Here is a 57671-nt window from a genome sequence, read left to right as displayed (position 1 = left end):
TAAAAAAGATCAAAACCAACTAATAGCATTTCTAAATCAATACGCCAGCCAAATGCCAAGAACCATGCTAAGATATTCCATTGAAAAATTTCCCAAGGTTCAAAGGAAAATGTATTTATCCTCAAGCTTAAAAAAACACCCTACCTCTAGTTTATAATTGCACAGATCAGTATTTTAAACCTCAATAGGTTAGGATAAACTCACTAACAGCTCAATAGATATTTAAAGTATATGGAATTAAAATGAACATAATTAATAAGTTACTTTTAACGATTTTCTTTATATTATTATCAAGTGTGTGCATGGCTTTAAGTACTGTAGAAGAATCCAACAAAGAAACAGTTTTATCTTTTTATCAATATGCACTTAATGATAAAAATTTTAGTGCTGCTAGACCTTATTTGGGTGAACACTATATTCAACATAACCCTCTTGCTCAAGATGGAATTGATGGATTAAGAAAATTTATAGAGTACTTAAACCAAACTTATCCTTACTCACATAATGAAATAAAACGTGTTTTTTCTGAAGGTGACTTTGTGATATTACATGTGCATTCAATCAAAGAGCCAGGTACACGTGGGGAGGCTATTATTGATATTTTTCGTTTAGAAAATAATAAAATTGTTGAACATTGGGATGTACATCAACTAGTGCCTGAAAAATCTGCTAATGAGAATGGTATGTTCTGATTAATAAGATGAAAAAATGCACTCTCTCTAGTTTAAACCATTGCATGAACAAGAACGAAAAATAGTTACCCTATATGCACTGATTAATAAAATCTCATGGACTTGTGAGCCGGTGCCACAAGTCATATCCAGAACCGTTTTAACTTTTTTATCTTTTAGTAATTTCTCGATCAGAGCATTTTTAGCTTCAGTTTGTTCACTTATATTATGCGCATCGAAATATTCAGGCATTTGTTGATATTCTAATGGCAAACCAAGCTTGTGTTCCTTATTGTTCATCCAAACTGTTCTCCAAGACCACTTGATGCACCTGTAATTAATGCTGTTTTACCGATTAAATCAAATAGGGACATGTTTATTGTTTTCTACTGCCTGTTAAGTTTCAACTTGAATAAGGCCTCATGATACAATATTTGGCTTTAGTATGGCTCATCTCAGAAGAAGAACATTTAAGGCGTATCACTGAACCGTCCAGAAGAGTGAGATGGAAATCAATTGATCCTCAGGATGTATACCAAACAGAGCAACTCATCACTATAGAGCATCCGCATTTATTAGAATTAGATGTGAGTCAATTGTCTGCGGCACAAGTAGCAGAAAATATTTTGAAACATATACAGAGATTAACATAATGAATATAAGTTTTGAAAAAGCCAACTTAAATCATGTCGATATTATTATCGGTTGGCTTGTTGAGCCATTTGTTCAAGAATTCTGGGACAACACACAGGGCCATAAAGATGATATTTTAAATTTCGTGAATGGCCGAAAAGAACCTTCAGACTATTGTGACGGAAAATATGTTTATTGGATAGCGAGCTCTGATGGACATCCTTCTGCAATGCTAATGACAATTCAGGCAACGACTGAAGAGGATATCGACGAAATTAAGCGTAAAACCCTAGAAGATAACCATATCAAAAGCCATTTAGAAAAGATCATTCAATGTAAATTTTCTGCAAAATAGTTTGAATTGAAAAAATGGAGCATCTGTTTTTTGTATAATCAACGAACAGAGTAATATGAGTTTAACTACGCCAAGATATCTTACCCTGTATCACATTATCCCCTATTGAAGAGGTTTACCATGCATGTTGTTTTATTATTAGGGTCATCAACCGCAGGAAAATCATCACTGTGCAGAGAGTTGGTTTTAACACACGGGTGGAAATCTTCCAGCATTGATGAAGTAGTGGGTAAGATTGTTAATCTGAGTCCGAGTGATCTAAAGTTATTAATGTTTGAGAAACTTGATAAATCGGATGTTATACAAAACCTTCAAACACTAATGACTGAAGAGGAAATTTTAACATTATGTGGTAGAGGGGTTCTTACCATATCAAAAGGAAGTCATCTAATTACGGCTCATCAATTCCCTAATCCCTCGCTTCCTAACCTCGAAGACGTCCTAATAAAAGCGGGATTTAAGGCCGAAGCAACCAAACTGGCTAAAAACTTACGTCTTGTTACCGAGATTGGTGATGCTATGGCGAGGCTTTATGATGAGGTGTTCGATAAAGGTAATTCCGGGGAATCCATTGTTATTGATCTTGTACCAAACCCAGATGGTAGTGCTAAAGAATGTTTAGAGTATTTTCAAAAGCGTGCTCAACAATATTGTGAAGAAAATCCAAATGAAGCGTTAACCACATCTGTAGTATTTGCTTACTGTCCTATGCAGAAATTAAGTGAACGTATTCAAGAACGAAATCGTAAAGCGGACATCGATAATCCTATGGATAAACGGATAGGATTATTTCCCTTTCATCAGTTAGCAACGTTAGTCACGGCAGATAAATTATTTGATGATTCTTCTGAGCATATTCTCTCAAGAAATGAATTGTTTTATATGGTCAATAAACATGCCAATACGGATAAAAATGGTGATCCATTATTTTTAGAAAACCCTGTTGACCCTGACGTACTACAACAAAGTTACGACGAAGAAATTCAGATAGTAACTAACTCAGACAGTGTGGTCAAACTGCAACTTAACGATGATAGGCTGAAATTAACCTCTGATGATTTACCACGCATAGGCTCTAAAAAAACCATTGAGGAGTATAGTAAGCTGGCTAATCGGTTTGGTTTTTTTGAAAATCAAGAACGTGCTTCGCTCAATATTCCAGAAGGAATAGACTTTGATGCTGTTATTAATACTGCAAAAGGAAATCCTACTACGCTGGCTAACGAATTTTTAGAGAAATGGGAAAAAAGTAAAATATCATCTGAACGTGTTTCAACACTATAAAGCTGTGCGTATTATTGCAATATTTTAATACCGCCACTTGAATTGTAAAAAAGAAAAGGAAATGTCTTTCTTGATGGAATTAAATCGAACCAAAAATGGACATTAAACAGTCCGATTCGTCATTTGAACCAAGCCTGGCCTCTATAACCTTAAACCATATAAAAAATGAGGCAGGCTATTTTTAAACATTGTTTCAAGGAGTTTAAAAAAAATAGACTATTATATTAATAAGTATACAAATATAGACAAATTAAAATGACAATTAATATAAGAAGTCAATTAACGGATCTGATCGTAAAAAGATTAAATGAAACTAAAGAGCACTTGAAACAAGAATTTTTCCTTGAGCATCATATAAAAGTTGCCCGTCACTTTACACTTGATAATCTTCTTCCAACTGAAATTGCTGAGAGAATATACACTAACTTTCCTAAACCAAGCCAAATGCATCTATTAAATATTCCTGGAAAATTAAAGTTGAAATATAGCCACTTAAAAGATGTATCCAGTTTATTGCAAGATATTAATTTTGCGATTCAAGACCCTCAAGTTGTCGCTTTGATTGAAGAGATAACAGAGATTAAAAACCAAGTTCCTGATCCATCACAGTATGCTGGTGGAATTAGCACTTTACTCAAAGGATATCGTCTGAATCCTCATTTAGATAATTCACATGATGTAGACAGAAAACACTATCGAACGGTAAATGTACTGTATTATGTGTCTCCTAATTGGCGACTCGAGAATGGTGGAAATTATGAATTATGGGATAAAGAAATTAAAAATCGCATTATTGTCCCTAGTCTTTTTAATCGTCTGCTTGTGATGGAAACAAATCGAACATCTTGGCATGCTGTTAATCCTGTTCTATGTAACGCGCCTCGATGTTGTGTGTTTAATTACTTTTTTTCTGAGCAATCTCCTGAAAGTGAAGAGTATTTTTTTAATGGAAATTCATTTAGAGCGCGACCCGAACAAAAAATTCTTCGTGCAATTGAACGTGTCAAGAACACATTCATAAGAAGATGAAGCTTTATCAATGCAACTTGATACACACTAGGAAGCATTGAACGATGTTGAGAAAAGGAACAAATAAATGTTATTGGCTTTGGTTGTTCTTTTGGGTGCTATTATCGTCCTCTTTTCAGAGGAGTTTATCAAATCCTTTAAAAAACTATGGGCAATAAAAGGAGCTAAGTTACTTCTGCCACTGTTTGCTGCTTCTTGGTTTATCTATACTTTTGATTTTTGGTTTTTGTGGGTAATCTTTTATTTGAGTGAATTTTTGCACTTTATACTGACCTTTTTAATAAGGCTTATGCCTTTTCAGCAAGGTGCAAAATCCGTAGCATTAGTCATCTTATTAATTTTCTTTTCTGTTGTTCCTGTGCTGATTATTGATTTATTTACTCGAAGGAAAAACTATAAGGGTTATCAATACCCTTATATAACAAGTACAATAATCTGGATATTATGCGTTGCTCTATTAATAATAGTCTAATTGTCTTAGCTCTTTGCCTAAGAAAATTTTTAAAGAATAAGTGAATAAATAAGTAAAAGAACTCGCTGAGTTTTAATCGATTTTAATCGAATCATCACCATTTTTTTGACCTAAAACATTTAATACATAGTCCCAAATTTTACTTGACACATTAATTCGCTCCCCATCAGAAGGGTTAAGATGCAAATCGATATAGGGAAAGCTATTGCTTTCAATAATTCCAAATTGTTGCTTATGCCATGGAAGAGAAATATCCTGACAAATAAAATCAAGGCCTGTAAGTGGTATATTTAGCATTTTATGTACTCTTTCCAATAACAGTTTGTTCTCTGGGTGCATCAAATCGGTAACGTTACTAATTTTTGCACCACTACCCATAGTCACTTTTTTTGAAATAAAAATTTGTTGTCCATTGTTTAGTACCGTGTTAAGAGTAACTCCCTGGACTTCTAAGTTTTTCGTCAAGTAACTATCTGGGTTGGTTTTAAACAAGAGTTTGCCACCCTCTTCTTTCCCAGTAGCTTTATTTTTTTTAGCAATTAATTCTTGGAGAGTACAGACACCATTACCAATAACGCTGCCAGGTTGGCGCATAACACAAGCTATTAATGATTCATTAATAATCAATGACCGATATACATTACCAGGAATGTGTTGCTCAACCAGTACGCGAAAATCAACTTGTTTTACTATTTTAATGGCATCTTCTAATTCCTTTGGTGTTTGAATATTACATAAGGCATGAATACTTAGGGAGGCGGATACTGGTTTTACAGCAAGAGGAAATCCTAATTTAATGCCGTACTTATAAGCTTTTTTACTGGAAATAAAAGCCATCCCTACAGGACAGGGTATTTTATTGTTTAATAACTTTTTTTTAAAAATCCATTTGTTGTCGTATTTGATATCATTATCAAAAAACTGATTTTTTTGATAAATAAGGGAGATAGGGGTCTGCGTAAAATAATATTTTTTTGTATTGAGTACCAACATGAAATACAACGTATGTAAGTTCGACTCCTTAAAGTTGTATAGTTCTAAACCCCTTGTATGCGCTTCATCCCATAGTGCAAGTACGCTATTATTAAATTGGTTCCTATCAATGATATTGGTTTTGGTAAATAAATTTAATTTTTGAAAAATATTAATGGATGCCCTATTTAATAGATTATCGAATCGTAAAAAATCATTCTCTGAGAGGAGAAATATTTTAGATAAAACATAGATCAATGGATTGAATATACAATAATCGAATATACTAAAAAATTTCCTTCTAACATGACAGCGTTTTTCAGGATAGCAATGCTCACAATTTTTATCATCCATCACCGTATACTCCCTTATAGGTATGGTGTCATCTCAAAATGTAATAACACTTTTATTTAAATCCGTCTTCCCGACCTTTTTATTCGTAATAGTAGTTTCTTCGTAACTTCCCAGCTACCCCAATGTAAGAAAAGGGATATTTGAGGTAAAAATGTGTGTAAAAACCTTTCCATGAGCTTAGACTAGCTTGTTTCTCATGGATTGTGAAATTAAAATTCAGATAAACTCTAGGTAATTAGTTTAAAAAGACTTACCTATGAGAAACCCTGATTTAAATCCACAATAATTATCCTGTTGATTTTTTTCTCTTCTTTTTTCAGGTGTCAAAAATCCTAAAGTTAATGTTTTTGCTTTTGGTAAAGAGGTGGTTAGTGGTGCTGATTCTTCACTAGTAGTTCCTTTTTCTAATTCTTTTGATGTATCTGGTTTTTCTTCAATCTTAGGCGAAGTTTTCTTTAAGCAATTGGAGTTTACCCCATGGAAATTAGTTATCCCTCCTAGCTCATCAAAATTCCGTGCAAATCCATAGGTTTGAAAAAAGTAATTAAACACGTTTTCTATCTCTACTTCTGGAGATATGATTGAATCTGCTAGAATATGTCCATTATGCGAATTGGCAAAATAAACTACAGCCGACTTGTCTTCTAAATTCATTGCCACCCACGCTCTCCATTCATTCATATCACCGGAATGATAGGCTCTGCTTGCACGATAGCTAAGTCCTGTTACAGATGTAATCAATTTTAATTCATTCCCTTCAGCTAATTTATAAGACTCGGTACATTTTGCTTTCAGCCTGTTAAAATCATCCTGATTGCTCTCAGTCAATTCAATTTTATTAACAGTTCGACTGGTTTGATCCGCATAAAAAAGCACATCATTAAATAAAATAACCGCGTTTCTATCCTCCAATAAGCTTTCTATGCAATCAAAGGAGAACTGGCTCGGATCAGTTGTCATTTTAATAAGACCGCACCCACATTGCTCATTGGTTTGTAGTCCAAAACCTAACCCCCATGCCACATGGTTTCGATCCTGTTCTAATCTGTTTGCCTCTATTGGCCAGTTCCCAGGCAAATAATCATTGTTCATGAAGACATTGGGTTGAAATGCATACTGTAGCTCTTCATCATTCAACCAGGCTACTATAAATTTGGCATAATCACTTGGCGTTGTATATAGGCTATTTGCTGCTTGCGGAAATTTGCTTTTATCGGTGTGAAAACTGCTGTGCTTCATGTTTAAAGCTTTTTCCCCCAAAATGTGTTCTTGGGCAAGTGTTTCAAGATTTGAGCCAGTTAGTGCCTCGATGACTTCTTGCAAGTAAGCAATTCCTGGACCTGAATAGGCATACTTTGTGCCAGGGTCAAACTGAAATTCAATGAGCCCTTTGCTCTCATCATGCGTAATAGGTAACCCTGTCGTGTGGGATAATACCATCTCTGCGGTCAAAAGCTTGGCCTTATCTTCATCTTCTTTACGGAATTTTTTTAGTATATCTGGGAAAACTTCGTAGAGAGGGGTTTTTAAATCAAATTTAGCGTTAAATTGTCCTAGTCCAGATTGGGCTTCATTCGCATTATTTGCTGCTATTAATTTTAATACTAAATAGGCAAATACGGGTTTACTAAGCGATGCGGCTCCAAAAACTGTTTCAGAAGTTACTTCCATGGAGGGACTTGAGTGAAGATGGTCTGTAATCGAGGTAATCTCACTTAATTGATCATCGGATAAGATATCTATTTGTTCGTCTTTGGCGAAACTTTCACGTAATTCTTCTAACTGATATTCATCCAGTTCAAGCTTATGAAGTTTATCCTTCGATTTGTTATAATAAAGCAAGCCTTCTTCGGTAAGGATGTAATACGATTTATAGAATTTGCTTTGCTCTTCTATCGTTTTAGCCACAGACATCTTTAATAAACCACATTGGGTTGAGCTGACAGTGCCTTTAACTAGTGGCGGAGAAATAATTCCTTCATGATTTACCGTGACAACCGATATGCCTGGAATACCGGATTTTTTCATCACCTCTTCCAATTTCATTTCTGATGCAGGAGCAGTTGCTTTTTGTTTCTTCTCTATAATTGGCTGAAATGCCAGATCGAGAAAGTGGTAAGCAACGTGCCCTCGTTCTTTATCGAATTTAAGGCGAAAATTTAGATTGTTTTCTGGTGAAAAAATATTCTTACCAACAGGAATAAGCTTATAACTTTGCCCGAATGATTGTAGCTTGAGTGACTCTCCTTCAAGTGTTATTTCATGAGGTCCATATTTGCCCGTATATTCCTGTAATTTTTCTTTACATACGTCACGCGGATGATCCAAATCATTTAACCATGCAAGGTGTTTTTGGATCTGTTGCTCAGAGTCTAAATCTTGAACCAGTGCTTGATTGAATTTGATTATGGCGGTTTTATAATCACCATTTAATTCAGCGATTATTCCTTCCTGTTGCTCTTTCCAACCTGGCCTATCATAACATTCGATGCGTTGAGTCAGTTCAGAAGTGTATTTAGGCTCCAATTCAATGGCCTTGAGCAATTGGATTTTTGCAGTGACATAATCACCTCGTGACTCAGCCAGTAAGCCTTCATGTCGTTCTTTATAACCTGGTTTATCATATGGTGTATAATCATATTTGCCACAAAGGTAATCGAGACCTTTTGTTAAACCAACATGAGGGGTTACTATTTCTTTGACAAGAGATAAACCATTTTGGCTGTTAGCAAAATAACAAATTGCTGAACCAGTTTCAGGGTTTATTGCAACAAATGCCTTCGTTCCTGGTGTGTCTCCCCAATGGAATGCCAATGTTCCTTCCTCTGTTTTCTCTAAACCCCATCCTAATCCCCAACACACGGATTGTACTATTTCTTGAGGAATCTCTTTCTTTCTTGCTAGTTCATCTTTTTCTGTTGAGACCAGCTCTTTCATTGCTGTCTTTCTCAGCGTTTGCTCTTTGAGTAATGCCATGACAAATTGTGCATAATCATATGCCGTAGTTTGTAACGAACCAGCAGCAGTTGATTCGTCTCTATACGGTTGAGGCTGCATTAGTTCATTATGACGGGAGGCAAATTGTGTTCCTGGTTCAAACCGAGCACGTTCAAAGTGACTGTTTTTCATTCCAAGTGGTGTAAATACATATTCTTGTGCAAGCGTTTCAAGACTTTTACCCGTTTTTGCTTCAATTACTTTCTGTAAATAGTGATACCCCTCACCAGAATAATAGTATTTATCGCCCGGTTTGGATTGGAACTCAAGTTGATTATTACCAGGCTCCCAGTTAGGCAATCCTGTTTGATGCGACAAAATCATTTGTGGCGTTAAAGACACTACCTTTTCTTTATCCTCACTCTTAAATCGTCCATATTCTATTTCAGGCAATGATTGGGTTAGGAAATCTGGTGGCAGTTGATCTTTTTCTATCAGTTTTAATACTAAATAAGCAAACAATGGTTTGCTCAATGAACACGCCTCAAATACAGTAGACTCATCAACAGAATCTCCAAAATCCATATCAGAAATACCAAGAGCACCGTTCCAAGAAAGTGTTCCATCAGAAATAGTGGCAATGGATATTCCAGGAATGTAGGCTTTTTTCATCAAGTCGTGCAACATCACTTTTTTTTCTGAATCAACGGGTGTTAAAGAGGGTTGCTCTTTTGCTCCACCTGTTTTTTCATGATCTGTTTCTAGTTGAGATTTTGGTAAAGTATGTTTAAACAATAAGGTTTGATCCCCATGGATGGAAAGGATTTCCACGAGATCTCTTTTGAAACTTATTTTAAACGATGGATCCTCTTCAGGCAGAAATTCGGTCTCTGATATTCGCACAAGCTTTGTTTCAATATTAAAACGCCGACATATCAAGCTGCCTTCTCTTAGGTAAACCTCTGCTTCATCGTTATAGTTTCCTACAAAAGTTTCCAATGGAGAGGTAAATTCTTTTTTTTCTGGAGAGGATATTTGATGAACTGCATTCGACCATTCCAAACGCCTTAGCTCAATGGCCTTTTCAAAATAATGTCTCGCCTCTTCAAGTCTGCCCTCATCTTCAGAAATCTTACCTGCAATGGTTTCTTGCCATCCTGGCTCATCGCTTTGACTAAAACTCATATATTTAAAGAGCTCTTGCATGTCACCAATAGGAGGTAAATTAGGAGAGTTCAAAATTTGAGTTGCAATACTCATCCCATTTTCTGAGTTTGTAAAAAATACCGCACCTTTTTTTTCTGTAACATTTAGTGCAATAAAAGATCGTGTATTAGGATTTGCACCCCATTGATAGGCAATGACTGCATCTTTATTTTTATAAAGATGCCAACCCAACCCACATGTATTCGCAATACTGTAAGCACTTTTTGGCTCAAATGCCTGTTTTATTATTGGATCATCCATACTATCCAACCAAGCACTCATAAATTTTGAAAAATCATTAGCCGTTGTAAGCAGTGATGCGGCAGAATGAAGTGGTGGCTCTATTTCTAATATGGGAGTCGATTTTTCCAGCTGAGTATGAACCACTACAATATTTTTGTCGTCTTCTGGTTGTGGCCGGAACGTAGAGCGACCCATTCTTAGAGGTTCAAAAACATATTCTTTAGCCAGTGTCTCTAAATTTTTACCCGTTTTTGTCTCAATGACTTTTTGTAAGTAAAGAAACGCTTCGCCTGAATACGAATATCCCGTACCTAGATCTGATTTAGGATCAAACGTTAGTGTAGAAGATAAATCTGGACTCCAATTAGGTAAGCCTGTGGTATGTGATAATACATGTCGCGCTGTTAATTGTGTGGCTTTTTCAGGATATTCACCATGTACCTTGAATCGTTCATATTCCTGACCTTCTTGTTGCAGAATAGAAAGTAATGGATCATCCAAATCAATTTGCTTCTCTTTGACCAGCTGTAACACCAAATAAGTAAATACAATTTTACTCAGTGAAGAGGCTGGAAATCTCGTATTACCATCTACGGTATTTTCAGTACCTGTAGATTGACCATTTTTTTTGCCAAGAGCAAGAGAAGTTCTTACCAATTCATGTTTGTGTTGTTCTTTGGATTCGACATAAGCATAACTTACAGCTGGAGTATGAGCAGAATCGATTATTTTTTGTAGTTGCCCCTTATTAAGTACAAAAGTTGTGAGTTCCTGGTGGAGCATTATTTTTTTATCATGCATGCTTTTTTGGTCTATGATGGCTTTTTTTGAGTCGGCTACCCGTTTGGCATCATCCTCATTTTCAGGCAAGATAATGGGTAATTGACTCACAGTATCCAGATAATTTTTAAGTGCTGTTGGTGGCTGACCATGCTTGATGTATTCCTCAGCGATTAGAGAGTATGTCCAAAAATCTCTGAAATTAAAACTAAGCTCACCCCGATGTTCTTGGAGAATTTTATCCATTTTTTCAAAATCTCCATGCCGCGCATAGGCAAGCATTCGTTCTCCTACTGATAATTCTTGAGAGATTCTCAATAAATCGTTTGAATCGATCGTGATATCATGAATAACTGGCTCCAAGCCAAGTTTCATGGCACATACATTGACTGCCCTAATGTTTGCCGGTGAAAAATAAGCATGAGTAAAATTAACAAAACTCGTCAAATCTACTTCTTTTCCAGAATGTAATGTATCAAATAACTCCTGCGTGTATTTTCCAGTATCATGCTTAATCGCACTGCCTACTTTAAACTGCCAATCACCCTGTTCGTCTTTAAAAAACAGAATGTTTTCAAATCCCATGGCATCCAGGATAATATTGGTCTTTTGATAAAAATCACGATAATGATCTAAAAATTCAATCATAACTTCACGGAGTTTGGGATCACTATCCAAACGTTGCAAAATGGCACCGATTCGTTCATCAATGATCGCATAACCATTAAGCTCAAAATCTACTCCAGCCTCGTCTTTTTGAATAAGCGCTTTATGTGCCTTATCGAACAAATCCTGGTTATGCTCCATTAAGTAAATGTCAAGTTCCGCAGGTTCTATTTTAAAATCAAATTTTACTTTAGATTTGAAGCATTTCTCATAGGGAACAATTGATAATGCTGCACTTTGAGGCTCTTTTCCAGTAAGTAGTACGTGACAAGTAATATGTTGTTCCCGGATGCATCGTTGTTTTCCATCCTTGTCAAAGCAATCGTATAAAACAGCATATTTTTTCTCTAACTCTTCAAGTTCCATAGGATTGGGATTTTGTTTCATTAATTTAATAACAAAAGACGCATCTGGAAATCGATAAAGTACATGAGTCCCGCCTTCAGCGATACGCTCAGCTTTAGTTAAATCAATTGCACCAGATTCAGTCTTTGGTACTGAGTGAACGAGATCGTGTTGTGCCCATTCACCTGAATTTTTTTTAACTGATAGAATTTGAGCTATCTCTGTATTGGAGGTGGACATAAAAGGAAAACCAAAATAGAAGTGTTGAGCACATTTTAAACTAAAAAGTTTGCGATCACATTGGATGATGGTTTTTTTACGGTTTTTTTACAGCTCAAATTGTTTTCTTATGATTTGTTCCTATGACTTTCTTGCTCATCGCCTAAGAGGGTCGTCAAACTGGTACATTACCTATCAACGAGTTTGACTTGCGCCCACCATTATTGCTGCATCAATAGCGCTAGATAGAGCCAATTTAAACCAAAAATAATGCGTCACTTGGAAAAAATTGCAGAACTATGTGCATCATGACCCATACAGGGTGTTATTAATCATCTGAAGAGAACCTACAATATTGACCGCTAGAATTCCACCAAACACATGCATTAAACCCTTTCCAGTTGCTCCTGGTTGCCCACCCGAAGATGCAGCGCGTGCAATCAATACCCACCCTCTTACAAAAGCAATCAGGCCGATGACTTGAATAATAATAGTCAACGGCCTTCCAACGACACTTCCACTACCAAATAATGTATTAAGAGCCGAATTACCGCTGTTTACCGGTGCATATTGAAGAACATTTTGATAACCAAAAGAAGATTGCATGAATATTGCAAAAGTCGTTGGAAAATAAATCAGCATTGCACCCACTAACAGATAGGTTATTGGTTCTTTAGCATTGGTACTACTCGATTGCATTGTTCGTTGTTCACCATATTGCTTTAAACAATAGACACCCTTAAATAAAAAGGCGCAACCGATAAGATAGGCTCCTCCGGTAATCAAGCGCTCTACAGGAAGCAAGTTATTTGCAATATTATTTAATACATCGACCTGACTCGATATCCAGCATGCCACTGTCCCGCCTGTACATGTACCAGCCATATAGAACCTCAACTATTTTCTTAGCTAAACCTAATTATTCGTGAGCGCGTTAATACCCATCACCCTTCCACCGATCACCCCATACCTTGCAATTTCTGTTTCTTCTCTTACAGTTAAGTTTAGAACAATTATGCCCATTTGTTTTGTACAACCAATGAGTACTACTCAACATCAATTTTTGATTTAAATTAAATCAAAATAATTAAAATATAACATTATTTGACAGGAATTTTGCAGATAACTTAATATTTGTGTATAATTATCTTACTTATTTATAAACTTTAATTTGGTATCCTTCATGAAAAAAGACAAAGAGAAAGAAAAACGTCAGCCCATCCCTGAACCAACCACAGCAGGTGGAGCAAAAGAACAAACCTCTTCAGCTTCAATAACGTTACAACTATTGAACAAAGAAAAAGAAAAAATTAAAGAGGTAGAAAAAAAAGAGTCTGCTGCTGAAGGAGCAAAATCACGCTGTCGGACTTGTTTTAAAGAAATAGCCCCTACCCGTCGTTGTTTCGGACATGGTGGTGGAGGCGGTGGAGGTGATGGTGGTTCTGGTAAGACATCCGAGGAAAAAGCAAGTCCTGGGGAAGATAAATCTCTAACTAAATCAGGCAATGTAGTAGAGACTACGGATGAATTGGGCGAGTTTGCTTCAATGGGAGATAGTGAAACACTTGATTTAGAGTCTAGTTTTGACCCAGAAATAATTGCGGATTTGATCGCCAAAGGACTATTGCTGGTTGATAGTGATCGCGATTCAATGACCCTTACCATTAAATTGCTTTGTGAGCCTAATGCATTAACTGAAGAACAAAGAGAAGAATTAAAAAAATTCATGGAAGCGATTATAAAAGAATTTAATGAGTTTAAAGAAGAAAATAATCTTTCCGATGATTGTATGCAAATGATTCAAGATGAGGAAGGAAACATACTTTCTCTTCGTATTACCATGCCCACATTAGCCTTATACGATGCATTTATCCAACGGCTAGCAAATAATTTAGTGCCCATATCCAATCCGAAAGCACAAGAAAAGGATGAAGTCACGAAAGATCAAAGTCATGCTCCAAATCCACTTTCGATGGAACCCAAGCATTCTAATAAAGATAAACCCACTAAACGAGAAGAAATTGAGCCTAATAAGGATATAGAACCTAAAAAGGCGGAGGAAGAGGAGCAAGAAATCTTTAACCCATCTCCCTTTAATATGAAACCTCGGTAAAATAAGTGCGAATAAAAATAATGTCTTACTTTTATTCGCATCTATTAAAAATTTTATTTTAAAAATGTAACCTCTCCAGCAAAAATGGGAACAGTGAAGGTGTTATACAAAAGATCATCGGCTCAAGTGTTGCCAAAAAATATCTTAAAAGTAAGTTAAATTTAAGTAAAAATAAAAGAACATAAACATATACAACCCATGCAAAATCGATTCTTTCTCTTTTAGATAAGAATAAAGAAAAATTAACCAGGGGCACTTGAACACTATTCAACAATGGCAGACAAAATTTTCAAAGGGAAAAATGCCTTTTGTCATTACTCATGGTGATGCTCACCACTATAATGTTTTGCAAACTCCATATGAAGTATGGTTAGTTGATTGGGATGGATTAAAAATCGCGCCTATTGAGCGCGATCTTTGGCACTATCAAGAGGCGCCTCTTGTTGATGAATATTGCAAACTAAATCCTCATTATAAAATCAATCATAACTTATGTGAGTTTTATAAACTTCAGCGTTTTTTTGAAGACAGCCGCTATTATCTTGAACAAGTCTTGCTAGGGAAGAATTCAACCCAAGAGCAATCAGAACAAGACAAAAAATGCTTTGTAACCCATTGGGGATGGTCTGTATGTCTAACTCATCTCCAATGAAAAAGACGCAGATTTTATGGACTTACTTGTTCTTAACTTTTTATTAATTGGGTTTGAATAATACTTGGCAATAAAATGTCCTAACAAGCCAGAAAGCGCCAATATAGTGAAGTACTCGAGTCCAATATAAATGGCTGATTGCTTGGAGTAATAAAATGTATTGCCTATAAACATCACAACAAACATATGGGTAAGATACACTTCATAACTATTTCTACCAAACCATCTGATTAAGGATGTTAATTGACCGCCATAACGACTATCCCTTGTAAACAGCTCTTGAGTAGTAGCGATGATAATTAAAGCAATACCTATCTCTAAAAATGTCACATTTAAACCTGCTGCAGTCAAGCCTATATCAAATGATTGCTTTCTGAAGAAAAACACAAACGTAAATAACAATACCCCTGTTGTGAAAAAGAATAAAATTAATGGTCGATTCAGTTTGATTTGTTTAGCTAACATGGCTGCTAGGCAGCCAATTGCAATGCCATCCATACAGGACAGATACGAGTGATCGCTCCAGATTTCATTGCGGCTAAACACTGTTCGTGCAAATGGACCTAATATAATTAAAATGAGCATGAACACTATCAATTGATATTTATTTTTTAAAAAAATACACAATAAGGGGAAAGTCAGATAAAAAACTTCTTCAACGGATAATGACCAAAGCACGTCCCAATTACCTGGTAAATAGCCAGTTTTGGCCTCTAGCCAATTAATATTAAATGTAAACGCAGAAAATAATGCTTTTCCCAGCGTGGTGGTGTGTAGGATAAATCCATTTACTTTTATTAGATCAAGCAGGCTCAAAACAATTAAAAGCGCCACTAGGCAGGGCATAATTCGGGCGAAACGCATCAAATAAAATTGCTTGTATTGGATATTCTGAAGATCGCCCCATTTTTTAATGGTTGATGTCGTAATCAAAAATCCAGAAACAACAAAAAAAGCCATCACACCATAATACCCACTCCTGAATAGGATATTCACTAATCTCTGAGGAAGAATACTCTGCTCAAACGGTAAGTGAATGTAGCAGTGTAACAGGATAACTGAAAAAACAGACAAACCTCTTATTAAATCAATTCCATCGTTACGAATAGTATTTGTTTGGTTTATTTCGTTATACATGGCCTGTCACATCTAATAATGCTTCAAAGCCAGTTACAATTTGATCTGCATTTTGAAGCCATTGATTTTCATGTGTAGTAGCTAGCGCTACTACGTGCATTCCCGCATTTTTAGCGGCAGTTATGCCATGTGGTGAATCCTCAATAACCAAACATTTATTAGTTGGAACCCCAAGTCGCTTGGCGGTTAATAGATATCCCTCTGGGGAGGGTTTTCCAGATTGAACGTCTTCAGCAGTAACAATGGTATCGAAATGCTGACGGAGGTTTAGTTTATCGAGAGCTGTCGAAATTTCTATTTTGGTTGAGCCTGTACATATGGCAATTTTTTGGTCATTTTGAAGGGCGTTGTGAATATATTGATCTACACTTGTGATAATGGGTAATTTATTACAAGCATCTATGATACGGGTATACACATCGATTTTTTCATTGATAAGCAAAGCAATAGCGCCTGCTGAAAATACACATCCCTTATCTTTCAATAATAAGGGAAACATTTCTTTGTCAGATAGTCCAATGTATTTTTTTGCATATTCTTTATAGCTTAGTATTATCCCGATTTTTTTTAATACATTAGTAACTGCTTCATAATGCAGGGGCTCGCTATCTAAAATAACACCGTCAAAGTCAAAAATAATCGCTTCAAACATAAAGGTTTTCCCGTGGTTTAATTGCTAAATATATCATATTGTACTAAAGGTCACATGGGCATGCGATGCGTGATAAAGTGAAATTCATAGCTACCTCAAAGGATAAATAGCAAGCAAATTGAGTACATTATCCAATCCCTCAAGTAAAGTTACTTCAGGATTTCTTCTTTCTCTAATTGCATTAACAAAATCATTTAGTTGACTGACATAAGAATTTGCATTTTCAAAAACCAGAGGCTCATCATTTATCATTATTTTTCTGTGTTCAAACTTCCCTGCCAAGTCAGTGGCAACCACTATATCTTTTTCTGAATATATTTCTAAATTAAATGGCAAATCACATACTAAGGAACAATAAATTTCAGCTGTAGCCCCTGATTTAAATTGAATTATGATTAAATCAGTGCCGTCCGAATATGTATTATCTATGGTCTTAATAAAACTCTTTATTTCTTGAATTGGACCACATTGAGGAGTCATCATCCATTTAGCCAAATCCATTAGATGAGTACCTAATGCGGATAAACAGCACCAGGTTCTTCGCTTCTGGTTAATACGCCATTTTGCATGATCTACAAAATTAACTGCCCAACGTATACGCATATGATTGATAGATCCCATCTTATTTTGATGGATAAAATTTGCGAGCTTTCTTAAACCTGTATTCCATCTTAAATGATAACCCAGCGCAATAGTGCTGTTATGTTTTTGTTGTAAATCTAATAGTTCTTTAGGCTCAATTAATGAAGTGCATAGTGGTTTTTCAACTAAAACAGATTTTCCAGCTTCCATAGCCATTAAGAGGTGATTTAAGTGTAAATCATCAGGTGTTGCAATAATTACTGCATCAAGAGCAGAATCATCAAGCATCTTTTTAATATTGTTGTATGCGTTAATATCTGATTGAGCCTGATGATGTAGTGCAAAAGCTTTTGTCTTAGTAATGTCTTTCCCACAAACGCTCCACAAGCGTGCATTTGCAACATCTTTCAATGCGACAGCATGACGCTCTGCAACTCGCCCAGGCCCTATAATTCCAATATTAAGCGAGGTATTCAATTAATTAAATCCTATGGATATTTAAATTAAATTGCATAAAGAATATATACGAGTTTTTATATGCCTTGTTTACCAGTCGCGCAAATTGCATACCAAATACCTCAAAGCTAACAATTACTAACTGTGCATTCTAACATACATTAAACATCCCTTATTACCTGCCCTAAATGGACCATGTTTGGTATGCGGCGATCTATTCACATAAGCACCAATACCTAATATTTGTTGCGTCTGTCCATTAGGATTGAGCCACTCTAATGTACCATTGATAATAACTACCTCTTCCCAATCATCATGTTCCTTAATGCCAATTTCAGCTCTAGGGCCTACCCGATAAAGGAACACATGCTCTTTATCATTTTTAATATCAAAAATCTCGTGTTTACCACGTAGATCCTTTGACGAGAGGATAGACCAGCCATGAGATGGTAATGTAAAGTCGCTTGTTATCTCTTTACCAGGATCAATAATTGTAATGGGTTTTGTTAGCGTATCATTGAACAATGAATTCGTGGTTGGTTTATTTGTTGCCCATACATGTGTTGTGAAAATTATTATTACTATTATTAATAAATTTTTGTTGATCATAAAATCCTCTATTTTTGTTTATTCCATATAACATTTTTATACTCTATCGTTATAATACGCTCTTCTCATAGGCACAGTTATGTATTATGGTATCAAAATGATACTAGGTATAACTTGGATAAATGCATGGCCACACGGAATAAAGTCTTACGAGAAGCTTGTCCACTGGAAGCAGCATTAGATGTTATTGGTGGGAAGTGGAAAGGAATTATTATTTACCATCTTTTTAACGGCAAGCTGCGATTTAATATGCTTCATCGCGTCATTCCTGCAATAACACATAGAATGCTTACACGACAACTCAGACAATTGGAACGTGATGGCGTAGTGATGCGATGGGTTCAAACTGAAGGACAGGTACAAGTAGAGTATAGTCTTAGTAACTTTGGAATGGCATTAAAGCCCATTTTATTGAGTTTGAGAACATGGGGTTATCAATTTAAAATACCCTAATAATGTAGAGAAACGATGATGCATTTTAAACAAATTCTCGTGGTTAAAGAAACCCTCCACGAAGAAAAACGTGTTGCTTTAACACCTAAAATTGTGGGCATGTTAGTAAATATGGGCTATCGAGTATTCGTTGAAACAGATGCTGGATTAAATGCAGGATTTGCAAATGCTGAATATATAAATGCTGGTGCGGAATTATTTTCACTAACATCATCAGGATTTCCTGCCAATACGTTCATTGTACGAGTTCTCCGCCCGAGCAAGGAACGAGAGCTCATAGAAAATGAGCATTTTCATGAAAACACGGCAATGTTAGGATTCTTATTTCCATTTGTGGCTGATAATCATATTGCTACTTGGCAAAAATTAGGACTAACAACATTATCATTTGATTTATTTAAAAGCATATCTATCCATGATTCCAAAAACGCACAGGCGGCAATGAGCCGTATTGCGGGTAGGTTAGCATTTCATGATGCTTTAAAATATTATAAAGGAGAGAAACCTGTAAAATTAACAGTGATTGGTACTGGTGCAGCAGGAATTAGTGCGGCATTTGAAGGATTAAAATATAAGATTCCAGTTCAGATGTTTGGTAGAAAAGAATGTCGCCGAGCTGAATTAGAAGTAGCTGGAATAACATATTATGTCCTACCCACTGATGAACTTCAGGTGGATTTTATCAAGCCACACCTGCTCGAAGCAACAATCTTAATTACAGCAGCAAGGACACCTGGGAAAAAAGCACCGTTATTAATTGATGAAGAAAGTTTAAAATTTTTACCCAGAAATGCTGTTATAGTTGATCTTGCAGCAAGTAATGGAGGCAATGTTGCCGGTACCAAGTCTGAACGAACTATTACTATTGAAAATGGTATCTCTATTAGAAACGTCTCAGGCTATCCCAAGTCAGAACCAAGAGCATCAAGTGAAGCATTTGCACAATGTGTGTTTAGCTTACTTAGTGAAATTATGAAACCTGAAGGGGATGTATCGTTTGGAAATGAATTAGTACAAGAAATTTGGGTAACCCATGAAGGGCACCGCAACAATTCACTTTATGATGGTTTTGATGAATCTAAAACATCCAGTATAAAATTATAGTTTTAGGATGGGGCACATAGTAGCTCAATACTTGATCTATCCTATTATCCAAGTTATTGAAAATTATTTTTATCAGTTCATCACTCGAAGCTGATAGCATGAGCTTTATTTGCTCAGCGTCCCAATCGACCATCCCTGCCGTATTACAATTTCCCTAAGGGATATATTATAAAATTTAGCAGTCTTGTCATTATCAAAAGTGATAAAAGCAGGTTGGCAATGCTCCCCATGCTCTTTTATTCCTGTTAAAACATCATAATGTTCATTGATAAATGAAGGCAATGTTTTTCCAAGTATTACCCCAATGCTCTCAAGACCACTGGGGTACATATGTGCCGAACGTGGTGCAGGTAGCTCGATCATCTCCACAATAAATCCATCTTCAAGCACTAAAGGTTCTTTTAAAATTAATATGGACACTGCTCTACCGTTGAATTGGGTTTCTACAAATTCACAGCAGAATGTCTTTAATTGATCACGCAACATCTCATATCCAGAAAGTGTTGTGACTCTATAAAGCAAGTGACTCAACGGCATACCAGTTATATTTATCCCTGCATTTTTTAGGCGATGAAGTAAATCCGAGAAAAAAATCTGATAATTACCAATCAATTGCTCAAGTTTCATATCCAAACCTCATACTTAATAATAATGCCGCTATTGGCGAACTAATCGAAAATTCTTTCCATCCATTATTGACTTCTCAGTTGAACGATAAGGATTAATATCCAACCCCCCGCGGCGAGTATAACGCCCATAAACTGTGAGTGATTCCGGTTGGCATAATCTCATAATATCCATGAAGATTCGCTCAATGCATTGCTCATGAAATTCATTATGATTGCGAAAAGATATAAGGTACTTTAATAGTCCTTCGCGATTAATTTTCTTTCCTTTATACTCAATTTGCACACTACCCCAATCTGGCTGGTTAGTGACTAAGCAATTGGATTTTAATAAATCAGAGTACAAAATTTCTTCTACAGTTTCATCACTTACTGAAAGAAAATTGGGATCAACCATATAAACCGAACAGGTAATATCTAAATCATCAAGACACTCTCCTTCAAAAGACGGCAGCAAGGCATTATTTTTTGAGTGACTCAATGGATAAATAGCTACCCAAACTTCCCTACCTACACGCTCCTGTAAATCTTTTGCAACGGTTTTTTCTACATCATTCATGCTGTTAAATTTGGTGTTATTGAATGAATTAAAATAAAGCTTTAGCGATTTTGACTCAATAAGATATGGTGAATTGCAGTCATAAAATAATTCAGCAATAGCTACCATCGGCTTCCCTTTCTCATTAAGCCATGACACTTCATAATGATTCCAACAATCAAAACCAGAAAAAGGAAGCTGGTCAGGATCTATACCAATCTCTTTTCGTTTTCCTGCTCTTGGAATAGCATAGAGTCTATCTGGATTATAAGACGAATCATACTGAGATTGTTTGCCTAATTCAGTGTGACTGGCACTGGTTTGATATTTTTTTAAAAGCTGGTCATTCATTGTGTTCACCTCCAATATTTCGATAATCTTTGCTGTACTGTTCCAGTTAACTGGTTGCTTAGCATCCATTTGACTTGCAATATAAGTTAGTAAAGAAGAAGCTTCATTAAGCTTTAAAGCCTTTTCTCTTAATTCACGAGCCTGAATCGCGATGGATACCATCACATCAAAACTTGGATTATCAAGTATTTTTTTAATTGCAGATAATGAAAAACCAAGGAATTTTAAAGTGATGATTTGCTGTAACTGGAGCAAGTCTGTTTCGGAGTAAAGGCGATAACCAGAATCAGAGCGTTTAGCGGGTTGTAATAAACCAATCTCATCATAGTATTGCAATGATCGAGCGGTTAATGAAGTCATTCGGCTAATCTCTTTAATCTGGTAATATTTCATACTTTTTCTCCTTACATGCGATTGTATTCTATCACGTTACGTGAGGGTCAATAGTAATGGGTATAATAATTGTGCCTGGTTAGGATAATAAAAATAATCGCATCAAAAGGAGTAATTGATTGATGAGCTCTAAAATTCTGTTAGTGGCATTGGGATTAAGTTTTATATTTGTAGCGACCCTAATCAGCCAACATATTTTAATAGTAATATGAATTGAAAAGTACAAATACTAACAGCCCCCTTAATATTGGATTAAGGGTTATCTGCATATACACTAGTGTTTTTATTTCTAAGGGTAATAGATAATGATTAACAAGAAGAAACCAACAGCTTTAGTAACTGGAGCAACACACGGTATCGGCCTTGAAATTACTCAGAACTTATTAAGACATGGTTGGATTGTTTTTGGGACGGGGCGTGATATTGAGAGCTTAGATAGAACAAAAGCACTTTTCCCAGATTTTATCCCTATTCAAGCAGATTTTACACGAAATGAAGGCATTAAACACGTTGTTACAACGATAATCAACTCAGGCTTGCCCCTGCAGCTTTCTGTGCAAAATGCAGGCATGAAAAGCCAGCCTCGACCCCTTTCTCAATATACTTGCGACAGCATTGATGAGGTATTTTTTGTTAATTTGTTAGCACCCATGAAGCTCACCGCGTTACTTGCCTCACAAATGCCACCAGAGTCTCGAATATTGTACGTCACATCAAGAGCCGCGACCCTTAAGCTTAAAGAAAGTTCAACTTATTGTGCAAGCAAAGCGGCTCTTGATGAAATATCGGCAATAGTCAGGCAGGAATTAGAAGAGAAAAATATTGGTGTTTCTTGTGTTATCCCAGGCGAAGTAGACACGAACATTCAAAAAATGCTAAGAGAAACCACCTCATTTCATTTACACAACCTATTTAAAGAAGCGCATCAATCAGGTCAACTCATTAATCCCAAAATTTGTGCAGAATTTCTAAAGTGGCTCCTTTGCGATCTTTCTTTTACTGAGTTCAAACAAAGCAAAATGCCGTTCTCAATATATGATGAGTGGCATCATCGATTTTGGCTTAGAGATGCTAATCAATTGCCAGCATTTCCGTTTTAAAGTTACTATTTACAATAAATATATTGCTCCATGCCAATCAAGTTTGATTGGCATATAATGACCCCATATTTTTAGCCTCTGACTCTTGATAAGACATTGCTGTAATCAAACAAATTGCAACACCCAATAATGGATAAATTGTAATAGCCATTGGTGTAGCTAGAACCTCAATCAAAGAGGTAACAATAAATTGCGCAAAAGCCCCAAAGATCATCACTCCAAGATTAAAACCAATAGATAAACAGGTAACGCGAACCTCTTTCGGAAAGAGATCTGTCATTGCTGCAGTAATAGCACCATAATACATTGCCAATGAAAAACAAAAGAAACACTGGATGATGATTAATCTGGTCAACGAAGGTGCTGCGTTTAACCATAAAAAACAGGGATATATTTCAATTAAATACAATAACATGGAGATGACCAACAAAGGCTTTTTACCAATATGGTCTGACAGCCAACCAAAAAAAGGTATTAGTAAGGTCATAAGACCCACACCAACAAGCACTGAGCAATAGGAATCATGGGCGGTTAAATCTAAATATCTTGTCACATAAATTGGCATATAAGATAAGATGATATACATTGACACGGTACCACCACTAACTAGACCCATGGTTATCAGTATTGACTTGATATTGTTTTTTATTATATGAATTAATGAATATTTAGAGACCTTAAAAGAAGGATTTACTGTTTCCTTTACCTGCCATCTAATGTACATGCCAACAGGTAAAATTATCAGACCCAAAATAAATGGTATACGCCAACCACCCTGCTCAATTTGCGTAGGAGTCAAATAATTAGCAAGCAACAAACCAACAAGTGCGCTTAATTGAACAGCAATCATTTGGCCAAACGTTTGTAAAGAACTATAAAATCCACGCCGGTTTGGTGGAGATAGTTCAAGCAAAATAGCTGACGAAACGCCAAATTCAGCACCTGTTGAAAATCCCTGCATTAATCTGGCAACTAAAATTAATATTGGCGCATAGATGCCAATTTGATTATAAATTGGAGCAGTAGCAATTAAAACAAGCGATAACGTCATAATTAGGATGATTAAATTCATTGTCCGAATTCGACCATATTTATCAGCAAATACGCCAAGAATCACACCACCCAAAGGCCGCATGAGTAAGGCAACTCCAAATGTTGCTGTCACTGCCAAAATTGAATTAACCGAGTTGGTACTTGGAAAAAATAACTTTGCAAAATACATACTGATAAACGAATAAACAAAAAAATCATACCATTCAAATGCATTACCTATAATCAGCGCGCTGATGTTCTTAACTGATAACTCTGTCACGCAGGGTCACTCCATTATTAATCACTAAAAGATAAAGAAAATGTGCTATCCATATCCCCTGTTAAAATACGTTCATAATGCTCATCAAAATTATAAATATCTTCTAATGCGTTTCCGCTTCTAATTTTCTCAACAGCAATCTGTTCCCTTGATTTAATTTGTTCTGCAAGAGGCAGGACAGCCACTGCTTCTCGTTCACTTAGAACAATAATACCGTCATCATCCGCCATGATAATTTCATCAGGTAACACAACAACTCCACCACAAGTAATTTTTTCTTGAATAGAACCAATTTTATTTTTAGTACCCGCCCTGGCACATGTTCCTTTTGCATAAATAGGCAAGCCAATGGCTTTAATTTCATTGATATCACGGTAAAATCCATCCAGGATTACCCCCTGAATCCTCTTATGTAACGCCGCAATTGCAAAAATTTCACCAATTAAAGCATGCGTTGAAGCACAAGAATCAATAACCAGAACACTATCAGGAGTACTTATTTGCAATGCTTTAATGATAGAAAGTGAATCCCCACGACTATCAACAGTGACGGCTCGACCAATTGTTTTTTTATTTTTTATAACAGGCATAATGCTTGGGTCAAGCAATCTCACCTGTCGCATGGCGTCGCAGATATGAGTAGTGTTTAAATGTGTGAATCGATTTAAGAGCGCTTGATAAGTAACTGGTTCCATTGTTTACCTATACTTCTTGTTCTGGGGAGCCAAAAATACTAACAATGTAAGGCCCCATTGGTCAATCCAATCATTCCTTTCTTTTTATCAACACTCTTTTGATTTATAATTGTCTGCAAACTATTTAGAGCGCATATTTATTACTCATTAATCATGCGCTAATAGCACTTATAAAACAACATTACTTGCATGAGGATTTCATGAATTTAGAAATTTCACCCATTCGAAAAGAGGAATTATCCTGGCTAATGCAAGACGAAGCAAACAAAGAGGGTTGGCTGTACAGCGAGGATGATGTTAATTTTTATTTTAACTATTCTGGTAATCAGATTTCAGCAATTAAAGTTAATGGGGAATTGGCTGGATGTGTATTATTGCATTCCAGTCTAGGTCATATACAGGGAATGCCGATTCGTTCTGCTGGTTTCTTTTTGGTAATTGGGAAATTTCGTGGACAAAAAATCGTAGGGCCATATTTATGGCAAAATACCATTACTGCCAATACAAACAAGAACATGCTTGTTTGTTTCCATTCAGTTCCACGTGCCGTCGGCTTCTATGAACAATTAGGCTTTCTGAAAACCCCATTAATAAATATTTTTTATGCCCTCGATGTGAGCAAAGTAAATCATGACCAATTAAAAACTATAATTCCTATAATCCAGGAAGGTTCACTTAGAAAAATTGAAACAAATCACCTGAGTGATATTGAAACTTATAATAAAAAACTGTTTACCGATACCAGTGGTGCCGGTTTTCGTGATTTTATTCATCATTGGCTGCAACGATCTGATGCAATAATTTTCGCCTATTATGAGCAGGGTATAGTAAAAGGTTATGGAGTGTTGACTGTAACCCAAAAAATAGATCAAGAGGACACAATAACCTTGTGCTACCGCTTGTCCCCTCTTTACGCTGATTCAGTTGAGATTGCAGGTTTCATCTTAAAAGCTTTAGTATCCTTTGCCTTGCAAGAACATGCCCAGCGAATTGAGCTTAGTTCTTTAGCAGATTCTGGGACGGAATTTACACAGTTACTTGCACAGATTGGTTTTACTGCTTGTGGTAAAAATTATGTTGTTTCTAATCATAGTGACATGATTGATAAAAATAATTCAATTTTAAATAAGGTGTACTCAAGTTTGCCGCTTGAATATCCTCATGAGGTTATCGGAGGATTAATATAACTGATTTATACTCGATTAAATAATGCTATTAACAGCATGATCAACTGTATTAAACACAAGAAATGAGGCATGAGGTGTTGGGTACTGATAACCATAAGATGCAACTGGGCCAATACAAAAAAGATTTTTTTGAACTTCACCTCTGCTATTCAATACCTGACTACTAGCATTTATTAATATTCCTCCATGTTCTTTAGGAACAATAAATCCTTTAATTACTAAATTGTGAAGTAAGGAAGAATCAAGGCAGCGACTGATATCATAACCAAACCCACTGGCATCAATAACATATTCGGCTTCTATGATTTCTCCAGATTGAAAGTAAAGAAGAAATTTCTGTTTACTTTCATCATAAGTAACCTGAGTCACTCCTATTTGTTCTTTTATCATTTCTCTATTATGCAACTCTAATAACAACCTTGCATTTAATGGCGTTATACCTGTTAAATAAGCCATAATTTGCGAATACATCAAATTAATGAATAGTGTTTTCTCAGAGTCACCCAATTTCTCCCATAATTCTTTGTAACAGCCATTAAAATAAAAATATTTAATAAAAGAACGTAGTTCGTCAATATTTCCTAAAGAGGGCTTCAGATATGGTTTTTTATCAAATTTAGACACTTGATACTCAAGTATATCGCGAGCTGATAGTTGTTTATCAGGATCAACTGGTTCTTTAGCAGCTTTTTTATAAGCGTTCCAAAATAAGTTTTTTCCTTCTGCAAAAGATAAACTATTAGAGAATTGTTTGCTTAAGGACATTTGTAACTCATCCAGTGACGCTGTATCGCAAGGTTCATTGTTACCTTTTGTTGTTATAACAGGTGAATTTCTTGTTACAGTATGGATTTTACCTTTATGATTGCGAACATACGCAAGCCACAATGCAATGTCCACAAAGGTAGCTTGTCCTCCTAATATATATACATCGGCATCTACCGGTATTTTTTCCATAGCAGTAACAGCCATTGAAGATGAAAAAAAATTGCGTTTAGAAAATAAATGTGGGAAATGATAGTTTGGTGCATGTCCAAAACATAGAAAAAGACAATCAGCTGTGTATTGACCAAACTTAGTATGGATCTGCCATGTACCTTCTGCTATAGAGGCTACATCAATGACTTCCTCAAACTGCTCATGAACTTCAATTCCATGAGATTTCGCCTTTTTTTTGTGAATTTCATATTGAGCTTTTAAATACATTCCAACTAATGCCCGTGGTACATAATCTTCATTGATTTCTGGAAATTTCAATTTCCAAATATCAATGTTAGCCTTTATCCAGGTTGTCAGATCTTCTACTTCAGGAATAAATTTAAAATCCCTTGCCGGGTTATTTAATGTCCAAATTTCAGGACAATCAACTTGATAAGGAACTCCCGTGGCAAAAAGAGATTTATTTGTTTCAAAAACCCTAATAATAGTGTCACTTTCATGTATGATTTCCGATGATATTAAGTGATTTACCAGTTGACAAAAAGTGGCATTGCCACTTAATCCCATACCAACAATTAGCAAGGTTTTCATTTGATCTCTTACCTTGTCTTATCATTGATTCTGAAGAAACATATCAAAAAAACGAGGCAAGTCTTCAAGTGCTTTTTGACGTGCTTCTTCATTAAAACCAATATGATAGAACTCCCCTCGCTCATCAGTAACTTCTTTTGAAGGTGGAAATTCAAAATTATCAAAACCATGAAGCGCATCCGGATACAGGATAAGAGAAACCAGTTCATTGTTTTGAGCACTTCTATAGACCAGATCAATACAATTTTTTGTTGGAGCCCTATCATCCTCTGAGCCGATAAACACCTGTGTTGGACCTCTCAATTTCGTCTCTGGATCAAGGCGATGACAAACACCATAAAAGGATGCAGCAGCTTTAAATGGGAGTGTTTGATAGGGTTTTGGATCACTCATTGACGTTTCCATCACCTTTAATACATCAAATCCGCCCATTGAAAAGCCCAAAATCCCAATTCGGTCAGGATCTACGAAAGGAAGATGACTAAGGTATTCATAAGCTGGAGCTACATCACTAAGCTGTGCCTCTGTTGCCCTATCCCACCCCACTGATTTTCTATCCTCCCATCCACGTGGTTTGAAGCTATCGATTATATAAACCACGTAACCATGATTTTTAAGTCGTGTCGCCCAGTCATAATTTACTGGTTCAATTCCAGTACTGGCATGTAATAATAAAATAGCAGGCGATCGGCGTTGCTCATCAGGTATCAACAAACTATGGTGAACATCTTTAGGATCAAATTGGTACTCATCTTTAGCGTGGACCAAAGACAGACTAAACATCATCACTATAAACAGTATAAGAATATTTTTTTTCATTACGGTTAACTCCCAAAGACAGGATAAAAAATATTAAACGGATGTTCTCTAAGCACAGTAGAGACACTCATATAATCCAGCGTATCAAGGGATTGAACAGCATTCTGCAATACAAGCCCCAATGCACTTGCTGAAGCGGAATAAGCAGAGGGTTTAAAATTATACTGCGCGTGATAACCTTCAGCATAGACTTGTGTAGTTATAAAATAATCATGTCCTCGTGCTGTATTGTTAGGAAACCAAGGCTCTTCTAGGCCTAAAGAAGGTGTAATCAATATTTTGTGTTTTTCTGCAAGGTTTTTTTCTATGGTATAGGCATCTTGTCCATAAGTAGTGAGCAAAGCTTGTACCTTATATTGGTTTAAAAGCTCTAAGGTTAATGGTTCTATATTTTCAAGCCTGGATTCGGTATCTAAATAGATAATATCAATATCATAAGCTTGATCTGCAATTAAGAGTCCACCAGCTTGAGTGACCTTTAGTTTCCAATATTCATAGCCTCTCATCATATCTCGTCCCTTGGATCCCTCAGCTCCAGTCAAAGGTAAGAGAACACCTAAAGGTAATTTTTTATGTGGTTGATGGGCAAGTCGAGGAACAAAACCTAGTCCATTGGGTCCCTCGTGACTACGAATAGCAGTAATTTCAAATGTGTTTAAATCAATTTTAGTCAAATGCTTATCTGTTGCATTAGAAACGTAGGCAAAAGGCTCATCTGGACTAACAAGGACATTAATTGGATTTAACCCCGTTACCAATCGCTTGATCACTTTGCCAGAATCAACATCCAACACCACCACTTGATGATCAAAAGCTGCTGGTGCAAGAATATATTTTTGATCAAGAGTAATATCGGAATAAAGAATAGGCCCTACCCCTAAATTAGTGAATTGTTTTTGAACTGTTAATGTTTCGGGATCAATAAAAACAATTTGATTCACAGCAGATACCATAAGCGATCGATTATCCGATGTATATTTTAACCCACGCACGGGCGTAGGTAAGTTAAAAGTTCCGGTTACCTGACCAGAATCTGGATCGATGCGAATAACACCATCTTTTCCTGCCATCAACCATAATGTTTTACCGTCTTGTGAGAAAAAAAGATTGTGAGTATTAGGGCTTACGTTGATTTTTTTGATGATGGATTTATTATCTACATCAAACACTAATATTTTATTTCCTTTTTCCACATTGACATAGAGTTGTTTTTCCAAGGGTGGCCGCAGCTTCACACCATGAGGCGCACTATCAATTTCTGAATATTCATGATTTTCTGCAGGATCAAAGGTATATAAACGATATTTTTCAAGACGATTAGGAATATCAATTACTGAAATACTGGCACCAGGAGTTCCTGAACCACTATCATAATCCCTAATACCAAAATTGCTTACATAAGCCGTTTTTCCATCTTTGGTAATAGCAATTTCATGCGGAAGAAATCCTACCTTTAAACTTCCTGATTGTTTTCCATTTTTAACATTATAAAAACTGACATGATCAGAATTTTCCTCAACAACAGCGAGCAAATTAGTCGATGAGGCATAGCAACATACATTAAAAATGGAAGAAATTAAAACTAGTACTAATAATAAAGTGTGCAGCATACAATCAAATTCCTTTTATTTGATATTAAAAAAAGGGATTGTAATTTCTTAATAATAGAATTGTCAATAAATATAGCTGGCTATATAATTAACTTTCTACTATCACAACGAGCCCATTTTATGCATTTTAAACTTAATGAACATACCGGTGTATTAATAAAAAAAGCAGCGCGTTTATTCGAGCGAGTAGCCAATATAAATTTAGATGAACTGGGCGTGACTTATGCTCAAACTATCTTCCTTGTTAGGCTATTAGAAAGAGATGGTCAAAATCAAATGGAGCTTACAAAAAGCGCAGGCTTAAAACAACCTTCAGTTGTACGAATATTAGATCGCATGGAAAGAGATGGATTAGTTAATCGCATTCGTAACAAAGAAGATAAACGGAGTTATCATTTTTATCTCACTGATAAGGCAAAAGAGGCATATAAAAAATTACAAGCCCAAGGAAACACCATGCAACAGATTGCAACAGGTCCAATGGAAGAAACAGTTATTACACAGCTAAATCAAAATATTTTAAAAATAATCGATAACTTACAAACATTCATAGACAATAATAAATGCTGAAACAGCCTATATATTTTAGGATTGATAAAAATATTTTAATTTTAAATAAAATGTTCTAAAGCGTGCACCCGAATAACCTAATGCAGTCATCTGAGGATTAATATAACTAATTCAGTTAATAAAATAAGCCTATTACCGCTTGATTCCATTGTTCTGATTGCTCCAAATTAGATAAATGTCCCGCGTTATCAATAGACAGTAAGGTACTATTTTTAGCGAGCTCATGCATGTCTTTACTTCGCTGTGGAGGTATGACTATGTCCTGTTCTCCGGTGATCAGAAGGACTGGGATTGTGGTCATAGCAAACAGATTTGAAGTGTCATTACGCAATGACATGCCACGTAAAGCAGAGGCAATACCCATGGGCGTCTGCGCTTCAGTTATTGCACGCAAAAGAACTTTAGTTTGTTCCGATGCAGCAGCAGATAATGCCTTGATCATGAATCCTTCAATAAGATGGGTTGTTCCATGATCCAATACATCGACAGCAGATGCTTCTCGATTTTTTTTAGTTTCATCACTATCCGCAATGGACTGTGTATTAGATAGTATCAGGCCGTCAACTTTCTCTGGATACTGCTCAAGAAACGCGAGTGCTATATATCCCCCCATAGACTCTCCGCCAATGATTGCACTCTGAATATGTAATTGCTCTAGGAGCTCCTTAATTTCAGCGGCATATTCAATCATTGTGACCGCTTGTCCATCGGTCTGTGAGGACTCCCCAAATCCCCATAAATCCAATGTGATTATACGAAAGTATTGTTTTAGACCTTTTCTTTGTGGTTCCCATAATCTTTGATCTGTTGGAAAGGCATGAATTAGCACGATTGGCTTACCTTCACCAACATCTGTATATGAAATGACTCTATTTTCTGATGTAGTTAACTTAGATGCAAAAGACGACGACACCATACTACTCAACAATAAAAATGCGATGAATTTAAAATAGTTCCATAGATTAAACATTAATTCTCCATAAATAAGCAATACAGTTACAATCAGCTTTTGATGAATATTGTAGTGCATCCAAATACCAACCATCAACAATTGAAGCTCATGAATTGTTTATCTGCTATATTATGACAGCACGTGACACTTGACTAATTATTCTACAACCCGCTGGAAACTATATGAGCACAAAAAATAATACTAAAAACAACTCCTACATTATTTATCTCATCGGAAAGCCTGATACAGGTAAATATACAATAGCACAAGAGCTTGATAGAGAAACTAAGGTCTAAACTAAAAGTTACAATGGCTTATAGAGTTAAGAATTTTAAGTATCATAATAGCAATACAACATCTGGAGCATATTAAAATGAGTAAATACAAACGCATTTTTATCGTTGGTCATTCAGGAGCAGGCAAAGGCGTTCTAGCCCAAGCACTTGCAAAAAGAATGAGCTGGCAATTCATTGATGCTGATTTTGCCTTGGCTCCTTCAATAGGTCGACCCGTAACGGAAATCATTGGAAAACAAGGTGAAGACGCCTTCCATCAATGCTTATCAGATATTTTGTCTTATCAAAAAACCAAAGAAAATATAGTGGTAACGACCGATGATAGTATCATCTGTCATCAAAAAAACCAGGAATTATTATCTTCTGAATTTGTGGTCTATTTGAAAGTGAGTCTCGATGTGCAATTGGATAGAATTGCTCATAATCGTCCACTACTACCTACGGCCGACTACAAAGCATTTCTAAATAAACTTCGCCAGGAACGTGATGATTTATATGAGCAAGTAGCAAGTTTTTCGCTCAGTTCTGATGACGGCGCTATCGATGAACATGTATCGAGCATTATAAAAGCTATTGGAAAATAAAAACGCCTTTTTTCTCCCTTAGTTAGCTGGGACGCCTCTTGGCTCTCCTGATACATCAATATGCTATCATTAAAAATGACCAGTTACTTGGGATGTCAGATGAACTATAAAATTACCGAACATTATGCCAGAGGCGAAGAAAAACCAATTGCTGAGTTTAATGACTTAAATGAAGCAAAGCTATTTCTGGCAAAAAAATCTTCTATAACCGATGAAGAAAGAAAAAAGGTTATTTATAGACTATATGACGACCATGAACTATTGCATGAATTAAATAAAGAGAGCATTTCTATTACCCATGCCAAATATGCGGAAGGTAATGGTGATTTTAATAATGCAGCCCCATTTATTTTCCAAGTCATGATTAAAACCATGGATTCTTTAGAAAGAAAAACAATTGCTCAATTTAATGATAAAAATGATGCCAATCTATTTGTCGTTTGTAAATTTGAGGACGATAATACGGTACATGATAACGATTTATTCTTAATATTTAAGGATAAAATTTTAATTGATACCGTAAACAAAACCATCATTGCAAATCGAAAAAAAGAATCGAGTGGATCCAGTGGCAACGAGAAAGGATCAACATATAAGCTAAGTCCCTTATCAACAAGGCCAACACCTAGTGGAGGCCCTGCTGATTATTGGGTTAAGAATGAGGATGACGATGAAAATATTAAATAAAAATAATAAGTGGGGTTTTGTACTAATATTAGCAAAGCACTATGAGGGACTTTTAAGTCATGCAAGACATGTATGAGATTAAAAATTTGCCCAACAAACTAACCCCGTTTGTCTGGCGCTATTTAAAACATAAAAAATGGTATTTGGCTGGATTTATCCTTACCGCTCTTGTCTGGGCGATAGAAATGTCCCTTAGTCCTTATTTGCTAAAGGTGATTATTGATACGGTCATTCGCTATTCGGCCGATCAAACTCAAATGATAGCTGCCATCATACTCCCTGCGACTATCTATGCATCAATGTCCATTATTATTAATTTGAATTTTCGCTTATATGATTACGTTAATTTGCAATTATATCCTTATATTAGATCGTCTGTTGAGAGGGATGTAATTTGCTATTTGCTGCATCATTCACATACTTTTTTCCAAAATACATTTGCTGGCGCTTTGACTAAAAAAATAGCTGATCTAATGGAAAATATTGAGCCTTTAATTAGCATACCCAATGAATGGTTTTACCCAAGGCTCTTTGCCGCAATCATTGCCTGCGGAACTCTGTATCAAGTAGTTCATCCAATATTTAGTATGATATTATTTTTGTGGGCTCTGTTATTTGTTCTCCTTTCTTATATTGCATCAAAAGGTGCTGAGCGCTATTCAAGAACATTTTCAGAAAACATTTCCCAACTTTCAGGTTCGGTTTCTGATAGTGTTTCAAATGTCATGAGCACCAAATTATTTGATAATATTGCTCATGAAGTCTCGAACATTGATACTATCCTCAATCGGGTCGTAAAAAGTGACCGGAAACTGTCTTGGTATAATTTAAAAATAAATTTTCTGCAAGGCCTGGGTGGATCGGTTTTGATTGTTTCCATGCTGATTGCATTGATCTACGGCCTTAAGCTGGGATGGGTAAGTGCAGGAGATTTTGCATTAGTGTTAACCTTATCAATTACCTTTATGTGGGGAATACATGATATGGGCAAACAGATGCAACGTTATTCCAAAGTGGTTGGGACCTGCAATCAAGCTTTAAGTATTATTAAACAACCTCATGAAATTACTGATCTACCCAATGCACAACCACTTCAAGTGACACAAGGTCAGCTTTCATTTCGTGAAGTCTCATTCCATTATGAAAACAACAAGCCTTTGTTTAAAAACCTTACAATCACAATAAATCCAGGCGAAAAGGTTGGTCTAGTTGGTTATTCCGGCGGGGGGAAATCGACATTTATCAAATTAATTTTACGCCTCATGGAGATACAATCAGGCCAAATATTAATTGATGATCAAGATATAAAAGAAGTCACTAAAGGTTCTTTAAGAAGGCAAATTGGAACCATTCCGCAAGAACCTGAATTATTCCATCGTTCCATCTTAGAAAACATCAAGTTTGCACGGGTTAGTGCTACAGATGAAGAAGTCATTGATGCAGCCAAAAAAGCGCGGTGCCATGATTTTATTATGGATTTACCTGAACAATATCAATCATTAGTTGGAGAACGCGGGGTTAAGTTATCTGGCGGGCAAAAACAGCGTATTGCTATTGCACGAGCGTTTCTTAAAAATGCCCCAATTCTGCTCCTGGATGAAGCAACCTCCTCACTTGACTCCCTCACTGAAAGCGAAATTCATGAAGCGCTGCATGAAGTCATGGCTAATAAAACCACAATTGTTATTGCCCACCGCTTATCCACCCTAAAAGATATGGATAGAATATTAGTTTTTGTTAACGGTGAAATTGTTGAGGATGGTTCATTGGAGAATTTATTAAAGAATCAATATGGCCATTTTTACAAACTTTGGCAAATGCAGGCTGAGGGGTTTATTCCACCAGTTGTAGCATGATAAATAAATCGTTTAATTTGCTTTAGGAAAATCTTGTCATGACTTACCAAGTGATCTTTGAAAACAATCCACGCCCTGAGGATATTCAGGTTCTTGGTGATGCTATTATGAACCAAGCCACCCAGAAAAAAGGATTTAAGCCTCTGGATTTTTTTGGCTTATTCATCCGTGAAGAAGACAATACTATCGTCGGCGGCTGTAATGGCTGTACTCTATATGGCTGTCTTTATATCGACCAACTCTGGGTAAGTGACTCACTTCGAAATCAAGGTTTGGGGACAAAACTTATTGAGTCAGCTTTCCAATACGGTAAGGATAAATGCTGCACCTTTGCCACCGTTAATACTATGGATTGGGAAGCACTTGGTTTTTATCAAAAACTTGGCTTTACCATTGAATTTGAACGACATGGATTTCAAAAAAACTCGGTGTTTTATTTTTTACGCAAAGAATTTTTACCCACATCTAAAGCTGTACCATAATTTAGGATTAAATTGGATAATCTTATCACTCTGTATAAACAACGCCTTAATCTTCATGGCGCTACCTTTATACGCATAGACCATGATGATGCAATGGTTGCCATCGTATATAAAGTAACAGAGCCTACTGGTTTACCTCTTATTTTAAAAATAAGTACCCGAACTCAAGATTATTTACGCGAACTTTTTTTTCTAAAACACTTTGCAGGGATATTACCAGTACCGCGTATTATACAATAAGTGCCACCAGACACAGGTATTCATGGTGCAATTTTAATGGAGTGCCTACCCGGCACCCTGCTTAAAATAATAGATCTTACCGATACATTGGCTTATGACATTGGTTCGCGGCTAGCAGGTATTCATCTCAACCGCGTAAACGGGTATGGCGACCTTACACAACCTCATGATTTAAGCCCTGACCCACGTATTTACTTTACTCGTAAATTTGATGAAGGCTTTGCGGAATGTAGTAATCATTTGCCTAGAACACTGCTTGATCAATGCCACCGATATTATGATGACCATATCAATCTCTTGTCCTCAGTAGATGGTCCTTGCATGATACACCGTGATTTTCGTCCAGGTAATGTGATCATTAATAATGGCAAACTTCAAGGAATTATTGATTGGGCTTCAGGCCGTTCCAGTTTTTCCGAAGAAGATTTTTGTCCTTTGGAGCTTAAGGAATGGGGAGAGAGGCCTACTAGAATAAAGTCCTTTTTAAGAGGTTATGAAAGCATTCGCCCAATTCCTGATTATAGTGCCATAATGCCACTCTTACGCCTGAGCAGAGCTTTTGCTACAATTGGCTTTACAGTTAAACATGGAACATGGGCGAACCGCCACGCCCGTCTTTATCAGATTCACCGACAGTTTCTAGATGGATTTTTTTGAAATCTTAGCAAAAAATAGATGATCGCTTTTATGTCCTTTAGGAGGTTGTGCCATGAATAAACAAGTATTGCGCATGGAACAGGTTGTACAGACGTATGTAGCAGATAAACAATTCATGGGATCAATTCTTGTAGCACAACATGGGCATATTATTCTGGATAAAGGTTATGGCTACGCCAATCTTGAGTGGCAAATACCTAATACAACAACTACAAAATTTCGCATCGCCTCGCTCACAAAGCAGTTTACAGCCGTAGCGATTTTATTGCTTGAAGAACAAGGTAAGCTTAAAATAAGCGATTTCACTAATAAATACATGCCAGAAGCACCTTCTGCTTGGGACAAGGTAACACTCTTCCATTTGTTAAACCACACCTCTGGGATTCCTAGTTACACTAGTTTTCCTGATTTTGCTGCATTTACAACAAGTACCAAAACACCAGAACAACAAATCGAATTTTTTCGCAACAAACCATTAAATTTCCAACCTGGATCAAACTTTGAGTACAACAATTCGGCCTATGTGCTCCTAGGATATCTAATTGAAAAAATAAGTGGTCAAAGTTATCAAGATTTTGTTGTAAATAATATATTCAAACCTCTTGAGATGAACGATTCAGGATATGACTCTCACTCAGAAATTATTTTACATCGTGCTGCTGGGTATATGGTCAGCTCAAATGGAATTCGTAATGCAGATTATTTAGATATGAGTATTCCTTATTCAGCAGGCTCTTTATACTCCACAACACACAATTTGCTAAGATGGGAACAAAGTTTGTTTGGAGGAAAAATTCTATCAATAGAATCACTTAAAAAAATGATAGAGCCTTTTAAAAATGATTATGGCTTGGGTGTAAGAATATACTCTTTGAATGGGCATAAAGTAATATCCCATGCTGGTGGCACTAGTGGATTTAATACCAAATTAATCTATTTCCCAGACGATAAGCTCACGGTTATTGTTTTAGCCAACCTAAATGCCTTAGGTTATGTTGCGCAAGATCTTGCTTTAAAATTGGTAGGCTTAGCTCATGGAAGATCTGTTACATTACCTTCCGAGAGAAAAGAAATAGTTCTCTCTTCTGAATCGCTTGCTAAATATATTGGAACATACAACATTAAACCATATGTCGGCACCTATGGCCTCACCCGCTTGAGGCAACTTATTATTTCTCTACAAAATGGCTATTTGATGGTACAGGAAACAGACCAACCGAATATGAAATTGTTTCCTGAATCAGAAACTAAATTTTTTGGGAAAATACCAGATATCCAAATTAATTTTTTCAAAAATGAAAGCGGACAAGTTTCACATTTGGTATTACATCAAGATGGGGAAAACTCAACAGGATTAAAGGACCGAACATGATGAAAACTCAATGAATTTAATTCAAAGTCCCAAATTTTATTTATTCACTGGTGGTCCAGGTGCAGGTAAAACAACCGTTTTGAATGGGTTAAAACAACAAGGACATCTGGTTATAGCCGAAGTGGCGCGTGATATTATCATAAATCAACAAGCTACTGGTGGTAATGCTACTCATACCGGTAATAGAATAATATATTGTGATTTAATGCTCAAAAAATCCATTGCCGATTATACTAAAATGTTGCCAGTTACCGAAAGGATAATCTTCTTTGATCGCGGTATCCCCGATTTGTATAGCTATTCTGAACGATTTTGTGGCGGAGTAACTTCAGAAATTAATGAGGCAGTTAATAACTATCGATACAACCAAAAAGCATTCCTCTTCCCTCCCTGGCCTGAAATTTATTGCCATGATACCGAAAGAAAACAGGATTTTAATGAAGCAGTAGAGACTTATCATGCGGTTAAAGAAGGGTATCTAAAATGTGGGTACGATATAATAGAAGTACCAAAGATTTCCATTATAGAACGTGCCGAATATATTTTGAAAACTATTGACGATATAAAATCAGAATGATGACCAATTTATGTATACGAAGAGCAACTCTTGCTGATGCCGAAGCAATCAGTCACGTTATCATTCAAACACTCAAAGAAGTAAGTTCAAAGGATTACCCAGACAGTGTGATCAATGAAGTGATTAAAAGTTTTTCTAAAGAACAAATAACTGTAAAAATGAAACAAAGAAAAATTATTGTCATAACAGAAAAGAACCACATTATTGGTACAGCAAGTCTTGAGGGAAACCTAGTGCGAACGGTTTTTGTATTACCCAATAAGCAAGGTAAAAAAGCGGGATCCTTGTTAATGCACTACTTAGAAGAAATGGCACGTAAAGAAAGTATTTCCAGTTTGACAGTTTCCTCATCAATTACTGCGGAGGGATTTTATCAAAAGCTTGGGTATAGTGCGTTAAGCAATGAGTACTACGGGGAAGAAAGGACCATTATCATGGAGAAAAAATTATCTGAGCTTCCTTAACTTACATTTTCATACCATTGGACAATTAATACATCTCGATCACTAATAAGACTTCCAAAATTAAATGATGGTAAGGTTCAATGGATGAATTATAATGACTCTTTCCCTTCCGATTAAATAAATACAGAGAAAAAATGATTGAAGAAGATAGATTAGTTCATCCAGACATTTTGCAAGAGGCCTTGCACCTTCTTAAGGATCACTTTGCATCTGATATAAAGATAAACTCTATTAAATTTTTAAGTGAAGCTGATCGGAGAAATGTACTATTAAGAATAACTCTCACCAGCCCCTCATCAACCGTTCCAAAAAGCATTATATTAAAACAATCACTGCCTGAACCATCTGATTCAGATGATAAAGACGCTTATGCGCGGTTTTCAAGAGATTGGGCTGGGCTTAAATTTATAAGTGGAATTGAGAAAAACGTTCATAATGTTCCCAAATTTTATGGCGGTAGTAAGCAACAGAGATTTATTCTTATTGAGGACTTAGGTCATAAACATATCAGCCTTGTGGACTCGCTAACATTGCCAATTGAAAGTAAAGCAATTGAGGCTTTAGAACGATTTATGAAGGCCTTAGGAAGTTTTCATGGAGAAAGTTTTGGTATTACAAATCGATATGAACAAATCCTAAAAAAGATTAATCCCCAATTGGAAACCCTGCAAGAAAATCTAGATTTTTGCTTTAATGATTTATTACTAACCCTTGAATTAGCCAATCAAAATTTAGGCTTGTCAATAAGTGCAAGCCTTATAAATGAAGCCCGTCATATTATACAGTCAGTGCACCTCCCAGGCCCCTTTACAGTTCTAACTCATGGAGATATTTGTCCCGACAATGTTTTTGATCACGAAGAGAACCGTGACTTACAGCTCATAGACTTTGAGTGGGGCAGTGTTAGAAATGCACTTTTAGACGCAACCTACTTGCGCATGAGCATGCCCACCTGTTGGTGTGCGAAAGCCATACCTACCCCTATTATTGAACCTCTTGAACTGATTTATAGAAATGAATTGAAACAATTAATTCCCGCTGCATCGGATGATTTAGCTTATAGCACCGCTTATACAGAGGCCTGTGGTTTTTGGGTATTGCAGCAAACTCTACACTTCCTCAATTCCACACTGGAAATCGATAGAGTAGGCCCTTCTGGACCGACACCCGACCATTCCTTGTGGAAACCAGAAGACAATTGGGTCAGACCAAGGGTATTATCTCGACTACAAGCCTTTGTTGATGTAGCAACGAAACACAATCAATTTCCCAACCTAAGACTAATGTCAGCAACAATGCTTGAAAAGCTCTCAAGGCTATGGCCAGATGTAAATCCGCTTGAATTTTATCCTGCATTTCAGGTCACTGAAGATAAATACTAATGAATTACAAAATAGAACAAATCTCATCTGAAATCGCGCAAACCTTATGTCGCCAAATCACGGCAGATTTACCAGAATATTTTGGTTTACCCGATTGTAATGAACATTATGCATTAGGCGTTTGTTCGCGCATTAATTTTGCAGCAATTGCAGGAGAAAAATATGTCGGGCTTTTAAGCCTTGATTTTCCATATCCTGCAAACAGCAATATTTATTGGATGGGTGTTCTACGTGCATTTCAAGGCCAAAGCATAGGGTATTTATTAATTCAAGAAGCTGTAAATTATGCAAAACAGCAAGGTGCTATAACCATGTCTGTTGAAACCCTTGCACCAGCAGAGTCTGATGAAAACTATCTAAAAACCTATGGTTTTTATAAAAATAAAGGGTTTAATCCTCTACTGAATTTAAAACCCACCGGCTATGAATGGAATATGGTTTATATGGCCATGAGCCTAAATCAATTTAAAAACTGCACTAATCAAGCAATTAGCATAAGGTCATTTGTTGCAAAGGATATCCCCCTTCTCGTAAGCAATTTTGCTAAACACAATTGGCCAAAACCACAGTCTACTTTTGAAACTTATTGGCATGAGCACGAAAATAAAGAGCGAATGGTTTGGTTAGCTTTTTATGAAGGTGAATTTGCTGGTTATATTACCTTGAAGTGGCGCTCTTTATATCCTTCATTTAAACAACAAAACATTCCTGAGATTATGGACCTAAATGTTCTCCCTCCATACCGTAATAAGGGCCTTGGTACTGCTATGCTGGATATTGCTGAACAAGAGGCTGGTAAGTTTTATGATATTGTAGGGCTTGGTGTCGGTCTTTATGACGGATACGGTAGTGCTCAAAAGCTCTATATAGCAAGAGGCTATAAACCCGATGGACTGGGGATTACTTATGATTACAAAAGTATTGAACCTGGGAGTCAAGTTTGTCTTGATGACAATTTGGTGTTGTGGTTCACAAAGAAATTGAAATAGATATAATCTTGTGAAATAAAAATAAGCTTATTTAACGATTAAGGCATCCTATCCAATGAACCACAGTAATCTTATTAATCTCTGCAACGAACTTGAATTAGGTATACCATTAAGCCCACCTAAAAGGGTGCACGGAGGTTTATTGCATACAATGTGGCGCGTTAATACGGAGGAAGCCTCTTATGCCATTAAACAACTTTCCCCCGATATTAAACTTGAAAATAAAAGCATCATAGAGAATTATAACTTAACTGAAGAAATAGCTACTCGTTTTTCTGAACGTGGAATTCCTGCTGTATGTGCACTGAAACCATCAGGAAAGTATCTTGTATTGATTCATGGAACTGGATTTTTGATTTACCCCTGGGTCGATGCGAAACCACTTCATAAAGACACCGTTTCAAAATCCCACGCCCTAAAAATAGCTGAAATTATCGCACAGATGCATCTGATTAATCTTGCAGTACCAGAAATTAAGGAACCAGAATTTGATATTCACACCAATGACAGTCTGGAAGAACTATACAGTAAAGCTCAGAGTTACCACTGTCCATTTGCAGCCGCATTAACAGAACATCAAAAGACTATTACCACAATCAATACAAACTACCAAAATATGCTCCCTCTTCTCAAACAAAGCAGTGTAGTTAGTCACGGGGATCTGGATCAAAAAAATGTCCTATGGGATAAAAACGATAATCCTATACTAATAGACTGGGAATGTGCTCGCAAACTAAATCCAACCTATGAAATAGTCAATGCAAGCTTAGATTGGAGTGGAATTACCACCCATTTCAATCAAGCTATTTTTATCAAAATGATACAGACTTATAGCAATTCAGGTGGACAATTAGATAAAACTGTTCTTGAAGCAGCTTTTAATGCCGTTTTAGGTAATTGGATTAATTGGATGGTTTATAATATCGAGCGAGCCTGTACCAGGGAGGAATCAGAGCAAAAAACTTTAGGTATAGAGCAAGTAAATCAAGTACTGCAAACGATGATACAACTAATCAATATTATTCCTGACTTGATAGCTAGTTTTGAGGAAAAAGATAATGGCATAATCATTTAGAACTGCCATAGTATAATCACCCGATCAAGCTAATAATGTCACGGAACCCACTTAAAACTCTGACAATCTCAAGAGGTGAAGTGGGTTTATAGATAATAAGATAATGCCATTTAAACGGCCAAAACTTTACGGGCCTATCAGTCAGGTCTTCACGAAGATGACCAAGTTCTGGATATTCAGCTAACTTATCCATTGCACCAAATAGCGCATCAAGAAATTTTTGAGCCACTACAGGATTTTCTTGTGCAAGATAAGTGATTATTTCATCAATATCTTGTTCTGCGACGACAGATAGAACACATCTTGAAGTCATTTAGCATCCTTAGCCAACTTATTAATTTTTTGTTTCATACGCTTGTAACTTTCATGTGCGGGAACTTTTTTTCCGGCATTTAATTGTTGTAATCCAATATCAATCTCTTGATTCAACTGTTTAATACGTTGATTTTGTAAATCATCATGCGTGTGCAGTAGTCTTAATGATTCACGAATCACTTCACTTGCTGAGGTATACATGCCACTATTTACTTTATCTTGTACGAAATGTTCAAGCTCTGGGGTAAGTGAAATGTTCATTTAAATCGCTCCTAATAATATAATAATATATATAACAAATAATAGCATATTATGCTAAATTTTGTTATCAATTTAAAATCTCTCTTTTTGCAGCGCCCGCTGCAAAAATCATATCTTTCAGAGTAATAAAGATTAAACCAAATGTGGCATAAATTATCTCACATTACTGTGTCACGATTTGTGGCATAACTGTGGCAGTACTAGGCTGTTCTAGGCCGTTCTAGGCAGTATTTTACGATTTTGATGCATCGTAAGGTATTGATTATTAAAGACTTTAAATAGTGAGCATTTGGCTTCGAACCAAGGTGTCGGGGGTTCGAGTCCCTCCGAGCGCGCCATTTAAATTGTTCTACCTAAAGAGGCTAATGCCTTAAAACCACTTTGTTTTAAATCGCCAAGCATATTGGGTCTTTCCCAACTACGGGGGCAGCTATAATCAACCACAAAGCACCATAACACGTACTCTATAATTCGGTGCTTCGGAGTGGTCAGCTGATTCTTTATTCGCCATCACGATCTTTTTATTGACATCCTGAGGTTGATTTGATAGGGTTCTTGCCGACTAAATACCCATTTAAATTAATAATTAATCAGCCTCAAGCCATCCTTGATTTAGCAGAGAGTCCAATGTTAGAAAAAGAAGAGATAAGTCTGTACGAAAAAGCAGCAGAAAATGATCTGAATTTTATAAAAAAATTTATCTTAGAGCATCCTGATGATATCAATCGACCTTGTCAATATCCTAATTTTCGTACCTTAAGAAATGTTCCCGCTCTGTTCAACGTTTCGGTTATGGGACTTGGGGCATTAGCTACCCTAGTGCCAGCCCCGCTCATTGCCTGGGGTTTAATAGCGAGCATGGCTCATACAAGCGGGAAAGCCATTTTGGATGATGGTAAAAACAATAGAAGTAGAAAAAATTGGACGTTACTGGATTATGCTGCGGAAGCCGGTGCGACTGATGTGGCGGTTTGGTTAATAACACAGGGGGCTGATATCACGAGCACGTATTTTATTGATCTTGCCCGAGCAAATGGCCATCATAATTTTATAGGAGCGTGTGAAAGTGTGATGGCTACTCTCAATGATTTGGTGGCAGCGGATAACGAACTTACACAAGCCAAGGAAATGCTTGCGAATGTTGAGGAAAGCTTGGATCTGCCAGCGGTAAGGCTCTTAAGCAAGCGTTTTAAACTGACTGAGCTGCGTGGTGAGTTTGCCTCAGTTGTTGAGCGTTACGAGAGACTTAAGCTTTTTGTCGATGAAAATGGGTTGTGGGACGAATTTGAGCAATCCCATGCACCAGTTGTTGAAGTGAACGATGACGCATTAAAAAATCCACGATTATTTTTAGAAGAGCTGGAGCGTGCCATTAATTATCTCTCGAATATCATCAAGAGCAACAAGTTGGCACAGGTGACTGAGAAAACCTCCAAGGTTCTTGGCAACTTACAAACAAAATATACGACCTACAAAGCACAATTCAATTCATTGATTGGAATCGCAGCGGGATCATCCAGCAAAAGTTTGTCAGCGCCCGTCGAACGAGGGACTTTTTTTGCACAACCTTCGGTAACAGAAAAATATGTCCACCCGTCGAAATATCCTCATGGATTGACTGAAATTAAAAATGCACCTTACGATCCGGGTGATTGTTTTCTTGATGCTGTCATTGCCTTGCTTCCAGCAGACAAGTATTTTGACGATTATGGTCACGAGATGTCTGGCAAATGTTACGACAGCGTGATGTTTTATCACAGTTGGCAGCAAACACATCTGAAAAAAGATAACTCTTGTCGTGTTGAGTCTGTCGAACGTTTAACGTCACCTTATCGTCAATGGTTAAAACAATTATTCCGGAAAAAAGTTTATGAACAGTTAGGTTCTTCTGAGGATTACAAAAACGCATTTGTTCCACAAACAATTCCGCTAGGGGTTAATGATGAGAAACACTGTGATAATATCGAAGACTATCGCAATGCGATAAATACACCATTAGCCTATTTTGACGAACTTGCCATTCGGGCCTTTTGTGACAGCAATAAAATTCCAGTCATTGTCGTTGAGGAAAATTCTTCCAATAAGCCTCTTTTTTATGGCGAAGAACACTATTTCAAATCAGGCAATCTTCCTCTATTTATTGGACATGTGAATGGAAACCATTTTGTACCTCTCAGGCAGTCAGCAGATAAATCATTAGATATGCTTTTGGCTGAGATGGGGATCTCAAAAAATCCTGAAGAAGCTAATCAGTCAGGAGGTTTATTGATTTAATCTTCCCTCATTGATTTAAACATTCTCATCATCGCAGTCTCAACGAGTATCGAAAATAATGACAAGATTCAAATCATGAATCTCGACAATAGAGACTGCGTATGGAATTAAAGTTGCGTAGACGTGTGTTGAATAACGAAAGAGGCCAGTAGAATGCCAAATGCTAAAAATAAATCACAAAAAATAACTTTAATTGATGATACATCAACTTTTTGGTTGGTTTCGCATAAAGGAATAAAAATTTATGCAGAAAATGAAAAAGTAGCTGGTACTGTTCTCAATACGCTGAAAAAAGCTGAATGGAATCATTGGCATTCTCCACTTTGTGAAAACATCATACTAATGGCTAAAGAGTCAGTAAAATCAGGACAAGTTAAGATAATCGCATTTGATACTGAACGTTTGCAACGTGGTGCCCTCGGTCGTTTCATATATGGACCAAACGTAATCGATGAAATTCATCTGGCGGCGACCAGAACAAGCGGGATGCGCCCTCTTCGAGGAACGATTATTCACGAATTAACGCATCACGTTCTGCCGCTTGCTAATCGTAAGCAATCAACATTTGGCATAGAGGTTTTTGATCATCAGGAAAAGATTAGACGATCATTGTGCACTAACTTTCAAGATTATATGAAAAGACGTGCTATTGGAGCGTTGTCCATTGAAGAGCGAACAGTTGCCTCATATATTTTTAAATATCCTCGTCGTTATCTTGGTGTGAAGGTCATGCACCGTGAGCACATTACCCATACGATGAGCGCCTTAACAATTTCTGAAAAGGCCTGCTGGTCTATAGCTCCCGATTATTTAATAGCGCTAAATGACTACATCGAATTTGAAATGAACAGGAAGAAAATTGTTCCTGTTTCCAAAATGGCGACGCAATCAACTCATTTATCTGAATTTGAGCTTTTCGTGCCACCAAGAGACTTGGCCGTGCCAGCAAAACAGCCTATCCACAGCCCGGGATGCGCAATGACACGAAAGAAGTTAATATCCAATGGGCTTAAGCTTGGTGGTTTAGGGCTGCTGACGCTCTATGGGTACTATCAGTCATATATCCAAGCTTATGAGCATTATAACTACCTTGAATCACAGAGTCCGATTTTACATACAACAATAGCTACATCAGCTTCTCTTGGTGAATTCGCAGCAATGTGTAGTTATTGGTCATTCATCTCTCTGTGTGCAGGACCCTACCTGACTACGCTTGGTCTTATTGGAAGCATAGAGGACTCCGTTAGTGCTGATTCTGTTGCGGCACACCAGGCAGCTGTGCATGAATATCGGGAGAGAATCGGTAAAGTTTTAAGCGCAGAGGAAGTATCTCAAAACCTTGCTTTGTACGGTTCGCTTTTTGCAACGGGCGACGATGAGAGCCTCCAAAGGCCTTTGCCCAGATTCCTGGACGAAGGGTCCATTACTCCAATTGAAATCAGTCTGTTAAAAACAGTGGGTAGCGTTATTAATCTAGGGCAACAATTCATTACTGATACAATCTATGCAATGCATGATTCAGCGCTCAGCGCTATTGGACACCCAAGACCGGCCGATCCAGCCAAAACACTGCAAGCCAGCCTAAGTCTTCAACAAGCCTATCATGAATTGCAATTACGCTCATCACCATCTAAAAAATTTAAGGGCGATATCATCAGTAATACCTTGCAGCAGCCAAGCCAAGTTGACTTTACAACCCAGGTACAAAATACGCCGGCCGCTTCAAGCAGTAATAAATCGTTATCTGACATAACTGGATTTGTTTCCAGTGACGACGAAAGATTCCATTTCGCCCCTCCAAAACACTGGATTAAAGAATATCAAATTGATCCCCTCAATGTGGCTAACACGTTGAGACCCCAAACGCCTCTCCCACCAAAATTAGATTTGTCTTTTCATTTTTCTCCAGATGGTTTTCAGGTTGGCGTAACAACCTCATTTGGCTATAACTTGCCTCGTGGGAATTTTAAACCAGATTCCAATCAAACACCCGAGACGCAGTCCTGGTTTAATGGGAATAAAACATTTTCAGATTTATTTGGGGCAGTTGCCGTACCCGTTATTGAACATTTCATGGATTGGGATGAAAAAAGGTATCAGGAGCGAGAAGCCCATGCGGTCAAGAAACAGGGAAAAATTATAACAAGGGATTGTGAGGAAAAATTTTTTGGAAAATATAATAGAATTTGTGAGTTATATAATGCATACACTGAAGAAAGCGACAAAAACAAGCAAGATGCGTTATTAGTAACACTCCGAGTTGAAACAAATAACTTTTTCCCTGAAGCGCAAAATTTTTTATTTCAATATCAGTCTTATAAGCCTGACACAAAGAAGTACCAGATTGGTGGCCACAGGGTAAGATATCCTGTCTATAATTTTATTCAAAATAATTTATTACCTGTCATTCGATCAGTTGTAGAAGAAAAACTTCCACAACTTGACAGAAGCATAACAGCCTTGGAGGCAGAAGCTAATAATTTCAAATTGGAAGAAGGCATTACGAATGCATATGGACGTTATTTAAATAAAGAAATATTTTTAGATGATCTGATCAAACTTCGTATATCCAATGTGGAGTTAATTATTAACAACTTGATGGTTATTAAGGAGGCCTTGCATGGCAGAGACAGATTTAAAGTTAATTTACTCATTGAAAGAAATAAATACCAAATACTAAGCCTCCAAACAGATATCAAAATGCAGCAGGCAGCTCATGACACCATAGCAGGAACAATGCAGCTAACTGATTTCAATAATCTATTTGAGGAACAGGATGCTGTATTGAGAAACAGAATTATTTTTCTTGAAAAAATAAATAAGAAAAAAGGGGTACACACGGATGAAAGAAATGCAAATAATGCAGAAATAGCGAAAATAAACGATCAAAGAGGGCATAACAGGGATTGTAAATTCTTTATACAAAATTATTATTTAAAGAGTACTTGTAGTTCTCGTTTTTACGAAGCGTTTAATGGCTACCTGAGTGGAACAATGACTAAGGAGGTCTATGATGACCTATTTCTCGCATGTCAAAACTCATACCTGCCACTTTTTAGTTATTTCGAAACCCAGACTCAGACTCAAGAAACTATCGATCAAATCAATGAACTTAAAAGCCAATGGAATAACAATGAAGCGCATAATGCTTATATTCATAATAAGGATGCGAGTAACAGCTATCGATCCATGTACTATAAGGGCTGTAACGACTTCTTGAAGGAGAAGATCGACGATAATAAATTTGAAGAAAAGCATATTGCCTATAAAAATTCATTAGATCCTCTTTCTGCTTACTTTGAACAACAATCACAACATCAGCAAGAACAAATCAGGAAAGTCATCGATAAACTTAAAAATATTAATAAAAATAACGTTGGAAAAATGATTGTTAGCAACTCGTTAATTGAATCTGAAATTGAGGATATTTACAAAGCCTACATCAACGGAGACTTAACTGAAAAAGAAATTAAAGAAAAATGTGTCGCATATGAACAAGCATTTTTACTTATTCCTGATATTGATAAAAAACAGGTTAGCGCATTATTTGATATTCTAATAAATAAAATTGAGACACAATTTGGGATAAATGAACAAATTAACACCATTAACGAGGAAAAAACCTTTGCTGTCAATCATAAGATTCATATCAATCTTCAATCTGAATTTAATCAAGCCTGCAAAATCTACGTAGAAGGTGAGCTTGAACAAAAATATCATGCCTATCTGGATTCATTTGAGCTTCTTTTTTCTTATGATGAAAAAAACATTGGTGAACACAAAGAAAATAAACACCAGGCATTTTGTAAATTTATCCAGACATTAATAACCGCAAATGCACCAAATGACTATATTTTATCACTCATTGAACAACATCAAGTTTATTGCACTGATGAACGTCAATTAATCATTAGCCAGCATTTTAGAGCACTCGTAAAGAAGGATATAAATGAACTGGTCGCAGATTTTAAGTCTTTAAAAAAACTTCCTCTGGAAGAAGGATTAGAGCACAGGATCACAACCCTTTACAGGCTTACCGCCTTGTTGGATGAAAAACAACTGGCAAAAAAGAATTTAGGATTGCTTTCTCCTGAGGAACAAATAACAACCTTATGGGTTGAGATATTTTCCGACACTTCTGATCTTCTTGACCAGATAAAGAGTCAACTTAGTAAAGAAGAATCTGACGAGATCCCACAGTTAGAGCAAGCGTCTGATCTTATCGATCAGGAAAAAAGTCAATCTAGTGAGGAATTAATCAAACACTACACTCTGCATTCAGAACAAGTTGCAAGGAGAATAATAGAAGATCTTTTTTATGAGCGTAATCGAGAATTTATCCGCCAGGGTAAAAACGTGTCTTATTGCGATCTTACTGTTGATGTGATTTGCGATCTCTTTCCCGACGCAATAAAACAAACTCTGCATCTATCTGATCAACAATTTGCTAATCTTCATCGGGTTGTTAGTAATTCGTTCGCCGCAATCAGCACGTATATCAATCATTCGATGGCGAAAATGCTGTCAGACCCAATTCCCGCAATAATCCAAAAAACTGGTTTACCGGAACCTCAAGCGCTATCCCTTTACAATAGCTATGTTGCGATGACTAGCGGGGCTGATGCAAAACCTGAAGGACTAGAGGTTGCTCAAGGTGTTTTCAACAAAGCAACGCCTTATGTAACCGTTGCAAAACTGGCTACATCTATTGCTGATTTTTTATTGCAGCTGCTCTATGAAAATGACATTAAAGATCTTCTCGATAAACCAGACTTCGAGAAATGGTTAGAACACCATTTTCTGGCTAATTGCGCCCAATCATTCAGTACCATGATTGGTAATGCAGCATCAGCTTTTTCGACAGCGCAGGAACTGTTGTCCATTGCACTATTGCTCCGCCAAGGCCCTGACAAAATAGATAAATTGACTTATGTGCGAAAACTTGCTGGTAGTTTAATTAACATGCCTTACTTGCACCAGATGGTGCATGACTTGATGCGTGATCGGGATGGTCGCATTTCAGAACATCCTTTGTATGTATTCTACAGTTTATTGATAAATAACATGCAAAGTAATGCGGGCCAGCAATTAATTTGCAAACATCAGGATACCATTCTTGATGGGATAACCGAGATTTTCGCCCGCAACACCTTTTTTGAAACCCTTGCCAACACCATTACGCTAGAACAGGACTCTATTCGAAATGTGTGGTTTTATACACGTAGCTTCGTTAATGCTTGCCTGGCACTAGCAAATTATCGCTCCCTACAAACGGACATTATCAGCAACAATATCAAATTGGATCTGGAAGAAATTGAAGATTTGATAGCTCAGGGTGATGTTTCTTTAATTAATCAAAAAGCCATTATGTTGTATAGTGATCTAAAAGACAAATTGGCTACCCTGCAAAACCCGGATTGCCTAAACTCCGATCTAAGACAGCTTTATATCACCGTTTTATTTAAACAACATTTGTTGGATTGTTTCAATCCAGTACAAATCGAATCGCTGCCTGTAGAGGGAGATGGATTATTTGAATCGATTTCCGTTCATTGTAACATTCCTGTCGCAGGATTACGTTCCAAGGTTGCGTTGCATATTATTAAAAATAAAGATTATTACGAACCATTGATAAACGGCTCTTTTGATGCATTTATCAGTGGATTGAGAAATCATGCAAGAAAAGACCTGTTTCAAGAAGGAGAACCTCCTTTTAAGACGGTTATCCATGCCTTGTCTGAAGTTACAGGACGCCCAATTATTATTGCATTCAATGGTACCCATCCGGATTTAGAACGACAAGGCCTGGACGCACCCGGTACAATAAAATTAGGTGATCCAATATTTCTTGCCTATAAGCAAGTTGGCTCAACTGCAACGTTTCAATATCAGGTTATACTCCTTCGAGGAGAGGCTTTTGCAGAGGCTGTCTATGCAAAAATATTGGCTACAAAATCAGGCTTACCACAACCTGTGTTGTCGCAACGTCCCAAATTTTTCTCTACACCAACCGAATTAAAAGAGCGGGTAAAACGTGCTCAAGCAGCGATTGTGGATGAGGGAGGGGATCCTTTAATATTGTTTATGGGTAAAAAATGAGGTTCTGTCCAAACGTGGGACGAACGGGATCGTCACTTTGTACAGGATGTTGGGAAAACGCAAGCAAAATTCCCGGCGCATATTCTACAAGTATATTGCCATCCGACTCGCTCGCACGTTGAAGCAGCCCCGCAGCAAATCCGGCACCGGGGTTTGGCGTCCAACACCTACTTAAAAACCATTTAAGTAGGTAGTGATCAAATAACTGTGTCATCTCTTTTAAGGTGTTATAATTGCAACAAGATTGCAGCTATAACTGGATTCTTGATCCCTGATTATCTATTGGAACAAGTCAGGTGGCTTTTGACTAATGCCCTGATTGCATGGCATGAGACGTACCCTGAACCAATGGTGTAGCCACTGAACTTGAAGCAAGCGTTGACGCACACCAAAATGTTTGCTTTCTACTAAATCCAACCAGAGTGTCTTGCGGCTCTCTCTTTAATTCCAAATAGTTTGCAATCGTATCAACCATTTTTGAAATATCTTTTTCCTTTTTTCTCCGCACTGCAATAAGCATCTCCCGCATATCCATTTCGTCATAATCATCTTCTTTCATTTCATCCCTTTGCTTTGCGAGATCAAGCAGAGTCTCACCTTTGAGAGTAAACGATAGATCCGCACCTTGAGTTAATAAATAGAGTACAATTTCAGCACGCTGAAAATAAACGGCAGCGGACAATGGTGTTGCATTTTCCCAGAGTAAGATAGAGCGCAAATAGTCTGCCGGGTAATTGGGATTTGCATGGTATACCTCGATTAGTTCTTTAATGAGTGCGAGAGCAGCACCAGAATCTGAGATATTTTCTATAACCTTTATTAACATACTGGTTAAATCAAAGCCTGTTCCGAATAATATTTTTGACCAGGATTGTTTAAAGTTTGCCAAGAATGGACAATGTATTGTAATGTGTAACGAGTCGATTAATTCAGCTCGTAAAGAATCGATTGGAGTATTAGTTTCAATTGCTTCTTTAAGAATTTTTTTAGTACTTTGACCTAAAGTAACGGCAATGTTTTCAAAATCATCTGAACGATGAGAATTTAGCATTTCAAATCGAAAACGGCCATCACTTAAAACAGTAAACCAGCTTACATGGCAATCCCGGGATGGCGCTACAATTTCCTGGAATGGCTTTTCCAGTGTCAGTTTAGCAAATGCGAACTGCATATTGTTCAAATCATTTTTGAAACTTCCCGTAGAGCAAGAGTCCAAAAACACAGTAGCATCTTCACATAAAACATCAGGAAGACTACTAAAAATTTCAGTGATATTTTCCAAATTAATTTTAAGGCTTTTTGATGCGACCATAGATTTGGGTGAGCCATGCATACGAAACCAGAGTAGCCCCACGCTTCCTCGAGGAAGTTTTGATATTTGCTCCGTAAGATCGGTGAACTCATCAACACTTATTTCTAAAATCTCATAACCAACCTGCTTTAAATCATGGATTTGTTTATTATATAAACCAAAACTCGAACGAAACTCATTGGTATTTGTAGTTGTTTGCAAAATCACCGCATATTTAACCATATTACTACTCATTGAAGCACATTAATTGATCAATTATATTATTTTTGGCGCACAAAGTGAAGGGCTGATAGGTTAGCAAATGATATACCTAAGTCCTTAAGCAGAACGAAACAATCCATTTTATGAAATATACCAGTCAATATGTTGAGCGCTACTGGAAGTCTGGCCAACGAAAGTTATTTGAACCCCTCTATCATCGGTCAACCAGTACTATTGAAGAAACCATCACCTACCTTGAAGGATGGCTTCATAGAATGCCCCATGAATAAATCTGTGATTTAATAGATATTGTTTAACTTTATAAGGCTTTATTACATTACTAACTGAATGATTTCATAGATAAGGCAATCTGTTGCTGGGCAATTCTAAAATCATTTAGCAAGCCTGTTTGCTTGCAAACGGGGATTAGTCCTTGAATAGAGGAAAATCCTGTTTGCAAGCAAACAGGCTACTTGCTGGGCAATTCTAAAATCATTTAAGTAATAATACATCAGATTTCTACAAACGCCTGCACATAACAACGTGAGAAAACAAAAATGTTACCATTTTTCTGAATAAAGAAACTCAGCCTACTCAGAAAAGGAGTGTTTACAACAAACCTTATAATAAGAAATAATCAGAACCAACTAACCATTTGGATTGATGATGCAACTAACGCAGTTTACAGACTACTCATTACGTGCCTTAATTTACATTGCCCTGCAAAAAGAGTCATGTACGATAAAAGACATAACGAAGGCTTACGATATTTCAAACAACCATATGATAAAGATCATTCATAATTTATCAAAACTGGGATTAATTAAAACCATTCGCGGGAAGAATGGTGGTATTTTAATGGCGGCTCAGCCCGAGGCGGTGAATTTAGGGCAACTAATAGCTAAACTGGAGCCTCATTTTGATTTAGTACCGTGTTTCAATAAAGAAAAAGCCAATTGCTGTATTGCCCCTGTGTGTAAATTAAAGGGGATTTTGCATGAAGCCCAAGCCGCATTTATGGATATTCTGGAACGCTATACTTTAGCTGACATGTTACAAAACAAAAATGAATTGTCTGTTTTTTTCAACATTAAATAAGGCGCAACTAAAGTTATACGATTTTTTGAGCGAGCAAAAAACAAAATAAACCCGACATAGGTCTTCCCTGTTCATCTTGTTTATGTAAATGACCTACCGATTCTTTATATTCAAGTATTGACCACCCGCTGTCTTGATAGGTATGGTACAGTTCTTCTTTTTGCGGAAGAAATGTGAAAAATTCGGGTAGCGAATAAAGATCAGATTGGATGGGAACTACTAAAAAATGATATCCACCTTTCTTAGTTATTCCTTGAAGCTCAGCGAGCAATGCTGGGATGCGGAGAGGATTTAAAAACTGTAAAGTAACCGTTGAGATCACTAAATCATAAAATTCTGATGCACGATTTAAAGGTTGATTTAAATCATGCAGTAACGTATCAACCCCAGGCATTGGTTCTCTCTGAACAATGTCTTCAATCGTCTTCAATGCTGATTGGTTATGATCAATTCCTAGAACATGATGTCCCATTTTTGCTAAATAAAACAAATTCCTCCCAGAGCCACAACCTACATCAAGGATTGATGCGCTTTTTAAATGCTGCAAATAACTCTGGTACACATACAACAAGTCACTATGCACTGCTCCCAAACCGTATTTTTTATTAAAATAGCGCTGGGGCATGCAATAAAACTCAAGATTTGCCTTGAACGGTTCACTAACAGGTATGATTCTATGCCATGCCGCTGGTGGGATCACCAATTGAGGATGAGCTGTATCAACTCGAGTTCGCAAACATTCATGGCCCTGACCATTAAGGAATACAAAATCAATACTTCCTTCCTGAAGTGATAGCTTACCCCAAGTTCCTTCTTTAGTGCTGTGCTTTTCCAAAAAAAATTTCAGTTTTCCATGGCTATCAATTTCGACTTGTTTATAGCACATTAACTCGCAGCATTCTGATCTCATGATGTACCCTTATGTTTCTGGTTAACAAAAACTCAGTTATTTGTTGCTGTTTTTAGTATCGTAAAGCTCCGGTTCTAATTTAGTTAAAAGAGTACGATCGTTCACTAATTTATCTGCCAACTGATGGTTTACATCCCTATGCTCCTCCTCATCAAAACGTACAGCTAACAATACCTCACGCAAGCGAGCATCAGGTGCTAATCCCCAGTAATTTTTTGCAATCTCAGGAGCGGGACAATTTTCAATTAGGCCATTATCTAGTTCTTGTATATAGTGGGTGTAGCTGACAACAGCTTCTTCCTCAAGATATCCCACAAAACGGTGAGCTGTTTTGGAAGAAATTACATACATCAACAAATATAAAACTACGAAAATGGCTTGTGCGATAAAAATAATCACTCGTTCAAACCAATTAGGTTTAGCAATGTACATAAATGTAATTAAATGCATTCGCTCATTTTCTGCTTCATCCAGCAATGTTTTTATCCAACCCTCATCATTTTTAATTTTTCTTAAACAACGTAAATGCAATAAAGCAGCGCCAACCATGCCAGGCACTGCAGCCACTGTTTCAAGTACTATAGCGCGATTTCCATAACGTTTTTGAAAAAAGGTATCAGCAAAAAAACGAAAAAACTTAACCAGACCAAAGGCAATTTTATCACTAATGGTTTGAGCAGGTTTATGAATTGCTGACATGATATAGCTCCTTTATGGAATATTATACAGCATGATTATAATAAAGATGCATTTTAAATACAACTTTAAGCGCATTTCTATTTAACTCTGTTTTTTATGTATCAATCAAATGGAATGGGATTGTGTAATACCTTAGTTGATAACAATATAATCCCGCCTACTCTTCATTCTTCCAAATTAGTCAATAAGCATATAGTTTCTGCATGTCATTAGAACATAATACAGTTTGAGCTTCCTATAATCTATTAACAGGCCAATCTCACCAGGACATCTCTAATAAACGATCAATATCAACATCACAAAATCGTTTACAAATTATCTTGGCGGACACACCTGACATTCACTGCAGTAATCATGGGCATTTTTTTAGGTTTTGTTTAAAATTCTCATGTCCAATGAAACTTGAAAACCGCACTTATTCAAAAATTTGCTTCAGATTAAGTCAAAATTTAATTAATAACAGAATAATCAAATCTTGTAATACCAATTAGTTTATTTTCAAAATATAATTTAATGTAATAATCTCCATTTTTTAACGGTACAATCTGATCTTTTACCATTGCACCAACCTTAGGATCCATGCTCAAAGTTTGCGTGTAACCTTTAATAATGTCTCCACCTACATGGCGTGTAAAACCACTAAGAGATTGTTTAACAGTGCTCTGCAACACAGGATTGCCTTTAGAATCAACGCAAACAACTTTGACATCATACATTTTCTTTGTCGGATTAATTACGCCAATTATTGCGTAATAAAATATTATAGGGTCGTTTTTTGAAAATGAATCGGTTCTTTTACCAGATTCATCAGATTTTGAGAAATCATTAACTACGTAATCGGTTAAAATCATAGTATCAATAAAAACACCATCTTTAACTGCGGTTGCATTCGCTAGACTACTTATAAAGGTAAAGAGCACAAAAAAATGTCTGAATATTTTATTCATTTAAAACTCCTAAAATATAAAAATCGCTGGTCATAAAGTCGACTTTTTGGGTTTATAATACATCTAACGTATATGTTTTAATTTAGAAAATTTTGCTGCTATCTAAGAGCGAATTAAAATTACTTCCTTTCTAGTCAGTTACAAACAAATTTATAGGCTTCCCTTTTTGTAGTTTCAGGTTACGTAGTAAAACCACAATATTTAGACAATCCGTTGATAATAAATTCTCATAGAACGCATCAAATTCATAGAAATAACGCCCTCTCAAGTTTTTGAGTCTCACTGCCAAGCTAAGAACGATTCTCTTGGATCAAAAACAATTAAATCCATTTACTTTCTTCTATGTTCAGACATCCATACCTCCTCATTGTGAATATCCAACATTGCTTCATACAAGCTATTGGGCGTCATTGATACATGAAACTGTGACCCATAAATTTCATATTCTTTTATATCGTGATCGGTCACTACCCAACTTCTACCGTACCAGGGAATAGCCTTAGCTAAATTATTTTTAGCCACTATACAAACCCCTGCACCGCTCTTTTTATCAACATATTGCAGCATACCCAAAATAAGCAGGCCCTTTACTTGATCAAAATTATCATTAACAGGAGGAATCAATTGCTCGTTTATCCAATTTTTACCTTTCGACCAATTTTTGCTACTCACATCAAATGCAATTAAACAAACAGCTGCAGAGCGAATACACTTTTTAAACTGTTTCATTAGTTTATATTCCCCCTGACTAGAAGCATACAGCACAAACATCTGCCCATCTGATGAGACAAAATGTTCAATAATTTGATCGAAACCAACTTTCTCACAGGGTCTGGGAACACCGCCATAAAGCCCAAAACTAAAAATGAATCCAATTAATAAAAAACAAAACTTCATCTTTTTTCTCCAAAATATCCCAGAATTTTTTCATAATTATCCAGAATAAGTGCAATACTGCTCACATAAGACTTGCCATCTTTGTCAATATTATTCACACAACTGATTCTGTATATTTTTATACCATATGAAAGATGACCTTTACTGTAAAAGACCAATATCCTGTTTATCCAGAGCATCATGCAACTACCCTAAATGATAGTTTTGATTAAAGACAGTCACTGCAGGACTCATGGGCATTTCTATTAGGTTTTTTTAAAATGCTCATGTCCATTAAAACCAGAAAACTGCACTTTTTAACATGTGTGCGTATTCCGGAGGACTTGATCACTAATTCCGTTAGGCATTTGATCACCGATTCCGGAGTATTTGATCACTTCAACGCCTCAC

At 36.6% G+C, this 57671-nt stretch carries 54 protein-coding genes and 1 pseudogene (1 of these 55 running past the window's edge); 30 read left to right on the top strand and 25 right to left on the bottom strand.

The window, feature by feature from the left end; all coding sequences use genetic code 11:
* Both Lwor_RS00620 and Lwor_RS00615 read left to right on the top strand, forming a co-directional pair.
* Positions 1-157: the final stretch of a DNA alkylation repair protein gene (locus tag Lwor_RS00620; RefSeq protein WP_065235824.1), read on the top strand. 572 nt of this gene lie to the left of the window's left edge; the window shows 157 of its 729 coding nt (coding positions 573-729); its start codon lies off the left edge, out of view; it ends in the stop codon at positions 155-157.
* A gap of 85 nt (positions 158-242) precedes the next feature.
* Complete coding sequence (locus tag Lwor_RS00615; RefSeq protein ID WP_058491780.1) at positions 243-692, top strand: nuclear transport factor 2 family protein; 450 nt, start codon at positions 243-245, stop codon at positions 690-692.
* Positions 693-719: 27 nt separating this feature from the next.
* Here Lwor_RS00615 and Lwor_RS00610 read toward each other — a convergent pair whose 3' ends face one another.
* On the bottom strand, positions 720-971 hold the full coding sequence (locus Lwor_RS00610; RefSeq protein ID WP_058491779.1) for a type I restriction-modification system subunit M: 252 nt from the start codon (positions 969-971) through the stop codon (positions 720-722).
* A 122-nt stretch (positions 972-1093) separates the two neighbouring features.
* Between Lwor_RS00610 and Lwor_RS00605 the strand changes: the two genes are divergently transcribed.
* The 5 genes from Lwor_RS00605 to Lwor_RS00585 all read left to right on the top strand — a co-directional run bounded on the left by Lwor_RS00605 (position 1094) and on the right by Lwor_RS00585 (position 4444).
* Entirely contained in the window at positions 1094-1324 is a 231-nt protein-coding gene (locus tag Lwor_RS00605) for a hypothetical protein (RefSeq protein WP_058491778.1), read from the top strand.
* Positions 1324-1659: a hypothetical protein gene (locus Lwor_RS00600; RefSeq protein ID WP_238584589.1), complete on the top strand. Its 336-nt coding sequence runs from the start codon at positions 1324-1326 to the stop codon at positions 1657-1659. The genes Lwor_RS00605 and Lwor_RS00600 overlap by 1 nt, the downstream gene beginning before the upstream one ends.
* 120 nt (positions 1660-1779) lie before the next feature.
* Entirely contained in the window at positions 1780-2943 is a 1164-nt protein-coding gene (locus Lwor_RS00595; protein WP_058491777.1) for a hypothetical protein, read from the top strand.
* A 255-nt stretch (positions 2944-3198) separates the two neighbouring features.
* Positions 3199-3972: a 2OG-Fe(II) oxygenase gene (locus Lwor_RS00590; protein ID WP_058491775.1), complete on the top strand. Its 774-nt coding sequence runs from the start codon at positions 3199-3201 to the stop codon at positions 3970-3972.
* Between the two features lie 67 nt (positions 3973-4039).
* On the top strand, positions 4040-4444 hold the full coding sequence (locus Lwor_RS00585) for a hypothetical protein (protein WP_058491773.1): 405 nt from the start codon (positions 4040-4042) through the stop codon (positions 4442-4444).
* A 72-nt stretch (positions 4445-4516) separates the two neighbouring features.
* Here Lwor_RS00585 and Lwor_RS00580 read toward each other — a convergent pair whose 3' ends face one another.
* The 3 genes from Lwor_RS00580 to Lwor_RS00570 form a co-directional block, all read right to left on the bottom strand.
* Complete coding sequence (locus tag Lwor_RS00580) at positions 4517-5770, bottom strand: hypothetical protein (RefSeq protein WP_058491771.1); 1254 nt, start codon at positions 5768-5770, stop codon at positions 4517-4519.
* A 240-nt stretch (positions 5771-6010) separates the two neighbouring features.
* Positions 6011-11026, bottom strand: coding sequence for a serine hydrolase domain-containing protein (locus Lwor_RS00575; RefSeq protein ID WP_420798139.1), 5016 nt, complete (start codon positions 11024-11026; stop codon positions 6011-6013).
* A gap of 1446 nt (positions 11027-12472) precedes the next feature.
* Complete coding sequence (locus tag Lwor_RS00570) at positions 12473-13051, bottom strand: hypothetical protein (protein WP_058491767.1); 579 nt, start codon at positions 13049-13051, stop codon at positions 12473-12475.
* Between the two features lie 298 nt (positions 13052-13349).
* On the opposite strand from Lwor_RS00570, the gene Lwor_RS00565 reads away from it, so the two are divergent.
* Positions 13350-14279, top strand: a complete 930-nt coding sequence (locus Lwor_RS00565; RefSeq protein WP_058491765.1) for a hypothetical protein — start codon at positions 13350-13352, stop codon at positions 14277-14279.
* A gap of 256 nt (positions 14280-14535) precedes the next feature.
* Entirely contained in the window at positions 14536-14931 is a 396-nt protein-coding gene (locus Lwor_RS00560) for a phosphotransferase family protein (protein ID WP_238584588.1), read from the top strand.
* Here the strand turns inward: Lwor_RS00560 and Lwor_RS00555 are convergent.
* The 4 genes from Lwor_RS00555 to Lwor_RS00540 form a co-directional block, all read right to left on the bottom strand.
* Entirely contained in the window at positions 14914-16068 is a 1155-nt protein-coding gene (locus Lwor_RS00555) for an acyltransferase family protein (RefSeq protein ID WP_065235823.1), read from the bottom strand. The two genes, Lwor_RS00560 and Lwor_RS00555, sit on opposite strands and share 18 nt — an antisense overlap.
* Complete coding sequence (locus tag Lwor_RS00550) at positions 16061-16720, bottom strand: HAD family hydrolase (RefSeq protein ID WP_058491759.1); 660 nt, start codon at positions 16718-16720, stop codon at positions 16061-16063. Before Lwor_RS00550 ends, Lwor_RS00555 begins: the two co-directional genes overlap by 8 nt.
* A 90-nt stretch (positions 16721-16810) precedes the next feature.
* Positions 16811-17779, bottom strand: a complete 969-nt coding sequence (locus Lwor_RS00545; RefSeq protein ID WP_058491757.1) for a Gfo/Idh/MocA family protein — start codon at positions 17777-17779, stop codon at positions 16811-16813.
* 117 nt (positions 17780-17896) lie between these two features.
* Entirely contained in the window at positions 17897-18367 is a 471-nt protein-coding gene (locus Lwor_RS00540) for a hypothetical protein (RefSeq protein ID WP_058491755.1), read from the bottom strand.
* 126 nt (positions 18368-18493) lie between these two features.
* On the opposite strand from Lwor_RS00540, the gene Lwor_RS00535 reads away from it, so the two are divergent.
* Both Lwor_RS00535 and Lwor_RS00530 read left to right on the top strand, forming a co-directional pair.
* Positions 18494-18820: a winged helix-turn-helix transcriptional regulator gene (locus tag Lwor_RS00535; protein ID WP_058491753.1), complete on the top strand. Its 327-nt coding sequence runs from the start codon at positions 18494-18496 to the stop codon at positions 18818-18820.
* Between the two features lie 15 nt (positions 18821-18835).
* Entirely contained in the window at positions 18836-19924 is a 1089-nt protein-coding gene (locus Lwor_RS00530) for a Rossmann-fold NAD(P)-binding domain-containing protein (protein WP_058491752.1), read from the top strand.
* 105 nt (positions 19925-20029) lie between these two features.
* On the opposite strand, the gene Lwor_RS00525 is transcribed toward Lwor_RS00530, so the two are convergent.
* The 3 genes and pseudogenes from Lwor_RS00525 to Lwor_RS14245 form a co-directional block, all read right to left on the bottom strand.
* Positions 20030-20551, bottom strand: a complete 522-nt coding sequence (locus Lwor_RS00525; RefSeq protein WP_058491751.1) for a VOC family protein — start codon at positions 20549-20551, stop codon at positions 20030-20032.
* 30 nt (positions 20552-20581) lie between these two features.
* Positions 20582-21439, bottom strand: coding sequence for an NADPH-dependent 7-cyano-7-deazaguanine reductase QueF (queF, locus tag Lwor_RS00520; protein ID WP_058492201.1), 858 nt, complete (start codon positions 21437-21439; stop codon positions 20582-20584).
* A gap of 240 nt (positions 21440-21679) precedes the next feature.
* Positions 21680-21799, bottom strand: a pseudogene (locus Lwor_RS14245) (MerR family DNA-binding transcriptional regulator); the annotation flags it as partial.
* Between the two features lie 338 nt (positions 21800-22137).
* Here Lwor_RS14245 and Lwor_RS00515 point away from each other — a divergent pair.
* A complete protein-coding gene (locus tag Lwor_RS00515; RefSeq protein ID WP_083501540.1) occupies positions 22138-22932 on the top strand; it encodes an SDR family oxidoreductase in 795 nt (264 codons plus the stop codon).
* 37 nt (positions 22933-22969) lie between these two features.
* Here Lwor_RS00515 and Lwor_RS00510 read toward each other — a convergent pair whose 3' ends face one another.
* A complete protein-coding gene (locus Lwor_RS00510; RefSeq protein ID WP_058491750.1) occupies positions 22970-24244 on the bottom strand; it encodes an MFS transporter in 1275 nt (424 codons plus the stop codon).
* Between the two features lie 17 nt (positions 24245-24261).
* Positions 24262-24939 carry an RraA family protein gene (locus Lwor_RS00505; protein WP_058491748.1) on the bottom strand — a complete coding sequence of 226 codons (678 nt, stop codon included), beginning with the start codon at positions 24937-24939 and terminating at the stop codon, positions 24262-24264.
* 200 nt (positions 24940-25139) lie between these two features.
* Between Lwor_RS00505 and Lwor_RS00500 the strand changes: the two genes are divergently transcribed.
* Positions 25140-26126: a GNAT family N-acetyltransferase gene (locus Lwor_RS00500; RefSeq protein WP_058491746.1), complete on the top strand. Its 987-nt coding sequence runs from the start codon at positions 25140-25142 to the stop codon at positions 26124-26126.
* A 15-nt stretch (positions 26127-26141) separates the two neighbouring features.
* Here the strand turns inward: Lwor_RS00500 and Lwor_RS00495 are convergent, their stop codons facing one another.
* From Lwor_RS00495 to Lwor_RS00485, 3 genes are read right to left on the bottom strand one after another with little or no spacing between them, the layout of a single operon-like run.
* The gene (locus Lwor_RS00495) at positions 26142-27656 is read right to left on the bottom strand and encodes an FAD/NAD(P)-binding protein (RefSeq protein ID WP_058491744.1); all 1515 of its coding nucleotides are present in this window, start codon (positions 27654-27656) and stop codon (positions 26142-26144) included.
* A 21-nt stretch (positions 27657-27677) separates the two neighbouring features.
* Entirely contained in the window at positions 27678-28475 is a 798-nt protein-coding gene (locus Lwor_RS00490; protein ID WP_058491742.1) for a dienelactone hydrolase family protein, read from the bottom strand.
* 5 nt (positions 28476-28480) lie between these two features.
* Positions 28481-30085 (bottom strand): DUF5074 domain-containing protein, encoded by a 1605-nt coding sequence (locus Lwor_RS00485; protein ID WP_058491740.1) that lies wholly within the window; start codon positions 30083-30085, stop codon positions 28481-28483.
* A gap of 120 nt (positions 30086-30205) precedes the next feature.
* Here Lwor_RS00485 and Lwor_RS00480 point away from each other — a divergent pair, with 120 nt between their 5' ends.
* A complete protein-coding gene (locus Lwor_RS00480) occupies positions 30206-30655 on the top strand; it encodes a MarR family winged helix-turn-helix transcriptional regulator (RefSeq protein ID WP_058491738.1) in 450 nt (149 codons plus the stop codon).
* Between the two features lie 115 nt (positions 30656-30770).
* On the opposite strand, the gene Lwor_RS00475 is transcribed toward Lwor_RS00480, so the two are convergent.
* Positions 30771-31685 carry an alpha/beta fold hydrolase gene (locus Lwor_RS00475; RefSeq protein ID WP_238584586.1) on the bottom strand — a complete coding sequence of 305 codons (915 nt, stop codon included), beginning with the start codon at positions 31683-31685 and terminating at the stop codon, positions 30771-30773.
* A 295-nt stretch (positions 31686-31980) separates the two neighbouring features.
* Here Lwor_RS00475 and Lwor_RS00470 point away from each other — a divergent pair, with 295 nt between their 5' ends.
* The 12 genes from Lwor_RS00470 (at position 31981) to Lwor_RS00420 (ending at position 42268) form a co-directional block, all read left to right on the top strand.
* The gene (locus Lwor_RS00470) at positions 31981-32487 is read left to right on the top strand and encodes a shikimate kinase (protein ID WP_058491736.1); all 507 of its coding nucleotides are present in this window, start codon (positions 31981-31983) and stop codon (positions 32485-32487) included.
* A 99-nt stretch (positions 32488-32586) separates the two neighbouring features.
* Positions 32587-33174: a hypothetical protein gene (locus Lwor_RS00465; protein WP_058491734.1), complete on the top strand. Its 588-nt coding sequence runs from the start codon at positions 32587-32589 to the stop codon at positions 33172-33174.
* 143 nt (positions 33175-33317) lie between these two features.
* Positions 33318-35030: an ABC transporter ATP-binding protein gene (locus tag Lwor_RS00460; protein WP_238584585.1), complete on the top strand. Its 1713-nt coding sequence runs from the start codon at positions 33318-33320 to the stop codon at positions 35028-35030.
* Between the two features lie 50 nt (positions 35031-35080).
* Complete coding sequence (locus tag Lwor_RS00455; RefSeq protein WP_238584584.1) at positions 35081-35512, top strand: GNAT family N-acetyltransferase; 432 nt, start codon at positions 35081-35083, stop codon at positions 35510-35512.
* 12 nt (positions 35513-35524) lie between these two features.
* Positions 35525-35752 carry a hypothetical protein gene (locus Lwor_RS13985; protein ID WP_202967149.1) on the top strand — a complete coding sequence of 76 codons (228 nt, stop codon included), beginning with the start codon at positions 35525-35527 and terminating at the stop codon, positions 35750-35752.
* A complete protein-coding gene (locus tag Lwor_RS00450; RefSeq protein ID WP_338011233.1) occupies positions 35753-36409 on the top strand; it encodes a phosphotransferase in 657 nt (218 codons plus the stop codon).
* 52 nt (positions 36410-36461) lie between these two features.
* A complete protein-coding gene (locus Lwor_RS00445; RefSeq protein WP_058491728.1) occupies positions 36462-37781 on the top strand; it encodes a serine hydrolase in 1320 nt (439 codons plus the stop codon).
* 10 nt (positions 37782-37791) lie between these two features.
* Positions 37792-38358: an AAA family ATPase gene (locus Lwor_RS00440; RefSeq protein ID WP_058491726.1), complete on the top strand. Its 567-nt coding sequence runs from the start codon at positions 37792-37794 to the stop codon at positions 38356-38358.
* Entirely contained in the window at positions 38355-38822 is a 468-nt protein-coding gene (locus Lwor_RS00435) for a GNAT family N-acetyltransferase (protein ID WP_058491724.1), read from the top strand. Before Lwor_RS00440 ends, Lwor_RS00435 begins: the two co-directional genes overlap by 4 nt.
* 134 nt (positions 38823-38956) lie before the next feature.
* A complete protein-coding gene (locus Lwor_RS00430; protein WP_058491722.1) occupies positions 38957-40204 on the top strand; it encodes a hypothetical protein in 1248 nt (415 codons plus the stop codon).
* Positions 40204-41193, top strand: coding sequence for a GNAT family N-acetyltransferase (locus Lwor_RS13360; RefSeq protein ID WP_083501538.1), 990 nt, complete (start codon positions 40204-40206; stop codon positions 41191-41193). The genes Lwor_RS00430 and Lwor_RS13360 overlap by 1 nt, the downstream gene beginning before the upstream one ends.
* 55 nt (positions 41194-41248) lie before the next feature.
* On the top strand, positions 41249-42268 hold the full coding sequence (locus tag Lwor_RS00420) for an aminoglycoside phosphotransferase family protein (protein ID WP_058491719.1): 1020 nt from the start codon (positions 41249-41251) through the stop codon (positions 42266-42268).
* A 16-nt stretch (positions 42269-42284) separates the two neighbouring features.
* Here Lwor_RS00420 and Lwor_RS00415 read toward each other — a convergent pair whose 3' ends face one another.
* Both Lwor_RS00415 and Lwor_RS00410 read right to left on the bottom strand, forming a co-directional pair.
* Complete coding sequence (locus tag Lwor_RS00415; RefSeq protein WP_058491717.1) at positions 42285-42581, bottom strand: type II toxin-antitoxin system RelE/ParE family toxin; 297 nt, start codon at positions 42579-42581, stop codon at positions 42285-42287.
* Positions 42578-42844, bottom strand: coding sequence for a type II toxin-antitoxin system ParD family antitoxin (locus tag Lwor_RS00410; protein WP_058491715.1), 267 nt, complete (start codon positions 42842-42844; stop codon positions 42578-42580). Before Lwor_RS00410 ends, Lwor_RS00415 begins: the two co-directional genes overlap by 4 nt.
* A 627-nt stretch (positions 42845-43471) precedes the next feature.
* On the opposite strand from Lwor_RS00410, the gene Lwor_RS00405 reads away from it, so the two are divergent.
* A complete protein-coding gene (locus Lwor_RS00405; protein WP_058491713.1) occupies positions 43472-45118 on the top strand; it encodes an OTU domain-containing protein in 1647 nt (548 codons plus the stop codon).
* 153 nt (positions 45119-45271) lie between these two features.
* Positions 45272-51217, top strand: coding sequence for an OTU domain-containing protein (locus Lwor_RS00400; protein WP_058491711.1), 5946 nt, complete (start codon positions 45272-45274; stop codon positions 51215-51217).
* A 307-nt stretch (positions 51218-51524) separates the two neighbouring features.
* Here Lwor_RS00400 and Lwor_RS00390 read toward each other — a convergent pair whose 3' ends face one another.
* Entirely contained in the window at positions 51525-52763 is a 1239-nt protein-coding gene (locus tag Lwor_RS00390) for an ankyrin repeat domain-containing protein (protein ID WP_147279846.1), read from the bottom strand.
* Positions 52764-52873: 110 nt separating this feature from the next.
* Here Lwor_RS00390 and Lwor_RS13620 point away from each other — a divergent pair, with 110 nt between their 5' ends.
* On the top strand, positions 52874-53020 hold the full coding sequence (locus tag Lwor_RS13620; RefSeq protein WP_157063113.1) for a hypothetical protein: 147 nt from the start codon (positions 52874-52876) through the stop codon (positions 53018-53020).
* 376 nt (positions 53021-53396) lie between these two features.
* A complete protein-coding gene (locus Lwor_RS00385) occupies positions 53397-53828 on the top strand; it encodes an Rrf2 family transcriptional regulator (protein ID WP_058491705.1) in 432 nt (143 codons plus the stop codon).
* A 13-nt stretch (positions 53829-53841) separates the two neighbouring features.
* Here Lwor_RS00385 and tehB read toward each other — a convergent pair whose 3' ends face one another.
* The 5 genes from tehB to Lwor_RS00360 all read right to left on the bottom strand — a co-directional run bounded on the left by tehB (position 53842) and on the right by Lwor_RS00360 (position 57463).
* A complete protein-coding gene (gene tehB, locus Lwor_RS00380; RefSeq protein WP_058491703.1) occupies positions 53842-54738 on the bottom strand; it encodes an SAM-dependent methyltransferase TehB in 897 nt (298 codons plus the stop codon).
* 36 nt (positions 54739-54774) lie between these two features.
* Positions 54775-55437, bottom strand: a complete 663-nt coding sequence (locus Lwor_RS00375) for an alternative oxidase (RefSeq protein ID WP_058491701.1) — start codon at positions 55435-55437, stop codon at positions 54775-54777.
* 449 nt (positions 55438-55886) lie between these two features.
* Positions 55887-56384, bottom strand: coding sequence for a hypothetical protein (locus Lwor_RS00370; RefSeq protein ID WP_058491699.1), 498 nt, complete (start codon positions 56382-56384; stop codon positions 55887-55889).
* 330 nt (positions 56385-56714) lie between these two features.
* Complete coding sequence (locus Lwor_RS00365; RefSeq protein ID WP_058491697.1) at positions 56715-57281, bottom strand: hypothetical protein; 567 nt, start codon at positions 57279-57281, stop codon at positions 56715-56717.
* The gene (locus Lwor_RS00360; protein WP_058491695.1) at positions 57278-57463 is read right to left on the bottom strand and encodes a hypothetical protein; all 186 of its coding nucleotides are present in this window, start codon (positions 57461-57463) and stop codon (positions 57278-57280) included. Before Lwor_RS00360 ends, Lwor_RS00365 begins: the two co-directional genes overlap by 4 nt.
* Positions 57464-57671: the final 208 nt, after the last annotated feature.

This window comes from Legionella worsleiensis (assembly GCF_001467535.1).
In the GTDB taxonomy this organism is placed as follows: Bacteria; Pseudomonadota; Gammaproteobacteria; order Legionellales; family Legionellaceae; genus Legionella; species Legionella worsleiensis.
The sequence above is the reverse complement of the archived record's forward strand: the minus strand, read 5'-3'. Positions and strand labels throughout refer to the sequence as shown.

Coding starts and splice junctions, on each gene's coding strand:
- Lwor_RS00615 (WP_058491780.1), top strand. CDS start 243: ATGAACATAATTAATAAGTTACTTTTAACGATTTTCTTTATATTATTA.
- Lwor_RS00610 (WP_058491779.1), bottom strand. CDS start 971: ATGAACAATAAGGAACACAAGCTTGGTTTGCCATTAGAATATCAACAA.
- Lwor_RS00605 (WP_058491778.1), top strand. CDS start 1,094: ATGATACAATATTTGGCTTTAGTATGGCTCATCTCAGAAGAAGAACAT.
- Lwor_RS00600 (WP_238584589.1), top strand. CDS start 1,324: ATGAATATAAGTTTTGAAAAAGCCAACTTAAATCATGTCGATATTATT.
- Lwor_RS00595 (WP_058491777.1), top strand. CDS start 1,780: ATGCATGTTGTTTTATTATTAGGGTCATCAACCGCAGGAAAATCATCA.
- Lwor_RS00590 (WP_058491775.1), top strand. CDS start 3,199: ATGACAATTAATATAAGAAGTCAATTAACGGATCTGATCGTAAAAAGA.
- Lwor_RS00585 (WP_058491773.1), top strand. CDS start 4,040: ATGTTATTGGCTTTGGTTGTTCTTTTGGGTGCTATTATCGTCCTCTTT.
- Lwor_RS00580 (WP_058491771.1), bottom strand. CDS start 5,770: ATGGATGATAAAAATTGTGAGCATTGCTATCCTGAAAAACGCTGTCAT.
- Lwor_RS00570 (WP_058491767.1), bottom strand. CDS start 13,051: ATGGCTGGTACATGTACAGGCGGGACAGTGGCATGCTGGATATCGAGT.
- Lwor_RS00565 (WP_058491765.1), top strand. CDS start 13,350: ATGAAAAAAGACAAAGAGAAAGAAAAACGTCAGCCCATCCCTGAACCA.
- Lwor_RS00555 (WP_065235823.1), bottom strand. CDS start 16,068: ATGTATAACGAAATAAACCAAACAAATACTATTCGTAACGATGGAATT.
- Lwor_RS00550 (WP_058491759.1), bottom strand. CDS start 16,720: ATGTTTGAAGCGATTATTTTTGACTTTGACGGTGTTATTTTAGATAGC.
- Lwor_RS00540 (WP_058491755.1), bottom strand. CDS start 18,367: ATGATCAACAAAAATTTATTAATAATAGTAATAATAATTTTCACAACA.
- Lwor_RS00535 (WP_058491753.1), top strand. CDS start 18,494: ATGGCCACACGGAATAAAGTCTTACGAGAAGCTTGTCCACTGGAAGCA.
- Lwor_RS00530 (WP_058491752.1), top strand. CDS start 18,836: ATGATGCATTTTAAACAAATTCTCGTGGTTAAAGAAACCCTCCACGAA.
- Lwor_RS00525 (WP_058491751.1), bottom strand. CDS start 20,551: ATGAAACTTGAGCAATTGATTGGTAATTATCAGATTTTTTTCTCGGAT.
- queF (WP_058492201.1), bottom strand. CDS start 21,439: ATGAATGACCAGCTTTTAAAAAAATATCAAACCAGTGCCAGTCACACT.
- Lwor_RS00515 (WP_083501540.1), top strand. CDS start 22,138: ATGATTAACAAGAAGAAACCAACAGCTTTAGTAACTGGAGCAACACAC.
- Lwor_RS00505 (WP_058491748.1), bottom strand. CDS start 24,939: ATGGAACCAGTTACTTATCAAGCGCTCTTAAATCGATTCACACATTTA.
- Lwor_RS00500 (WP_058491746.1), top strand. CDS start 25,140: ATGAATTTAGAAATTTCACCCATTCGAAAAGAGGAATTATCCTGGCTA.
- Lwor_RS00495 (WP_058491744.1), bottom strand. CDS start 27,656: ATGAAAACCTTGCTAATTGTTGGTATGGGATTAAGTGGCAATGCCACT.
- Lwor_RS00490 (WP_058491742.1), bottom strand. CDS start 28,475: ATGAAAAAAAATATTCTTATACTGTTTATAGTGATGATGTTTAGTCTG.
- Lwor_RS00485 (WP_058491740.1), bottom strand. CDS start 30,085: ATGCTGCACACTTTATTATTAGTACTAGTTTTAATTTCTTCCATTTTT.
- Lwor_RS00480 (WP_058491738.1), top strand. CDS start 30,206: ATGCATTTTAAACTTAATGAACATACCGGTGTATTAATAAAAAAAGCA.
- Lwor_RS00475 (WP_238584586.1), bottom strand. CDS start 31,685: ATGCACTACAATATTCATCAAAAGCTGATTGTAACTGTATTGCTTATT.
- Lwor_RS00470 (WP_058491736.1), top strand. CDS start 31,981: ATGAGTAAATACAAACGCATTTTTATCGTTGGTCATTCAGGAGCAGGC.
- Lwor_RS00465 (WP_058491734.1), top strand. CDS start 32,587: ATGAACTATAAAATTACCGAACATTATGCCAGAGGCGAAGAAAAACCA.
- Lwor_RS00445 (WP_058491728.1), top strand. CDS start 36,462: ATGAATAAACAAGTATTGCGCATGGAACAGGTTGTACAGACGTATGTA.
- Lwor_RS00440 (WP_058491726.1), top strand. CDS start 37,792: ATGAATTTAATTCAAAGTCCCAAATTTTATTTATTCACTGGTGGTCCA.
- Lwor_RS00435 (WP_058491724.1), top strand. CDS start 38,355: ATGATGACCAATTTATGTATACGAAGAGCAACTCTTGCTGATGCCGAA.
- Lwor_RS00430 (WP_058491722.1), top strand. CDS start 38,957: ATGATTGAAGAAGATAGATTAGTTCATCCAGACATTTTGCAAGAGGCC.
- Lwor_RS13360 (WP_083501538.1), top strand. CDS start 40,204: ATGAATTACAAAATAGAACAAATCTCATCTGAAATCGCGCAAACCTTA.
- Lwor_RS00420 (WP_058491719.1), top strand. CDS start 41,249: ATGAACCACAGTAATCTTATTAATCTCTGCAACGAACTTGAATTAGGT.
- Lwor_RS00415 (WP_058491717.1), bottom strand. CDS start 42,581: ATGACTTCAAGATGTGTTCTATCTGTCGTCGCAGAACAAGATATTGAT.
- Lwor_RS00410 (WP_058491715.1), bottom strand. CDS start 42,844: ATGAACATTTCACTTACCCCAGAGCTTGAACATTTCGTACAAGATAAA.
- Lwor_RS00405 (WP_058491713.1), top strand. CDS start 43,472: ATGTTAGAAAAAGAAGAGATAAGTCTGTACGAAAAAGCAGCAGAAAAT.
- Lwor_RS00400 (WP_058491711.1), top strand. CDS start 45,272: ATGCCAAATGCTAAAAATAAATCACAAAAAATAACTTTAATTGATGAT.
- Lwor_RS00390 (WP_147279846.1), bottom strand. CDS start 52,763: ATGAGTAGTAATATGGTTAAATATGCGGTGATTTTGCAAACAACTACA.
- Lwor_RS13620 (WP_157063113.1), top strand. CDS start 52,874: ATGAAATATACCAGTCAATATGTTGAGCGCTACTGGAAGTCTGGCCAA.
- Lwor_RS00385 (WP_058491705.1), top strand. CDS start 53,397: ATGCAACTAACGCAGTTTACAGACTACTCATTACGTGCCTTAATTTAC.
- tehB (WP_058491703.1), bottom strand. CDS start 54,738: ATGAGATCAGAATGCTGCGAGTTAATGTGCTATAAACAAGTCGAAATT.
- Lwor_RS00375 (WP_058491701.1), bottom strand. CDS start 55,437: ATGTCAGCAATTCATAAACCTGCTCAAACCATTAGTGATAAAATTGCC.
- Lwor_RS00370 (WP_058491699.1), bottom strand. CDS start 56,384: ATGAATAAAATATTCAGACATTTTTTTGTGCTCTTTACCTTTATAAGT.
- Lwor_RS00365 (WP_058491697.1), bottom strand. CDS start 57,281: ATGAAGTTTTGTTTTTTATTAATTGGATTCATTTTTAGTTTTGGGCTT.
- Lwor_RS00360 (WP_058491695.1), bottom strand. CDS start 57,463: ATGATGCTCTGGATAAACAGGATATTGGTCTTTTACAGTAAAGGTCAT.